Source organism: Actinomadura napierensis (genome assembly GCF_039529375.1).
In the GTDB taxonomy this organism is placed as follows: Bacteria; Actinomycetota; Actinomycetes; order Streptosporangiales; family Streptosporangiaceae; genus Spirillospora; species Spirillospora napierensis.
This window is the reverse complement of record NZ_BAAAMR010000019.1, coordinates 1-54428: the sequence shown is the minus strand read 5'-3', so window position 1 is coordinate 54428 and position 54428 is coordinate 1. Positions and strand designations below refer to the sequence as shown.

Sequence of the window (54428 nt, the reverse complement as noted above, 5' to 3'; positions counted from 1 at the left end):
GAACGGGTCCATCCGCGGCGCGGTGTTGGTCGCGCTCGCCCCGGCCGACGCGGGCGGCTGGATCTCGTGGGCCCGGACGTAGTCGGCCGGGTCGCTGCCCATGTGCTCGGCGATGAACCCGTTCGTGGAGTAGGCGAACGCCGCGTTCGACAGGCGCAGCACGTCCGCGACGCCGGGGACGGGATCGTCCGCCTCGACCCAGTGCGACCCGGGCGGCGGACCGGCCGGCAGCCGACCCGCCGAGCCGGGCCCGTACACATCGATCGGCTTCTGGAAGCCCTGCTTGCCGACGACCCCGGCGCTGAGCAGCGGGAACGAGAACAGGTCCACGGTGTGGTCGGCGTGCAGGTGCGTTACGAAGATCGCGGCGAGGGACGGCATGGACAGCCCGGCCCGCATGAACTGGGTGACGGCCGCCCGTCCGGCGTCGATCACGTAGGTGCGGCCGTTGACGACCAGCGCGGACGCGATGCCGGTCCGGGCCGCGAGCGGCGGCGGTCCGCCCGCGGTGCCCAGCAGGAACAGTTCGGTGCCGCGATGGCCGGGACGGCGGCCACCGGGTGCGGCCTGCGCCGCCTGGGCGGTGGCGGGGGCCAGACCGGCGAGCGCCGCCGCGCCGCCGCCGAGAACGGCGGCCCTGAGGACCGCCCGCCGGCCGGAATGCGCGGTTTCGGACGCCGGGGCTTCGGACGCGATGGCTTCGGCGGGGCCTTCAGCGGGGTGGGATGCGCAGGTGCACACGGAGACAACCTTCGGCCGACGGGGTGGATGCCTGGCGTTCGCTCAGGTCAGGGGTGTCACCTAAGGAAGCAGAGGGCACGGTCGCGGCACCAGGTCACGGGTGATCGTTATCCCGGATGCCGGTCATCGACGGAGTGGATACCGGCGTCGCGCCCGCACGGCGGGGAGGCGGCCGGTGTCCGGATGTGACAGAACCTCGTCGTGGCGGACATGGCGGCATGCCGGTGACAATGGGCTCATGTCCGCACCGCACCGTGTCGTTGTCGCCGTGTTCCCGGACGTCGACCTGCTCGACGTCACCGGGCCCGCGGAGGTGTTCGCGCTCGCGAACCGGGAGATGTCCGGCGGGACGCCCTACCGGGTGCTGCTCGCCGGGCCGGACGGCGGCCAGGTGCGCACCGCCGCCGGCGTCCGGCTCGTCACCGACCTGACGTTCGGGGAGGTCGGCGACCGGGTCGACACCCTGGTGGTGCCGGGCGCGGTGGACCGCGACGGCGCGCCGGTGATCGATCCGGACCTGGTCGGCTGGATCGCCGAGACCGCCGGGCACGCCCGCCGCGTCGCCTCGGTGTGCGTCGGCGCGCACCTGCTGGCCGCCGCGGGGCTGCTCGCGGGCCGGACGGCGACCACGCACTGGGCCACCGCGGACCGGCTCGCGGCCGACCACCCGGACGTCGTCGTGGATCCCGACCTACGTCCGGTCGGGGAACGTGTGGACGGGCGCCGGCATCAGCGCGTGCATGGACCTCGCGCTCGCCCTCGTCGCCGAGGACCACGGCGAACGGCTCGCCCTCGCCGTCGCCCGGCAACTGGTGATGTACCTCAAGCGGCAGGGCGGGCAGAGCCAGTTCAGCGTCCCGCTGTGGCAGGCCCCGGCCGAGCGCCGCGACCTGGACGAGCTGCGGGCGTGGATCACCGCGAACCCGTCCGCCGACCTGTCGGCCGCGGCGCTCGCTGACCGGATGTGCCTCAGCGAACGGCACTTCGCACGGGTCTTCCGCCGGGAGACCGGCGCCACTCCGGCCGCCTTCGTCGAGGCGGCGCGGGTGGAGGCGGCGCGGCGGCTGCTGGAGGGCACCGACGAGCCGCTCGACCGGGTCGCCGGCGCGTGCGGGCTCGGATCGGTCGAGACGCTGCACCGCGCGTTCAGGCGGCGGCTCGGCACCACCCCGGCGGCCTACCGGCGGCGGTTCCGCACGGCCGCCTGACCTCCCGTTCCCCACTCCGGCCCGGTCGGGCCGGCGCTGCACGCTGCCCGGATTTCCAGAATCACAGGAGGAATGAGATGACCGTTTCCACCACGCTGCGCCAGGTGATCGGCCTGGACGGCGCGCTGCCCGCGCTGTCCACGAGCACCCTGGTCCTGATCGACTTCCAGAACACCTACCGCACCGGCGTCATGGCGCTGCCCGGCGCCGACCCCGCCCTGGACGCCGCCGCCCGGCTGCTCGACCGCGCCCGCGCCGCCGGAACGCCGGTCGTCCACGTCGTCAACGACGGCGGCGAGGGCAGCCCGTACGACATCCGCGCCGAGATCGGGCGGATCGACTCCCGCGTCGAGCCCCGGGACGGCGAGCCGGTCGTCGTGAAGAGCTTTCCGAACTCCTTCCACGACACCGACCTGACGGACGTGCTCCGCCGGCTGGACGCGGGCCCCGCCCTGGTGCTCGCCGGCTTCATGACCCACATGTGCGTCCAGTTCACCGCGCAGGGCGCGTTCAACCTCGGCTACCGGCCCACCGTCGTCGCCGAGGCGTGCGCGACCCGGCCGCTGGCAGGCCCGGACGGCGCGCCGATCCCGGCCGGCGCGCTGCACGCCGCCGCCCTCACCACGATCGGCGACCTGTTCGGCCTGGTCGCCGACCGCGTCGCCGACCTGCCCGACTGACCCGGCTGCCCTTCCGAGGCGCCGCGGGCGGAACCCTCGCCGGTTCCGCCCGCGGCCCGCCGGCCGGTGCGCGGGCACCGAAGCGTCAGGCGCGCGACGGACGGGCGATCGTGAACCGGTCGATCTCCGTGCCGTTCTCGGCCAGCGCCCGGACCGACAGCGTCGAGGTCCGTCCGCGCGACGCCGGGGCCACGTCGACCCGGATGAACGAGTAGCCGGTGAACCGCACCCGCGACCAGTGCACCGTCTCGGCGACCTTGTTGCGGTCCTTGTCCCACACATACGTGGCCACCGAGTCGAGCGGCTTCTCGTTGCCCTCGTAGGAGTCCGGCACCGGGAAGCTGTAGAGGCTCTTGCCCGCGCCGCCCGCCGTCACGTACACCACGCCGTCGCTCTCCGGACGGGCCGTGCCGCCGATCGGCACCTGCTTGCCGACCGCGTTGGCCTTGATGGCGTCCGTGCGCTCGTAGACGTGGTTGTGCCCGTTCACCACCAGGTCGACCTGGTACTTCTCGAACAGCGGCACCCACGCGTCGCGGGCGCCGCCCTCGGAGGCGTGCTGGTTCGTGGTCGAGAACGCGCAGTGGTGGAAGAACACCACGATGAAGTCGACATCGCGGCGCTGCCTCAGCGACTTGAGCTGCGCCTCCAGCCACGCCGTCTGCTTCCCCTTGGACAGGCCCTGATTGGCGGGGATCTCGTAGGAGACGTCGTTGGCGTCCAGCGAGATGACCGCGGTGTTGCCGTACACGAACGAGTACACGCCCGGCAGGTTCTTCGGGTCTGGACCGTTCCCGGGAAGCTGGAAGCGGGCCTCCTCGCCCCCGTACCCGTTGGGCGAGTACCAGGCCTCCATGTCGTGGTTGCCGTACCCGACCATCCACGGCACCTGCTTGGCGACCGTCTCGGTCTGGGCGAGGAACTGGTCCCACGTCCGCACGTCGAAGGTGTCGCTCGTCTGGCCCGACCCGGACGGGTCGGCGTAGCAGATGTCGCCGGCGTGCAGGTGGAACGCCGGGTTCTGCCCCAGGATCAGGCTGTCGTTGGCCAGCGCGTGGTAGCTGACGCCCTGGTCGCCGAACGCGGTGAAGGTGAACTTCGACCGGCTCGCGGGGGCCGTGGTGAACGTCCCGATCGTCCCGGCGAGGTGCGAGCTGGCCGGGTCGAAGCCGTCGTGTCCAACGCCGTAGTAGTAGGTCGTGCCGGGGTGCAGCTTGCTCAGTTGGACGTGCAGGTAGTACTGGGTGTAGTTCGGGCTCGAACCGACGCCGGCCGGCGTGTAGAGGCTGCGGACCTCCGCCGGGATGCGCTTCGACAGGTTCCACGGGTGCGTGCCGATGCGCACGAACGGGTTCTTCACCGCGACGGGGACCTGCCAGGACACGGTCATCTGCGTCCGCGGGTCGGTGCCGAAGGCGAGATGCCGGCCGATCGGCGCGACGAGCGCCCCGTCGACGTGCTCGGGAGACGGGGCCAGCAGCCGCGGGGCGGCCGGCGCCGACGCGTTCGCGGTGCCGGTCAGCAGCCCGCCGGCGGCGAGGCCGCCCGCCGCGACCGCGCCGCCGCGCAGCAGGCCGCGGCGGGAGAACTTCGAGTGCAGGTATTCGTGCTGCTCCGCCATGCTCATGCGCTCGGCGAGGCGCTGGGGGATGCCCATGCGAGGAGTGTTCACGTTCGTTAGGGTGGCGAACGATTCGTGCGCGCAGGCGTCCCCGACATGAACGGACGGCGTACGCCCGGCGGCGCCCGGATCACCGTTCGGCGAGGACGGCCCGCCTTCCGTCCGTGCCCGGAGCGGGCTACCCGGAGGCCAGGGCGAAGATCCAGAAGAGGATCTGGACCGTCAGGACGACGGCGCCGAGGACGGTGATCCCGCTCGGCATCCGGAAGGCCGGGCGGGGGTCAGCTCGCTTGGGGTACCAGGGAGAGGCCGGCCCTGCGGGCCTGTTCGACGCTGTCATGGAGAGCCTCCTCGATCTGCCGGGCCCGCTCGGTCAGGTCGTCGATCTCGGCGATGGCCAGGTCGTCGCGGACCGTGCGGGCCAGCAGGTCGCGGTAGGCGTCGCTCCCTTCGGCCAGGTTCTGGAGGGCGCGCAGTTCGAGCAGCGACCCGTCCGCGGCGCGGGTGCGCGCGGCGTAGCGTTCGAGCGCCTCGACGCGTTTGACGACGGACTCGGTCGCCAGATTCAGGGCCTTGCGCCGGGGACGCATCGCCTCCACGACGCGCGGCGTGCTGACCCCCATCGCCTTCCGCGCCTGCTCGGCGTTCAGCCGGGACAGCTCGGCGAGCGTCTGCGCGATGTCCCAGAGCTGCCGGGGCAGGGTCACCGTGTTCCGCACCTCGTCCAGGAGGCCTTCCCGGTTGACCTCGGACCGGATCACGGCGTCGACGGCCGCCTGCGCGCGGTCGAGGAGGGCGGGTGCGGCGCCGTTGAGTTCCTCGGGGCGGATGTAGCCGTCCTTGTGCCGGCGGATCAGTTTCGGCAATTGCGGTTCGCCCGAAAGGACGAGGACGGTGATGAAAGCGATGATCTGGAGCGGTACGCCCAACAGGATGTTGAAGGCCAGCCCGTAGAAGCCCCAGATGGCGATGGGGGCGATGACCACGGCTTCGGCGGCGATGCCGGCGATCTTCGCCCGCTTCCCGTACTGCCAGCAGGCGAGGACGGGCAGGTAGACCCAGATCGGCGCCTGGAACGCGGCCAGTGCGGCCGTGGTCAGGCCCCGCCCGCCGAAACGCGGGCGGGGCGGCGGCGCGGACGGATGCGGTAGCAGGTGCGCGTTGGCCGCGAGAACCTCGCGCGCCCCTTCGGGGATGTCCGGATCGAGCACCACTCGTGGCGTCACGTGGAAAATCCTCCACGAGTCGATCGACCCTCCACAAGGGATTAACCGAATGTGGAAAACCTCGCGCGTCAGCCGGGAAGTGCCAGGTGGCGCGGGTTGGCCACGGTGAGTTTGTCGACGATCGCGGCGCGGATCGCGGCGACCACCTCGTCGCGGCGGGCGTCGAGGGTGCCCTCGCGGATGGCGGCCGCCAGGTCGGCGTCGGTCTCGCAGCCGAGTTCGCGCAGGCGGGCGGCGTGGGCGGCCTTGTGGGCCTCGCCCAGCAGCAGTTCACGGCGCGCGATGCGCAGCGCGGACGCGGCCACCCGGGCGTGGAAGCGCAGCCGTTCGTCGGGCTGCTCGGCCTCCAGCAGGAACGCGCCGACGGCGTCGATGAGCGCGGACGCGTTCGGACGGTCGTGCGGCGGCGAGTCGGGCGTCGCGGCGAGCGGGTCCTGGACGGTGACGGGGGAGGCCAGGCCGAGCGCGAGCAGGATGTCGTGCTCCTGCTCGCAGACCTTGCGTCCCAGCACGGCGTACTCGATGGACGTGTCGGAGCCGCTGAGGAAGCGCTCGGCCTGGTGGCGGCACAGGATCGTCCAGCGGAGGGTGCCGTAGACCTCCCACCAGTGCAGCTCGCCGGGGGCCGGCGGGGCGCCGCCGGCCTCGGCGTAGCCGGCGAGCAGGTCGTCGCGGGAGCCGAAGCCGCCGGCGGGATGCGGCGAGCCGAACCGCCACGCCTTCACGCACAGCCAGCCGAGGTCCTCGGCGGGGTCGCCGAGGTGGGCGAGCTCCCAGTCCAGGACGCCGGTGACGCCGTCCGGCGCGATCATCAGGTTGCCGTTGCGGAAGTCGCCGTGCACGACCGTGCGGCGCCCGGACGCGGGCGGGCGGTGCTCGCGCAGCCAGCGCAGCGCCAGCTCGACGGCGGGGCGCGGCTCGCCGAACGCCTCGTAGTAGGCGGTGATCGCGGTGAGCGGGTCCTCGTCGGGCAGGCCGGGGACGGGCGCCATCGTGTGCAGCCGGGCGAGGACGCCGCCGAGGTCGCGGGCCAGCCGGGGGCGGACCGCGGCGAACGCCTCGTCGCGCAGCAGCCGGCGCGGGATCGTCTCGCCGGACAGCCGCTCCATGATCATGAAGGGCGCGCCGGCCAGGTCGTCCCCGTGGTCGGCCAGTGAAGGGACGGGGACGCCGGCGCAGGCGGCGGACGCCAGCAGCGCCGCCTCGCGCGCCATCGCGTCCGGGTCGGGCGACGACGGGGGATCGCGGCGCAGGATCAGCGCGCGACCGTCCGCGTCGAACGACCAGGTCTCGCGGCTCGCGCCGCCGGAGAGCCGGTGCAGGTCCGTCACGTCCGCGCCGAGCCGGGCGGCGAGCGCGGACTCCAGCGCGGTCATGCGCGGGCCGCGCGCTGGGCGGCGGCGAGCTCGCGCAGCGGGTCGCTGCCGCGGGTGTCGGCGTACTCCTCGATGCGGGCGATGCGACCGGAGCCGTCGACGGTGACGAACAGGCACGCCGCGATTTCGAGGGGCGCCCCGTCCGGGAGGGTGCCGCGCAGGACGTGCCGCTGGACGTACCCGCCGGGCAGCGCGTCGCGCCGGATCTCCTCGTAGCGGAAGCCGTCGAGGTTGCGCGACAGCCAGCGGAGGGTGCGCAGGTTGTCGTCCACGGCCTGCTCCGCGCCGCCGCCGGAGCCGGGGCCGTTGTGCCAGATCAGCGCGCCGGGCGCGTAGAGGGAGCGGAGCGTGTCGACGTCGCCGCCGGTGATGGCGGCGATGAAGCGGTCGGCGAGTTCCTCGTGCACGCGGGTCTCCTTCGGGGGGAGTTCTCAGGGGGCGGGACGCAGGCCGAGGGCCCGGACGTTGAGGGCGTCGAGGGTGTCCAGGAGCCGTTCGGTGTCGGACGTGTCGTCGCCCTGGACGAGCCAGAGGTACAGCGAGTGGTCGACCATCGCGGCGAGCGCGCGCGCCGACATCTCGGGGTCGATGCCGGAGTCGACGAGGCCGGCGCGCTGCCAGCGCTCGATCGCCCGCGCGGACCGTCCGACGGACTCGGCGCGGTGCTTGCGCCGCATCTCCTGGAACTCCTCGTTGAACGTGGAGACCTGCTCGATGATCGCCATCATCTTGGCGTTGCGCCGGTACGCCTCGTAGTAGGAGCGGTTGGCGCGGCGGATGCGCGCGGCGGGCTCGGTGGCGGCGGGCTCCAGGGCGGCGGAGTCCGCGCCGGGCGCGAAGGAGTGCCGCGTCATGTCCTCGAAGAGCCGGTCGGCGACCTCCAGGAAGACGGCCTCCTTGGACGGGAAGTAGGTGTAGAAGGAGCCGTAGGCCACCCTGGCGTGCCGGGCGATGTGCGCGACCCGGGTGTCGAGGAAGCCGCGCTCCTCGAAGACCTCGCGGGCCGCGGCGATGAGGCGCTCCCTGGTGCGGGCGCCGCGCTCGGTCAGCGGCGCCTGCGGGCTCTCGCCTCCACCCGTCTCCGCCATCCCGTGGTTCCTTTCGCCGTGGGGCCGCCGCCCCGCCGGGGCTTGACAACCTGATGTTCGCAGGAACAGTATCCGAGCATCGAGCAAGTTGATATGACTGTCAAGTCAACTTCGGGGAGGCGCCGGTGCGACCATGCTGATCAGCGACATCGTCGAGTACGCCGCGCGCAAGCATCCCGGCCGCACCGCGCTCCGGTTCGAGGACCAGGTGATCGGGTACGCGGAGCTGCGGGACCGGGTCCGCCGGGCCGCCAACGCGCTGCGGACCATCGCCGAGCCCGGCGACCGCATCGCCGTCCTGTCGGGCAACCGGCCCGAGTACGTCGACCTCTACTACTGCGTCCCCGCCGCCGGGATGGCGCTGACGTTCCTCAACCACCGGCTCCACCCGTCCGAGATCACCGCGCTGGTCGAGCACGCGCAGGCGACCGTCCTGGTCGTCAGCGGCGAGTACCTCGACGCCATGAACGAGCACCGGCACGAGATGCCCGGCGTGAAGGTCGTCGTCGGGCTGGACGGCGGCGGCGACCGCGCCTATGCCGACCTCGTCACCGGAGCGGACGCGACCGAGCCGCCCCGCCCCGACGAGGACTCCATCGCCTGGCTCGTCTACACCAGCGGGACGACCGGCGCCCCCAAGGGCGTCATGCTCAGCCACCGCAACCTGGTCACCGGCGTGATCAGCTCGGCCGCGCAGTGGGAGATCCCGGACGACAGCGTCTTCCTGTTCTGCTTCCCGCTGTGCCACGTCGGCGGGTACGCGGTCCTCGTCAACCACATGCGCTCGGCCACCGTCGGGATCGTCCGGTCCTACGACAACGCGACGTTCCTGCGCCTCGTCGCCGAATGGAAGGTCACCCAGACCGGCCTCGCCCCGACGATGATCGCGTTCCTGCTGGCCCACCCCGGCATCGAGGACCACGACCTCGGCACGCTGGAGGCGATCGGGTACGGCGCGTCCGCGATCCCCGCCGAGGTGCTGCGGCGCGGCATGGACGTCCTCGGCTGCGACTTCTACCAGGGCTTCGGCATGAGCGAGCTCGGCGGCAACATCCTGTACTTCGGCACCGCCGAGCACCGCCGCGCGGCCGCCGGCGAGACGCACCTGCTCGCCGCCGCCGGACGCGTCATGGACCTCGCCGACATCCGGATCGTCGACCCGGACTTCGACGACGTTCCGCCGGGCGAGCCCGGTGAGATGGTCGTCCGCTGCGACCAGGTGATGCGCGGCTACTGGCGCGAGCCCGAGCTGACCGCCGAGGCGTTCCGGGACGGCTGGTTCCGCACCGGCGACGTTGTCCGCCGGGACGCCGAGGGCATGGTCTACATCGTGGACCGCATCAAGGACATGATCATCACGGGCGGCGAGAACGTCGCGTCCCGCGAGGTCGAACAGGTCCTGTACCGGCACCCCGACGTCGCGGACGCCGCCGTGTTCGGCGTCCCCGACCCGCGCTGGGGCGAGGCCGTCTGCGCCGCCGTCGTGCTGCGGCCCGGCGCGTCCGCCGCGCCCGGCGACGTCATCGCCTTCGCCCGCGAGCACCTCGGCGGCTACAAGGTCCCGCGCCGCGTCGAGGTGGTCGCCGAGCTCCCGCGCAACGTCGCGGGCAAGGTCCTCAAGCGCGACCTGCGCACCCGCTACGCCGCTCCCCTCTGAAGGAGGTCCCCAATGGCAACGAACAAAGAGTTCGAGCTCGGCGGAATCAACCACCTCGCGCTCGTCTCGTCCGACATGCAGCGCACGATCGACTTCTACTCCGGCGTCCTCGGAATGCCGCTCATCAAGACCCTCGACCTGCCCGCCGGAATGGGCCAGCACTTCTTCTTCGACTGCGGCGGCGGCGACTGCGTCGCGTTCTTCTGGTTCCCGGACGCGCCGGACGGCGTCCCCGGCATCTCCGCGCCGAAGACCCGCCCCGAGCAGGGCGAGCTGCTCAGCGCCGTCGGGTCGATGAACCACGTCGCGTTCCACGTCCCGGTCGAGAGGTTCGAGGAGTACAGGACGCGGCTGCAGGACAAGGGCGTCGAGGTCAGCCCGATCCTCAACCACGACGACAGCGAGTGGGGCGTCGCCCGCGAATTCAACGACGAGGTCTTCGTCCGCTCCTTCTACTTCCAGGACCCCGACGGGATCCTCCTCGAATTCGCCTGCTGGACCCGCGCCTTCGACGAGTCCGACGTCTCGCACGAGCCGAAGACCGCCGCCGACCGCACCGTCACCAAGGAGAAGAGCAATGCCGCGTCTGCGTGAAGTACCCCGCGCCGAGGTCACCGACGAGCGCATCCTGTTCTTCTACGACCACCTCTTCGCACCGGACCGGGACCCGGCCGTCGACCACGGCACCGCGACCGGCTCGCCCGGCGACTGGTGGACGGTGTTCGCGCAGGACCCGGACGTTTTCAAGCACGCCGTCCGCGGCTTCGCGCTCTACCGCAACTCCTCCCTCGACCCGGTGCTGCGCGAGCTCGGGCAATGCCGGGCCGGGTGGGCGCGCGGCAGCCAGTTCGTGTTCTCCCAGCACTGCAAGCAGATGCGGGCGCTCGGGATGTCGGAGGACCGGATCGAGTCCATTCCGCATTGGCAGACGGCCGACTGCTATTCGGAACTGGAGCGGGCCGTTCTCGCCTACACCGACGGGCTCGTCCTCGACGGCGGGCGCGTCCCCGACCGGGTGTTCGAGATCCTGCAGAAGCACCTCTCCGACAAGGAGATCCTTCAGCTCACCTACATCACCTGCATGTACGAGATGCACGCGACGATGTCCCGGGCGCTGCGGCTGGAATTCGACGACCGTCCCGAGCCCATCGTCGAGGTCGCCGCGCCCGAGGGCTACGGCACCCGCGACATCTCCGCCGACCTCACCGGGGGCAGTTGATGCTGTTCCCCGTGCCGGACCGGGTGCGGGGCGTCCGCGACGCCGTTCATACGTTCATGACCGAACGCGTGGAACCGGCCGAGCCCGCTCTCAATTCCGGTGACCGCGACACCCTTCTGCGACTCCGCGACGAGGCGAAGAAGGAAGGGCTCTGGGCGCTCGGGCATCCCAAGGAACTGGGCGGCGGCGGCCTGCCTTTCCTCGACTACGTCTACGTCAACGAGGTCCAGGGACGCAGCGAATGGGGGCAGCTCGCCCTCGGCACGTTCACGCTCCAGGACTCGCTGATGCTGCACAAGTACGCGAGCCCCCGCTGGCGCGAGCGCTACCTCGCCCCGATGGTCGCGGGCGAGGTCTCCCCGAGCTTCGCGATGACCGAACCCGACCACGCCGGCTCCGACCCGACACAGCTCCAGACCAAGGCCGTCCTGGACGGCGACGAATGGGTCATCACCGGACGCAAGTGGTTCACCACGGGCGCCGGGCAGGCCGCCTACACCACCGTGATGTGCCGCACCGAGCCCGAGGGGACGGCCCCGCACCGCGCGTTCAGCATGATCGTCGTGCCGACGGACACGCCGGGCTACCGGATCGTCCGCGAGACGCCCGTCCTCGGCCTCAACGGCGGCCACTACGAGGTCGCCTACGAGGACGTCCGCGTGCCCGCCGACAACCTGCTCGGCCCGCGCGGGCACGGCTTCGTCATCGCCCAGGACCGCCTCGGCCCCGGCCGGATCTTCCACTGCATGCGCTGGCTCGGCCAGGCGCAGCGCGCCTTCGAGCTGATGTGCGACCGCCTCGGCAGCCGCGTCGCGTTCGGCGAGCCGCTGTCGGCGAAGCAGCTGATGCAGCAGCACGTCTTCGACTCCTACACCGAGATCCAGGCGTCCCGGCTGCTCACGCTCCAGGCCGCCGAGCAGATCGACGCGGGCGACCAAGCCCGCATCGAGATCGGTGCGATCAAGGTCGTTGGCGCGCGGATGCTGCACAACGTCATCGACCGCGCCATCCAGGTGCACGGCGCCGCCGGCCTCACCGACGACCTGCCGCTGTCGCGCATGTACCGGCACGCCCGCGAGGCCCGCCTCTACGACGGTCCCGACGAGGTCCACATCCAGAGCACCGCCCGCCGGATTCTCAAGAACATGAGCGAAGCGAACCGGGGGGCGCGGGGGGCCGTCCCCCCTCGGGGCGACCAGGCGATGGCGTGACGATCACTCGCCGGACCCTGATCTCGGGCGCCGGCGCGGCAGCCGTCCTCGGCACCACAGGGACGGCGGCCGCCGCCGGCCGTCCGCGAAAGGGGAAGAAGATGAAGGTCACCAAGCTGGCGAGCGGGCTGCTGTTCCCGGAGGGCCCGACCGTCCTGCCGGGCGGCGACGTGCTGGTCGTCGAGATCCACCGCGGCACCCTCACCCGCGTGAAGCCGGACGGCACCACGTCCGTCGCCGCGGAGACCGGCGGCGGCCCGAACGGCTCCGCGCTCGGCCCGGACGGGCGCGTCTACATCGCCAACTCCGGCGGCCTCCGCCGCTTCGAGGTCGGCGGGTTCGTGTTCGCGGGCGGGATCCCCGACGACTACACCACCGGCAGCCTCCAGGCCGTCGACCTGGCGGACGGCTCCGTCGAGACGCTCTACACCGAGGCGGACGGCGTCCCGCTCCGCGGCCCCAACGACCTGGTGGTCGACGCCCACGGCGGCATCTACTTCACCGACTACGGCAAGAGCGACGGCGTCACCGGCGACAAGGGCCGCCTCTACTACGCCAAGGCGGACGGCTCGTCCATCAAGCAGATCGCCGGCGGCATGGAGGGCCCGAACGGCATCGGCCTGTCTCCGGACGGCACGCGGCTGTACGTCAGCGAGACCTACACGGCCCGCGTCTGGTGGTGGGACGTCACCGGTCCGGGCGAGATCAAGGGCGGCCGGTCGCTCGGCGGCTCCGGCGGCGGCAACTTCCTCTACACCGCCCCCGACTACGTCAACTTCGACTCGCTCGGCGTCGATGGCCACGGCAACGTCTGCGTCGCGTCGATGGTGCACGCCGGGATCTCGATCGTCAGCCCGAAGGGCGACCTCGTGCGGTTCGTCGACATCGACGTGGACGACGACCCGGGCATCACCAACATCACCTGGGGCGGCCCCGACATGCGCACCGCGTACGTCACCGCCTCCAGCACGGGCCACCTCCTCAAGATCGAGAACTGGCCCTTCCCCGGCCTCCGCCTGAGCCACGCCGCCTGACCCGCCCCCGAACGGGCGTCAGGAGGGCTTGACGTCAGGGTGGTTTGACGGAGAGGCTGTGGGCATGGTCACTCCTGAGGGCATCGAGAAAGAGTTCACGCTGCTGTCGGCGACCGCGCGGCACAACGAGCTGTGGGTGCGGGACGCCATGGGCGACCTTCCGCTGCTGCGCGAGGAGACGCTCGAAATGCTCGCGCTCGGCGAGGTCATCGCGCGCAAGGCCGTGTACGGGCGGCAGCTCGCGGTGCGGTCGGCGCGGGAGGCGGGCGCGTCGTGGTCGCAGATCGGGGCCGCGCTCGGGATCAGCAAGCAGGCCGCCTGGGAGGCGAACGCCCGCTGGATCGACGAGCAGGAGGAGCAGCACCGGCGCGCCGACTACCGGGGGCTGAACGAGGAGCAGGCCGCGCAGGAGCGCGAACTGGCCGGAAGCGCCGAGGAGGGCTGACGCCGCCGTCGACCCCGCCGGTGGCCGGAGTTTCCGATGTGCGGTATTGGGAATTCTTGCCACTAGCGAGGGAACGGAGGCGCATGGTATGGAGGTCGTCCTTGAGATGACCCTGCCGAGGAACGCCGAGAGCGCTCCGCTGGTGAGGCATACGCTCGACGCCTCCCTGCGCGGCCTCGGCGTTCCGCCGGAGGTCCGCGCCGATATCGCGCTGGCGTTGGGCGAGGCGTGCGCGAACGTGATCCAGCACGCCACGGCGGGCAAGGCCTACGAGGTCAGGGCTCGGATGGACGGGGCCAAGTGCGTCGTCGAGGTCATCGACGGGGGCGCCGTCGTGAGCACGACCGAGGGCGGTGACGCCGCGCGGACCGCCCCGGGCTGGGACGCGCCGCCGGCGCCGCCGGGCGCCGAGCACGGGCGCGGCCTGCAGTTGATGCGGGCGCTCACGGAGGAAGTCCATATTCTCGATCGCGTCCAGCGGAACGGGGCGATCGTGCATTTCGAGAAATCGTTCGCCGTCTGACGCGGAAACCCGCATGCGCCATTCAGCGCGAACGGCCCGGCGGTGCGTGCACCGCCGGGCCGTTCGCGTCGGGAATGGTCAGCCGGTGACCGCGAGGTCGTGGTGCTTGACCGGCTTCGGCGCCGGCGCCTCGGCGGGACGCTGCGCGGCGGCGCGGCCGCAGGTGGCGGACGCGACCCGCACGGCGCCCTTGCCGCCGGGCAGGTTCAGCTGCATGGCGGTGACGGCGAGCCGCCCGTCCGGCATCTGCTGCTGCTTGTTGAGGACGAGCGAGGTGCGCCCGACGCCCTCGACGTCCACCGGGACGGTCGTGTTGGGCGGCGGCGTGGCGTCCAGCCGCTTGCCCGCGACGACCGCCTGCGTCAGGTGCGCGCCGCCCCGGCCGTCGCGGCAGGTCGCGCTCACCGCGTCCGCCGCCAGCTTGGCGGTCGGGACGGCCAGGTCGGAGACGTTGGAGCGGGCGTTCGCCGGCGTCGCGTCCACGTTCAGCGCGGAGGCCCGGACGAACCTGGTGTGGTCCTCGCGCAGCAGGCTCTTGTGCGCGGCGCCGCGCTCGGACGAGACGGCGGGCACCGGCGGGACGGCGCCGAGCGGGCCGCTGACGGCCAGCCCGTAGGCGGAGCCGACCGGGTCGGACGGCGCGGCCGGGACGGACGCGCCGGCCGGTACGGCGGCGGCGGTGAGGCCGGCGGCGAGCAGGCCGGCGGTGGTCATGCGTCTGAAGGCGTGCATGGATCGTCTCCGATCGTGGGTGGAGTCCGGGCGGACCTGACGGCCGCGCGGCGCGGTGATCAGCGGGGTCGGCTCACTCGTCGATGAACACGAGGCTTCCGAGCGGGACCTTGGCCAGGGCCTGCAGCGCGTCCTGGGGCACGCGCACGCAGCCGTGCGTGACGGCCTTGCCGAACACGGAGCGGTCGGGCCAGCCGTGCAGCGCGACGGTCCCGGGGCCGCCGCCGAAGGTGTCCAGGGTGGCCGAGTGTGTGCCGAGCGGCAGCACCAGCGGGCTGGGCGTCTTCTTGGCGGGAGCGAGGTTGGCGAGCACGAAGGTGCGGCCGGTCGGCGTCGGCGTCTTCGCGCCGCCGACCGCGACCGACCAGGAGCCGGCGGCCTTGCCCGACTTGAGCAGGGTGAGCCGGCGCTGCGACAGGTCGACCTTGACGGTGTAGGGCGTGTGCGCGGTGAGCAGGCCGTCGGTGGTGCCGGAGATCCAGCCGCTCGCCCGGTTGGGCCGGCTGGGCAGCAGCACGCGCCGCCAGTCTCCGGAGCTCTGCACCACGGGCACCCAGGTCGGGCCGCCCAATTCCTGGGTGGGCAGCGTGGCGACCGTCCGCCCGCCGGGCTTGTCGAGCACGGGGACGGGCTTGGCGGGGTGGACGACGAGGCCGCCGGTGGTTCGGCCGGGCTCGGCGTCGCGCGGGACGCCCTTGAGGCGGGCGAAGGTGGTGGCCTCCGGGGCCTGGGCGGTGCCTCCCGCCGGGGCCTGCGCCGGCGGCGCCGCGCGCTTGGCGCCGTCCCCGGCGAACGCCGAGTTGGCGGACGAGTGCCCGCAGCCGCCGAGCAGGAGGCCCGCGCCCGTCGCGAGCGCGCCCGCCGCCAGCGCGGCGCGCCGGGGCGCCCGCCCGGCGGGTGCGGCGCGGGAGCGGCGTTCGGTCATCGCGGCCTCCCGGCGGACATTCCGGCCTTCCGGCCGGGCCGATCGGGAAAGGCATTGTCATTCGCCATGGAGCCGGATGCTAGTAGTGGTCACCGGCTGTGTTGGGTGAACGCCGAAAAAGAGCGCGGCGTGTCCGGTGAAGCGACCGAATAATTGCCGTCTCTTTTCCGTTTACCGGGAGATTTGGCAATTGTAGGACTTTGCGGCGGGCAAGGTGGATTCTGGGGAGATGACGGGACCCGCGGGGAAGGGGGTCAGGCGAGCATGGGGAACGAGCCGCCGTCGGCGTCGCGGCCGGACGCCGCCTCGCGGAACTCCGCGAGGCCCCACAGCAGCGCGGCCCGCGCCGGGGCCGGCATCGCATCCAGCACCCCGGCGAGCTCCGCGCGCCGCCGCAGCCGCAGCCGGTCCAGCAGCGCCTGCCCGTCCGGGGTGAGCCGGACGGTGACCTCGCGCCGGTCCCGGCCCGGGTCGCGGATCAGCAGCCCGGCGCCCTCCAGCCGGTCGCACAGCCGGCTCGCCGACGACACCAGCGCGTCCAGCCCGGCGGCCAGGCGGCTGATGTTGACCGGCCCGCGCTCCAGGATGAACAGCGCTCTGAGCTGCGTCGACGGTACCGGCACGTCCGGCGCGTTGTGCGCGTGCGACCATACGCTCATCAGCGTGAACGCGGCATTGTCGAGGGCGGCAGCGGACCGGGCCGCGTCCTCACCCGACGTGTCCACCATGCCCTCCACTGTTACACACGACATTCCAGACGGCATCCCGGGCCGGTGGCGTCCCCGGGCGAGATGAGGATCCGATGCATTCCCGACCCGGGCGCGGTGAAGCGTTCGAGGCGATCGAGAAGGCGATCTGGGCCGCTCGACCGGACGAACTGGTCACCGCCGTCACCGCGGAACTGGCCCGGCGGTGGCCCGGCGCGCGCGCCGAGGTGCTGCTGGTCGACTACCGGCAGGCGTACCTCGTCCCGGTCGTACCGGGCCTCGCGGAGGTGTTCGGCCGCGACCCCGGCGGCGGGGACGTCCCGCTGGACAACACCGGCCCCGGGCGCGCGTTCGCCGGGCAGCGGGCGATCCGGGAGCGGTCCGGGCGGATCGGCGCGGACCTCGTCCACCTCCCGCTGACCGTGCAGGGCGAGCGGCTCGGCGTGCTGACCGTCCGCCGCCCCGGGGAGGCGGGCCTCGGCGGGCCGGAACCGGAATGGCTGTACCCGGCGGCGCACGCGCTCTCCCGCGCGCTGAAGATCGCCGACTCCGCCACGGACCTGTACCGGCGGGTCCGGCGGCGGACGCGGCTCACGGTGGCCGCGGAGATGCAGTGGGACCTGCTGCCGCCGCTGTCCCGCGACGCCGCCGGGTTCCGGCTGGCCGGCCAGCTCGAGCCCGCCTACGCGGTGTGGGGCGACAACTTCGACTGGACGGCGTCCGGCGACCGGCTGACGCTGACCGTCAGCAACGGGATGGGGACGGGGACGACCGCCGCGGCGCTCACCCATCTGGCGGTCAGCGCGCTGCGCAACGCGCGCCGGTCCGGCGCCGACATCACCGAGCAGGCCGTGCTCGCCGACCAGTCGGTGTACGCGCTGCACCGGGGCGAGCGGAGCGTCGGGACGCTGCTGATGGAGTTCGAGCTGGAGTCCGGGCGGGTCCGGGTGGTCGACGCGGGCTCGCCGAAGCTGTACCGGATGCGCGGCAACCTCACCGAGGCGATCGAGTTCGACGAGCAGCTGCCGCTGGGCATGTTCGGCGACAGCCGGTACTTCGTCGAGGACTTCAGGGTCGAGCACGGCGACCGGCTCGTCGTCGTCAGCGACGGCGTGCACGCGGCGCTGTCGCCGAAGGGCGAGCCGTACGGGCCGGTCGCGCTGCTCCAGGCGCTGCGGGACACCCGGCTGCAGCTGCCGCCGGAGGCCGTCCGCGCCCTGGTCCGGCACTACGTCGCCTACCACGAGGGCGGCGAGCCGGCCGACGACGCGGTGATCGTCTGCGTCGACTGGGACGGCGACGCCGACGCCTACGACACCGACGCCGCGGCAGGCCAGGCCGGCGAGACCGGCGAGACCGGTGCGGCGGCTACCGGGGGAGCTTGACGACCGTCACGAAGAAGTCGTCGATCCGGCGGACGACCGACACGAACTGCTCGAAGTCGACCGGCTTGGTGACGTAGGCGTTGGCGTGCAGGTGGTAGCTGCGCAGGATGTCCTCGTCGGCCTCGGACGTGGTCAGCACGACGACCGGGATGCTGCGCAGGTCCTCGTCGGCCTTGACCTCGGAGAGCACCTCGCGGCCGTCCTTGCGCGGCAGGTTCAGGTCGAGCAGCATCAGGTCGGGGCGCGGCGCGCCCTCGTACTCGCCCTCGCGGCGCAGGAACGCCATCGCCTGCTCGCCGTCGTCGACGACGTGCAGCTTGTTGGCGACCTTGTTGTGCTCGAAGGCCTCGGTGGTCAGCAGCACGTCGCCCGGGTCGTCCTCGACCAGCAGCACCTCGATGGGACGCGGCCCGTCATTCATTGTCGTCTCCGATGGGAAGGGTCCAGTGGAAGGTGGTGCCGGGGTCCTTCTCGCCGCGCTCGTCCTCGTCGAGCCAGATGCGGCCCCCGTGGTACTCGACGATCTTCTTGCAGAGTGCCAGGCCGATGCCGGTGCCGGTGTACTCGTCGCGCGGATGCAGCCGCTGGAAGATCAGGAAGATCCGGTCGGCGTACCGGGGCTCGATGCCGATCCCGTTGTCGGCGCAGGTGAACAGCCACTCGTCGCCCTCCCGCCGGACGTCGACCGCGACGTGCGGCGCGACGTCCGGGCGGCGGAACTTGATCGCGTTGCCGACCAGGTTCTGGAACAGCTGGGTGAGCTGGGTGCGCTCGCCCGGCACCGTCGGCAGGTCGGCGGCGATCTCGACCCGCGCGCCGGTCTCCTCGATCAGCGAGCCGAGGTTGTCCACCGCCTGGCCGGCGACCTCGTTCAGGTCGATCGCGTCCTCGGGACGCGCCATCCGGCCGACGCGGGAGAAGCCGAGCAGGTCGTTGATGAGCGCCTGCATCCGCTTCGCGCCGTCCACGGCGAACGCGACGTACTGCCGGCCGCGCTCGTCGAGCTGGTCGCCGTACCGGCGGTCGAGCATCTGGCAGAAGCTCGCGACCTTGCGCAGCGGCTCCTGGAGGTCGTGGCTGGCGACGTAGGCGAACTGCTCCAGCTCGGCGTTGGAGCGGCGCAGCTCGCCGGCCTGCTCGTCCAGCAGGACGGCCCGCTCGGTGCTGGTCCGCCACTCCTCGATGATCCGCCGCCGCATCGCGTCGATGATCACGGCCAGCTCGTTGATCTCGGTCGGGCCGGACACGTCCAGCCGGTGCGCGAAGTCGCCCTGCGCCACCTCGCGGACCTGCTCGCCGAGCGACGCGACGGGCCGCACGACCGTCCGCCGGATCACCAGGGCCAGCAGGATCACCGCCAGCGCGGCGATCGCCAGCGCCGCGCCGACCGACCACAGCGCGGCGTCCGAGCGCGCCCGCAGCCGGTCGGCGGCCCTCGCGTGCAGGTCGGTGATGCCGGCCTGCAGGGGCGTCATGCCGTTGCGCGCGCGGTCGAACAGCCCGCCGGCCTGCCGGCTCCGGCCGCCGGTCAGCCCGCCGCCGCCGCGCTGGGCCGCGACCGGGTCGGCGAACCGCGCGCGCCACTCCCGCGAGCCCGCGGTCACCTCGTCGACGAGGCGGACCACCCGGCCGCCGCCGGAGACGTCGGCCAGCAGCCGCCGCATCGTCGCGGCGGACGTCGCCTCCTGCGCGACCGCGGTCCGGTACTCGGCGAGCCGGTCCGAGCCGCCCTCCTCGGTGTACCGGCGGATCGCGGTGTCCTGCGCGGCGATCGCCGAGGACAGCTTGTACTGCTCCAGCGCGACCGGGTCGACCTCGTTCACCAGCGTGTCGCGCGCCTTGCCGGCCTGGTACAGCGCGGATCCGGCCACCGCGAACGCCGCGATCAGCAGGACGCCGAGGACGACGGACCCGACCCGGTAGATCTGGACGAGCCGGACGCGGCGGATGCCGCGCGGCCTGGGCAGCTCGGCGTCGGGCAGGACGACAGGCGGCGCGAGCAGCTCGGAGCCGTCGGCCGGGGCCTCGTCGCCGCCCTGTGCCTCAGTGTCCGTGGCCTCGCCGTCCTGTGTCTCAGTGTCGGGGGCCTCTGTGTCCGGGGCCTCGGCGCTCGGGGTCTCTTCGCCGGCCGGCTCCTCGGCGGCGGGTCCGCCGGCCATCACAGCTCACCCCTGCTCAGCATCAGCACCGCCAGGTCGTCGGACAGCACGTCCCCGTTCAGCCGCTCCGCCTCCGCGATCAATCCGTCCACCAGCACGTCCCCGCGCTCGCCGCGGGCATGCGCCGCGCGCGCGAGCTCCTCCAGCCCGGTCAGGTCGAGGCGCTCGCCGCCGTCGCCGACGCAGCCCTCGATCAACCCGTCGGTGTAGAGCATGATCCCCCAGGCGTCGCCGAGCTCGATCTCCTCGGCCGGCCACTCCGCGCCGGGGATCAGACCGAGCGCCGGGCCGTGCGGGCCCTCCGGGAGCGCCTGGACGCCGGACGGGCCGAACAGCAGCGGGCACGGGTGCCCGGCCCGGTGCAGCCGGGCGGTGCGCAGGTCGGGCGCGATCGTGACCATGCACAGCGTGGTGAAGATCTCCTCGCCCCAGCGCTCGTGCTCCAGGACGGCGTCGAGCGTGGACAGCAGGTTGTCGCCGGTGTGCCCGGCCAGCACGAGCGTCCGCCACGCCATGCGCAGCCGCACCCCGAGGGACGCCTCGTCGGCGCCGTGCCCGCTGACGTCGCCGATCACGCCGTGCACGGTGCCGTCGCCGGTCTGCACGGTGTCGTGGAAGTCGCCGCCGAGCAGCGCGCGGTCGCGGCCCGGCCGGTACCGGGTGAGGTGCCGCAGCGGGCCGTCCCTGAGGATCGGGACGGGCAGCAGCCCGCGCTCCAGCCGTGCGTTCTCCCGGCCCACGGCGCGCGCCTCGACCAGCTGCCGCTCGGACTCGTCGGCCCGCTTGCGCTCGATCGCGTAGCTGATGGCGCGGCCGAGCAGCGCGCCGTCCACGTCCTGCTTGACGAGGTAGTCCTGGGCGCCGGCGGCGACCGCCTGCACGCCGACGTGCGCGTCGGCGAGCCCGGTCAGCACGAGCACGGCGGTGGTGGGGGCGCGGGCGATCACCTGGCGCAGCGCGTCCAGCCCGGACGCGTCCGGCAGGGACAGGTCGACGATCACGCACTGCACGTCGGGACGCAGGCTCGCCAGCGCCTCGGCGAGCGTCCGCGCGACCGTGATCTGCACGTTCGGCTGGACCTCGGTGAGGAGCTCCTCGAACAGGTACGCGTCGCCCGGGTCGTCCTCCACCAGCAGGAGATGGGGGGAGCCGGCCACCCCCGGAAGGCGTTCGGCACCGCGACTGTGCATCGCGGTCATATCTCAGCTCCTTCGCCCCGGGAGGCCCCCGCAGGTGGGGGCGGCGTTGGTTGCCATCGAGCAAATATTACGGGCAGTCCAGTAGTGGCAGGACCGACACGCACACTATGGGGTGTTCCAGTACGGCGGTAACGATCGTCCTCCCCGGGCCACTTCCTGGTGATGGACACACCAGGACGGACGGAGGAGCACCCGGTGGCAGACGAGGCCCCCGAGAGACGCTTCACCGCGATGTACGACGCCTGCCGGCAGCGCGTGTGGGCGTACGCCGCCGCCCGCGCCGGGCGGCAGATCGCGGACGAGGTGGTGAGCGAGACGTTCGCGGTGGCGTGGCGGCGGCTCGCGGACGTGCCCGACCCGCCGCTGCCGTGGCTGCTCGGCGTCGCGCGGAACGTGCTGCGCGACGGGCACCGCGCCGAGGTGCGGCGCGAGGCGTTCACGGCCGAGCTGGCCCGCTGGGCGCCGCGGCCCGCCGGCGACGTCGCCGAGGACGTGGCCGAGCGGCTCGCCGTGGTCCGCGCGATGGCGGAGATCCCCGAGGGCGACCGGGAGATCCTGATCCTCGTCGCCTGGCAGGGGCTGAGCCCGCGCGAGGCGGCCCGCGTCGCCGCCTGCTCGCCGGCCGCGCTGCGCGTCCGGCTGCACCGGGCCCGCAAGCGCCTGCTGCGCGCCGCCGACGACGGGCTCGACGCCGCCGGACACCCGGCCGCCGCAGAGGCGCGGGCCACAGTGCCTCCGGGCGGCGCTGGGCGCGGGCCGGGGGCTGAGGCGGTGGGACGTCCGGTACGTCCGCAGATGGGAATCGTCAGTGAGGAGAGGGCATGAACGACGTGCTGCGGACGCTGCGCGAGGCCAGGCCGGCGGAGCTGAGCCCGGACGCGCCGGTCGACGAGGGCGTCCGGCGGGCCGAGCTGGCGCGCGCGATGGCGGCGCCGGCCGGTGACCGGACGCGCGAGGCGCGGGTCCCGCGCCGGTCGCGGGTGCGACCGATGTGGGGGCTCGGGCTGGCCGGTGCGGTCGCGGCGGCGTCGGTGGGCGTGGTCGCCGTCACCTCCGGCGGCGACGGCGGGGCACCGGGGACGCCGGGGCACGGCACGCAGGCCGGCCCGGGGGAGCGGCCGATGGACGCCCGGACCGTGCTGCTCGCCGCCGCCGAGAAGCTGGACGGGGCGTCCGAGCCGGCCGGCGCGTACTGGCACAAGGTGGTGGTCGGCAGCGACTCGATGATGGCGACGGGCGCGGGCGGCGAGCGCTACAGCGTCCTGCTCAACGAGAAGTCCGAGGAGTGGGCGCCCGCGAAGCCCGGCGGCAAGATGGTCGCGCGGCAGCAGCGGCTCGGCGCCGCGCCCGCGACCAAGGCCGACGCGGCGGCGTGGAAGCGCGCGGGGTCGCCGTCGACCCTGTCGCTCCAGGTGGCGATCCAGCCGAGCGGCAAGGGCGGCTACAAGGCCATGAAGGTGTCGACCGGGCCGGGGCCGGTGGAGACCAGCCGGACCGCGCTCGTGGGCGGCGACAAGGTCTACTGGCTCGGCCGGAACGTGTCCATGAAGCAGCTGCAGAGCCTGCCGGGCGACCCGGTGCGGCTGAAGAAGGAGCTGCTGCGCTGGTACGGCGGGCACGACACCGAGTCGTCGAGCATGCCGATGAAGGCGGACGCGTGGCTGTTCCGCGTCGCGGGCAGCCTGGTGACCGAGCTGCCCGTCACGCCGAAGGTGCGGGCGGGGGCGTTCCGGATGCTGGCCGGGCTGAAGACGGTCCAGTCGGTCGGGAAGGTCACCGACGTGAAGGGGCGCACCGGGAACGCCATCGGGATGGTGGAGAAGGAGCCGAGCGGGGTCGTCCGGCAGCTGCTGGTGATCGACCCGGCCAGCGGAAAGGCGCTGGCGGAGGAACGGGTGCTGGTGACGCCGTCCGCGAAGGAGCCGCGGCCCGCCGGGACGGTGCTCGGCTCCACCGCCGTGATCGCGATGGAATGGACGGATTCGGCGCCGAAGTGACGCGCCGGGCAATGGCGGGCGCCGGTTAGCGGGCGCGCGTTGGGGAGGGGACGGTGCCGGGCCGTGACGGGCCGCGCGCCGTCCCTTCCGCCGCTTCCGGCCGATGCCTGATGATCGGGAAGTGATCAGGTGTGATCGGGATGTGATCAGGCGCTTTTCGGGGTCTGGCGGGCGGTTCTCTGGACGGCCCGGCGCTGCGCTGCGGCGTTGCGGGCACGGTTCAGGCTGTCGCGGACGCGGGCGGCGCCGCGCATTGCGGTGGTGGTGTCCTTGACGCGTCCGGCATAGGCGGCGAGGACCTCCGCGACGGGCGGCGGCTGCCATTCCTCCTTGGCGGTGACCGGCGGGACGGGGGGTGCGGCGGGCCCTGTGGTGGGTACTGTGGTGGGCTCTGAGGCGGGCACCGCGGCGGGGGCGGTATTTCCGGGCACGGGGACGAGCGCGAGATGCGATTGGCAGTGCGGGCACTGCACCCCCGGATGGGTGTCTCTGCTCATAACACAAATCATTACCCGTGCCACTGACAAAACTGCGGCGCGCCCTTTTGACGATCAACCGACTGCGGTCCGGCCGCCTGCGGATCATGGCGCGAGAGGGCGCACGCCCTTGCGGGCGGCCGGATGCGCCGACCGCCGTCCGAAGGACGAAAAGGGCTGGTGGGAGCGGGTGCGGCCGGCCGCCTCGGGGTGCTGGTGGCGGACGAACAGCAGCCCGCAGCACACCAGCGCGATCGCGACCGCGAGCCAGGCGGCCATCCGCCCGGCGCGCAGCCCGTACCCGCTGGTGATCCACAGCACGTGCAGGGCCCAGCGCCGCCACTGGCGCTGCTCGCTGCGCCGGCGCATCTCCAGCGCGCTGTAGCGGAAGTCGCGCGCGAGACGGGCCCGGTCGGAGTCGGCCGAGGCGCGGGCCAGCTCCCGGTAGAGGGTCTCCAGCCCGTCGTCGCCGCCCCCTGAACCGGCGGCGTCGCGCGCCAGGTCGTCGGCGAGCACGGCGCGGGCGCCGCGCCGGAGCCGCCACCGGCGCCGGGCCGGGACGGTCGCGAACGGGCAGTCGCCGCTGATCCGCAGCCGGTCGGGGTGGACGAGGCCGAGGAAGCCGCACCCGCTGAGGTCGACGTCGGCGAGGTGCAGGTGCGCCGCGTCCACCCGGCGCAGCGACACGACCCGGACCGCCGCTGGACCGGTCCACGCCGCCGGCTCGGCGAGCCCCTGGATCGGGTGCGGCAGCGACCGGACGTTCACCGCCGCGTCGAAGCAGGCGCCCTCCAGGTCGAGCTCGGCGCGCCGCAGCCGGAACTCGGCCTCGCCGTGCACCGTCACGGCGCGCGCGTTCACCAGCCGGGCCGCCGCGTGCACGCGCAGCCCGCCGAGCGCCGCCGCGTCCGCGAGCCCGATCCGGCCGCCGGCGACCAGCGGGCCGAGCCACAGCCCGCGCCGGAACCGGGTGCGCTCGAACCGGGCGTGCCGGGCGACGCGGACCCGCCGGAACGACACGGCGCCGCCGAAGCAGGCGCCCTGCATCGCCGCGTCCCGCCCGAACCGGGCCCGGTCGAAGCAGGCGGCGCCGAAGAACACGGCCATCCGGAAGGCGGCGTCGGCGTGCCAGACGGCCTCGCCGAACAGGGCGTCCCCGGTGAACACGGCCTCCTCGAAGGAGGCGTGCCGGTGGAAGCGCGCCTCGTGGAAGGAGGCGTTGCCGCCGAACCGCGCGCCCCGGAACGAGACGTTGCCGAAGAACCGGGCGTCGAAGAACGAGGCGCCGTCGAGGAAGCAGGCGCCGTCGAACGAGCTGTCGCCCTCGACGCACGCCCCGCGCAGCACCGCGTGCGAGGGCAGCACGGCGCCGTCGAACCGGGTCCGGCCGAGGTGCGGGCGCCCGTCCGGGCCGGTGACCGCGTCGAGCACCGCGTCCAGCAGCCACGCGGGGACCGTCACGCCCCGCAGGTCGAGGTCGCCGCCGGGGCGCAGCCCGGCCGCGAACCGCGCGAACTCGGCGGGCGCGAGGTGGGCGGGGCAGCCCCCGAACCCGCCGGCGGCGCGCCCGGTGCACCCGTGGACGGCCGAGCACCGCGGCCACAGGAGCGCGGTGGCAGGCGGAGGGGAAGGCTCGTGAGAGGTCACGTGTCCCGTTCTACCTACCGCGGGTTCCGGCGGGAAGCTCTCCCGGTGGCCAGGTCGTTACTTCCGCATGGTTACTGTACGCAGGGGAACGGCCACACTAGGACGTTGATTGGCCGTTTACCACGCCTGTCACCGGTTTCGCGCAAGTCCCTGGTTCTTCATCGGGTTTGTCCCTGCCGTCGTACTGTGAGCGCATGGGGGAACGGAGCCGCTGGATCGCCGACCTGGACGCGCTTCCCGGCGACGCCCCGGACCTCGCGGACCGCCTGCTGCGCCGCCTCGTGGACGCGGGGATCGTGGTGGCCGAGCGGACCGACTGCGTGCTCGGCGACGTCCCCGGCGGGTACGCGCCCGGCCCCGCCGCCGGATCGGTGGTGATGGGCGACCCGGCCGGCTTCCCGGACGTGTGGCCGAACGGCATGGAGATCGACGTCGGCCGCGGCGCCTACTACGGGACGATGCGCGAGGACGACCGGGTGCGGTGCCCGCACTGCGGCGCGTGGCTGCCGTTCGAGACCGTCCTGGACGCGGTCGAGGAGTGGCAGGACGGCGGCCCGGACGCGCTGGTCTGCGCGCGCTGCGGCGTGCGGACGGGCTTCAACGGGTGGCGGTGGCCGGTGCCGTGCGCGTTCGCGGAACTGGGGCTGCGGTTCTGGAACTGGCCGCCGCTGAGCGACGCGTTCGTCACCGGTCTGGCGGCGTGGCTGGGCCACCGCCTGGTCGCCGGATCTTTCGGCACGTAGCGGGCAAAACCCGAGTGATCAACAGGAACCACGGGCATGATCGACGTATCTGACTCATCGCCGAAACATCTCTGTTCCACCGCTGTTCACCTTGGTCAGGAAAAATTGGGGACATGACCGTCAACCCAGGACACCATCTTCCTCGTGCCTCCGAAGCGCTGCCCGACGACCGCTTCCTCGACCGCGAAGAGAGCTGGCTGCGCTTCAACCAACGCGTCCTGGAGCTGGCGGAGGATCCGGAGCTGCCGCTGCTGGAGCGCGTCCGGTTCCTGTCGATCTTCTCGAGCAACCTCGACGAGTTCTTCATGGTCCGCGTCGCCGGCCTCGCCCGCCGGATGGCGACCGGCCTCGCCGTCCAGTCCGCCAGCGGCCGGCAGCCCCGCGAGGTGCTGGAGCGCACCGGCGCGGTCGCGCACGGGCTGATGCGCCGGCACGCCGCCTGCTTCCGCGAGGAGGTCCTGCCCGACCTCGCCAAGGAGGGCATCGAGATCCTGCGCTGGGACGAGCTGGCCGAGACCGAGCAGGAGCGGCTGCGCCGGCTGTTCCGCGACCGGATCTACCCGGTGCTCACCCCGCTCGTCGTCGACTCCGCGCACCCCTTCCCCTACATCTCCGGGCTGTCGCTGAACCTCGCCGTGATCGTCCGCGACCCGGAGACGGACGCGACGATGTTCGCCCGGGTCAAGGTGCCGCCGCTGCTGCCGCGCTTCTTCGAGGCGTCCCCCGACCGGTTCACCCCGCTCGAGGACGTGATCGCCGCGCACCTCGGGCAGCTGTTCGTCGGGATGGAGGTCGTCGAGCACCACGCGTTCCGGGTCACCCGCAACCAGGACCTGGAGATCGACGACGACATCAGCGAGGGGCTGCTGCAGGCCCTGGAGCGCGAGCTGCTGCGCCGCCGGTTCGGCCCCGTCGTCCGGCTGGAGGTCGAGGAGTCGATCTCCGAGGGCGTGCTGGAGCTGCTCACCACCGAGCTCGCCATCGAGGAGGGCCAGATCTACCGGGTCGTCGGCCCGCTCGACCTCGGCGGCCTCGGCGCCATCGCCGACCTGGACCGGCCCGAGCTGAAGTACCCGCCGTTCGTGCCGTCCAAGGAGGCGCTGCCGGAGGACGTCAGCATCTTCTCGGCGATCCGCGAGGGCGACGTGCTCCTCCACCACCCCTACGACTCGTTCACCACGACCGTGCAGCGGCTGATCGAGGACGCCGCCGCCGACCCCGGCGTGCTGGCGATCAAGCAGACGCTGTACCGCACGTCCGGCGACTCCCCGATCGTGGACGCGCTGATGAGCGCCGCCGAGGCCGGCAAGCAGGTCGTCGTGGTCGTGGAGCTGAAGGCCCGCTTCGACGAGCGCGCCAACATCGCGTGGGCGCGCAAGCTGGAGACGGCCGGCTGCCACGTCGTGTACGGGTTCGTCGGGCTGAAGACACACTGCAAGCTCGCGCTGGTCGTCCGGCAGGACTCCGACGGCCAGCTGCGCCGCTACTGCCACATCGGCACCGGCAACTACCACCCGAAGACCGCCCGCCTCTACGAGGACTTCGGCCTGCTGACCTGCGCGCCCGACGTCGGCGAGGACGTCAGCGCGCTGTTCAACCACCTCACCGGCTACTCCCGGCAGAGCCACTACAACCGGCTGCTGGTCGCGCCGAACAGCCTGCGGTCCGGGCTCGTCCAGCGGATCGAGCACGAGATCGACAACCACCGCGCCGGGCACCGCGCGCGGATCCGGATCAAGTGCAACTCGCTGGTCGACGAGGTGGTCATCGACGCGCTGTACCGGGCGTCGCGGGCCGGCGTGCCGGTGGACGTGTGGGTGCGCGGCATCTGCGCGCTGCGGCCGGGCGTGCCCGGGCTGTCGGAGACGATCCGGGTGCGCAGCGTCCTCGGCCGGTTCCTGGAGCACTCGCGGGTGTTCGCGTTCGAGAACGGCGGCGAGCCGGAGGTGTGGTTCGGCAGCGCCGACCTGATGCACCGCAACCTCGACCGCCGCGTCGAGGCGCTCGTCACGGTCACCGACCGGGGCCAGCGCGACGACCTGATCGCGCTGCTCGACCGGGCGATGGACGAGGGCACGCACGCCTGGGCGCTGGCCGGCGACGGCACCTGGACGCGCAGCGAGGCCGGCCCCGGCGAGACGCTGCTGGACATCCAGACCCACCTGGTGCGGAGCCGGCGCTGGAGGACGGTCGATGGCTGACGCCGACGACGCTGCGGGGCTCATCCGCGCGGCGGGCGCCGTGCTGTGGCGGGACGGCCCGGACGGCCCCGAGTTCGCGGTGGCGCACCGCCCCAGGTACGACGACTGGTCGTTCCCGAAGGGCAAGCTCGACCCGGGCGAGCACGTGCTGCGCGCCGCCGTCCGGGAGATCGAGGAGGAGACCGGCCTGGTGCCGCGCCTCGGCCGGCGCCTGCCGACCGCCGAGTACCGGCACGGCGAGCGGCCGAAGCGGGTCGACTACTGGGCGGCGCGGCCCGTCGCGGAGGCCGCGTTCACGCCGAACGAGGAGGTCGACGAGCTGGCGTGGCTGCCCGCCCGCGAGGCCGGGGACCGGCTGAGCTACCGGCACGACGCCGCCCTGCTCCGCGCGTTCCTGGAGGGCCCGCCGCGCACCTGGCCGCTGATGATCGTCCGGCACGGGTCGGCGGGGGAGAAGCACGACTGGCGCGAGCCCGACGAGCTGCGCCCCCTCGACGCCCGGGGCCGGGCCCAGGCCGCCTCGCTCGCCGCGCTGCTGCACTCCTACGGCCCGGCGCGGCTGCTCAGCTCGGCGACGGCGCGCTGCCTGGAGACCGTCCTGCCGTACGCGCGCCGCGTCCGCGCCGACGTCGTCACCGACGCCGCGTTCACGGTCGGGGAGACCGGCCCCGACCGCGCCCGCGAACGCCTGCTGGACCTGCTCAGCGACGAGGCCCCGACCATCGTCTGCACGCACGGCGAGAACGTGTCCGAGCTGGTCAGCGGCCTGTGCCGGGAACTGGGCGAGAAGGTGCCGGACGACCCGAGCCTCCGCAAGGGGGAGTTCTGGGTGGCCCACGTCGGCGCCGGCACCCTCACCTCCCTGGAGCGCCACACGCCCTGAGACCGAGACTCAGAAGGCGGGGCCGAGGGTCTGGGACCAGGTCACCGACAGCCTGTCGCGCGCGGTCTCGGCCGCGCACCGCTCCCACCCGTACAGGACGCCGAGGTCGAACGCCTCGGCCGGGTTCCTGGTGCGCGCCGCCGCGGCCTTGAGGAACTCCATCGCGATGACGCCGTCCTGGTAGCCGCCCAGTACCTCCTGGATGCGCTTGGCGTCCTTCGCCACCCTCTTGGCCGCCACCCCCAGCACGGGCATGGCGAGCTCGGCGGCGTACCGCGCGCGCTTGGCCGCCTTACGGGTCTCGTGCCGCGCCACCTCCGCGTCCTCGGCGATCGCAATGGACGCGTACGCCCTGCCCATCCGGTTCCACGACCGCGTCACCAGCTCGGGGAGTTCCTTGCGCGCCTTACGCGCGGCGGCCTCCGCCAACGGCGGCTCCGCCACGAGACGGTCCAGCTCGTCCAGCAGGGCGAAATAGCGGGGCTCCTTGAGGGAGGCGTTCAGCCGCCTGTAGGCGGTGCGCTCCTGGTGGGCGAGATCGTCCAGCCAGTTGGGGGACGCGCCGTCCAGCCGGTCCTTGAACCGCATCCGCAGCACCTCGCAGTCGCGGACCTCGCCCAGCACTGCCGCGAGCCACTTCAGCTCCGGCTCCAGCGGCTCGGTCCGCTCCTCGTCGAGGACGGGCCGGTACGCCTTCAGCGCGCTGCGGATCCGGCGGACCGCCACCCGCATCCGGTGCACGGCGTCGTCCTCGGCCAGCCGCGCCTTCGGGTCGAACCGCACGACGGCCTCGACCTGCGCGGCGAGGTAGGCCATCACCGCGTCGCCCGTCGTCGCGGGGCCCTTGCCGTTGTCGATCGCCGCCACCAGCCGCCCCTTGCACACCGCCCGCGCCCGCGCCGCCTCCGAGGGCACGATCGCGTCGCCCAGCAGCCGGCCCAGCTTCGAGGACGACTTGGCCCGCCGCGCCCCCGCCTTCCGCAGCCGCTTGCCGGCCGCCTTCAGCAGGTCCGCCGGCCCGTCCCCCAGCTCGACCTCGATCTCCCGCCACCGCTGCGCCTGCCCGTCCGCGGAGCCGCGCGCGTCCCGGCCGGTCACCTGGTCGTCGGCGACCTCCGCGAGCATCGCGCCGTCGGCCCCGTACAGCCGGACGACCGTCCGCCGCGTCTCCAGTGTCGCCACCGGGTCCAGCGGCGCGCCTCGCGTGTACGCCGCGACCAGCCCCGCGAGCCGAGCCGGGACGACCCGCGGCCGCCCCAGCGGCGCCCGCAGCTCCTGCCTGCTGTCCGGCCCCGCCGGCATCTTCAGGTGCCAGCCCGCGTCCGCACCGCCGCGCCGCCGCCGCAGCGTGATCCCGTGCGCGGCCAGCCGGAGGTCCGGCGTGTCGAAGTAGCTCGCGTGCAGCTCGACGACCTCCGGGTCCGCCGCCGACTCCGCGCCCGGCAGCCCGCCCAGGTCAGGAAGAACGAAATCGGCTCCGGCGTCGTACTTCTGCTCGATCTCGAGATGCCTTTCAGGCACGATCAGCTCCTTCGGGGGACGGGTTCAATGGCGGCGGGCACACCCGGATGACCAGCATTTCACGGCAAGGTGAACGGAAGCGGAAAAGCCGGCGGCCTACGATTCGTGCGTGCGCACCCTCGTCCTCTGGGACATCGACCACACCCTCCTGAACGCGGGCGGCCTGTCCGTGGACATCTACGCGCAGGTGTTCCACCGCGTCATCGGCCGCCCGCCCGAACGCGTCGCCCCGATGGCCGGCCGCACCGACCGCGCCATCACCACCGACACATTGCGTCACCACGGCATCGACCCCACGCCCGGCGTCCTCGCGGACTTCACCGACGCGCTCGCCCTCGCCTTCGAGGCGCGCGCGCACGAACTGGCGGCCCGGGGGAGGACGCACGACGGCGCGCGCGGCGTCCTGGAGGCCCTCGCGGCACGGCCGGACGTGATCCAGTCCGTCCTGACCGGCAACATGGCGCAGATCGCCGCCTGCAAGCTGAAGGCCTTCGGCCTCGACGCGTTCCTCGACCTGGAGATCGGCGCCTACGGGATGGACGGCGTCGAGCGGCCGCCGCTGGTGGAACTCGCCCGCGAGCGCACCGCCGCGAAGTACGGGGAGCGGTTCGGGCCGTCCAGCACCGTCCTGATCGGCGACACGCCGCACGACGTCCGCGCGGGGCACGAGGGCGGCGCCCGGGTCGTCGCGGTGGCGACCGGCGCCACGTCCGCCGCCGACCTGCGCCTGTCGGGCGCCGACACCGTCCTGACCGACCTGACCGACACCGCGCAGGTCATCGACCTGATCCTCGGCACCGCCGGTTAGTGCGCAGCGCCGTCCGCCGGACGGGGCGCGGCGGTCAGCGTGAGGCTGCCGGGCAGGGCGGCCATGGCGTCGCGGAAGCGGGCCGCGAGGTCGGACGCCGAGGGCGGATCCGCCGCCGTGGCGGCCCAGGCTTCGAGGGCGTGCCGCCACGCGGCGACCATCATGTCGCCCGCCAGGCGGGGCCGCGCGTCGTCCGGCAGGTCGAGCCGGCGGTGCAGGACGGCGAGCACGGACCGCATGGTGCTCTCGCAGAAGTGCAGGCCGTGCGCGTCCATCGAGGGGGTCGCCTGGAGCAGGCGGTAGCTGAGGACGGCCCGGCCCGCCCACGCCTCGTCCGCCACCCGGTCCAGTGCCGCAAGCAGCGTCGACTCCATCAGGCCCAGCAGCGGCCGGCCGTCGGCCGGGGCGTTCTCCAGCTCTTCGAGGAAGGCCCGCCACATGTCCTCGAGCGGCGCCATCGCGACGTCCTCCTTGCCGCGGAAGTAGCGGAAGAACGTGCGCTTGGACACCTCGACCTCGTCGCACACCTCGTCGAGCGTGACCCGGCCGAAGCCGTGCTCGCCGAACAGGGTCAGGGCCGCGTCGACCAGCGCCTGGCGGGTGCGCTGCTTCTTGCGTTCGCGCAGCGACGGAGCCGTGGTCATGGCCCCGAGTGTATCCGAGGAGCGAACGCCCCTTGCAGGCTTATGCCACTGAGGGGCATAAAGTGGTGATCGTTCCTCTGCTCGGAAAGGTGGCACCCATGCGTGCTCTGCTCGTCGACCACTCGTCCGCGTCCGGCCTGCGCCTCGGCGAGACCGCCGATCCCGTCCCGGAGCCGCACCAGGCGCTGGTCCGGGTGAGCGCCACCTCGCTGAACTTCGGCGAGGTCAGGCACGGCATCGCCGGCTCACCGGACGGCACCGTGCTCGGCTGGGACGCCGCCGGCGTGGTCGAGCGCGCCGCCGCCGACGGGTCCGGACCGGCCGCCGGCACCCCCGTGGTGACGATCGGCTTCGACGGCGCCTGGGCGGAGCTGCGCGCCGTCGTCGCCGCCATGCTCGGCACCGTCCCGGCCGGGGCCGATCTCGGCGCGATCAGCACGATCCCGGTGGCGGGCGCCAGCGCGCTGCGCGCCCTGCGCAAGTTCGGCCCGCTGCTGGGCAAGCGCGTCCTGGTGACGGGCGCCACCGGAGGTGTTGGCCGGTACGCCGTGCAGCTCGCCCGGCGCGGAGGGGCCCGCGTCGTCGCGTCCACCGGCGACCCGGCCGCGCACGGCGACGCGCTGCGCGCGCTCGGCGCCCACGAGGTGGTCGCGCACCCCGAGCAGACGGACGGCCTGGTGGACGGGGTTGTGGACAACGTCGGTGGCCCTCAGCTCGTCGCGGCGTTCGGCAAGCTGGCACCGCACGGCAGCCTGGTCGCGGTCGGCCACGCGACCGACGAACCGGAGACCTTCCCGTTCGGCGCCCTCTTCGGAAACGACGGCCGGCACGACCGGTCCCTCGTCACCTTCTACCTGCTCGGCGGCAGCATCGACCTCGCCGCCGACCTGACGTGGCTCGCCGGGCAGGTCGCCGCCGGGCACCTCGACCCGGGGACCTCGTGGCGCGGCGGCTGGGAGCAGGCGGACGAGGCCGTCGCCGCCCTGCTCGACCGCCGCCTGCACGGCAAGGCGGTCCTGGAGATCGGCTGAGGGCGCCGGGGGCCGTCCTGGCACACTGCTCGGCGTGAGCAGGGAAGACGGGACGGGGCGGCGCGGGCGCCCGGCGCGGCTGACCCGCGACCGCATCGTGGACGCGGCGGCGCGGATCGTCGGCCGCGAAGGCAGCGCGGCGCTGTCGATGCGGAAGGTCGCCGACGAGCTGGGCAGCGCGCCGATGAGCATCTACCGGCACGTCCGCGACAAGGACGAGCTGCTGGTGCTCGTGCTCGACCGCATCGTCGCCGGGCTGCCCCGTCCAGAGCTCCCCGGCGACCCGCGCGAACGGCTGCTGACCCTGCTGACCTGGGAGCACGACGAGCTGGCCAAGCGGCCGTGGATCGCCGGGGTGCTGGCCGGCGGCGACCTCATGGCGCCCGCGATCGTGTGGCTGCTGGAGGAGATCTACGCCGCGTGGCGGGCGTGCGGGCTCACCCTCGCGCAGGCGGCCGCGGCCAACCGGATCGTCTGGGGCTTCCTGCTCAGCGACCTGCTGCAGCGCGCGGACGTCCCGCGCGACCGGGCGCCGTACCAGGTCGCCGTGCCCGCCGCGGTCGACCCGGCCGCCCACCCCAACCTCGCCGAGCTGGCCGGCTACTGGACCGCGCCCGACCGCCGCGACCGCTTCGCCGCCGACCTGTCGTCCCTGGTCGACGCCCTGATCGCCACGCCGCCCCGGGTCGTTTGACATTTATGCGTACGCGTACGCACCATGGATCCATGGATGCGCACACCCTGTACCGGCGCTGGCTCTTCGACGCGTGGTCCGGGGACTACGACGTCCTCGGGGAGATCCTCACGCCCGGATTCACCGGCCACTGGCCCGGCATGGACGTCCACGGCCCCGACGGCGCCGCCGAGCAGATCCGCCAGTCCCACGCCTACTTCTCCGATATCGAGAACACCCTGGACATCGGGCCGCTCGTCGACGGCGACCTCGTGGCCGCCCACTGGACCTTCCACGGCTCCTACCAGGGCGGGATCCCCGGCACCACCGCCGCGCCCGGCACCCGGATCTCGTTCGTCGGCCACGACCTCTTCCGCATGGAGGACGGGCGCTTCGCCGAATACTGGCCCGTCTCCGACGGGCTCGGCATGATGCGGTCCCTCGGCGCTTTCTGAGATGCGCCGCTCGGGTCCGGGCTTGTAGAACTTTGTCCATGCCTGAGCTCGTTCGTCCCACGACCGACGTCCACGCCTCCTTCCTCGCGGCGATGGCGGAATTCCGCGAGGAGGGGCGCGGCGGCCCCGACGACCGCAGCCAGATCGGCCACGACCTGCGCCAACTCGGCATCGAAGGGCTGACCGCCACGGACGCCTTCGCCGCCTACGTCGCCCGCCTCAACGCCGAGCCGCTGCCGGAGACGCCGCGTCCCGAGGGCTTCGTGCCGTCCACCACGTTCTGGCTGGTCGACGGGCCGGAGTTCCTCGGCCGGATCCAGCTCCGCCACCGGCTCACCGAATGGCTGCGCGACGTCGGCGGGCACATCGGCTACGACGTCCGCAAATCCGCGCGCCGCCGAGGCCACGCGTCCCGCATGCTCCGCGAGATCCTCTCGTACGCCCACGGCCTCGGCATCGACCCGGCCCTCGTCACCTGCGACGTCGACAACCTCGGCTCCCGGAGGGTCATCGAAGCCTGCGGCGGCGTCCTCGAAGACGTCCGCGCCGGCAAGCGCCGCTACTGGATCCCGACCGCCTAGAGCGCGAGCTTGAACCCTTCGTGGCTGCGGGCGAACCCGATCGAGACGTAGAAGCGGTGGGCGTCCTCACGCCGCTTGTTGCTCGTCAGCTGGACGATCGCGCAGCCGCGTGCGCGAGCCCTCGCGATCGCGCCGTCCATCAGCGTCCGGCCGAGCCCGCCGCCGCGCCGGTCCGCGCGAACCCGCACCGCCTCGATCAACGCCCGCTCGGCACCGCCCTTGCCGAGCCCGGGAATGTAGGTCGCCTGCAGGCACCCCACCACGGTGCCCCCGTCCACGAGCACCAACATCTCGTTGCGCGGATCATCGTCGATCGCCGCGAACGCCCGCTCGTACGCCTCCGTCACCACGACCGACGCCGGATCGACCACCTTCTCCTCGTCCGCCAGCAACGCCAGAACCGCCGGCAGATCGTCACGCGTCGCCGCCCGCACAGAAACCATGATCCCGACCCTAACCGCGTGGCACCCGCCCACCGGACGGGTGCCACGGGCCCTGGTCAGCAGCCGTTGAGCGTCGAGGTGAGCGCGCTCTTCTCCGCGCTGTCCACGGTGAGGTCGTAGGACCACTTCACCTGGACCCAGGCGCGCGCGTAGGTGCAGCGGAAGGCGGTGCGGGACGGCTGCCACTCGGCGGGGTCCTTGTCGCCCTTCGCCTGGTTGACGTTGTCGGTGACCGCCCACAGCTGCGGGCTGCCGAGGTCGTTGGCGTAGTCCTGCCGGTGCGCGGTCGTCCAGGCCCAGGCGCCCGACGCCCACGCCTCGGCGAGCGGCACCATGTGGTCGATGTCCACATCGGCCGGCGACGTCCAGGTGGCACCGTCGTACGGCGAGTACCAGGAGCCGGACGTCGGGTAGCAGGAGGAGTCCGTGCTCACGTTCGTCCCGTCGCGCTTGAGCACCGTCTCGCGGGTGTTGCAGGTGCCGGAGATGGTGATCCAGTGCGGGAACAGCGAGCGGTCGTAGGAACTGGCATGCGATTCGGCGGCCACGGTCAGCTCTGCGAGCCGGGTGCGGGCCGTACTGGCGGACGGGATGTTCGGCGGGGTCGCGGACGCCGGTGCCTGCACGGCGACGAGCAGTGCGCCCAGCAGCGCCGCCGGCAGCAGGAACAGGAGCAGACGTCGCATCGAGGATGCCCTTCTGCGGCCGCCCACCGGCGGGGACCGGACTCCCCGAACAGGGCACGGGGACGACAGCCCCGATACCGTGACATTTAGGGCAACTCAGTGAAACGTCACTGATTGCCCAGAAGACACCCCCACCTTGGTCGAAACCTGTCGACCAACCCCGTCACCAGCCCCAACAGCGCCCCACCCAGCACCCCGCCACAAAAATTCACCCGCCCCGCCCCCCGCATTAACGCACCATTCCCGAGCCCACCAACGCTTACCAATCGGGGTCAGACTCCTTGAAAGAAACGCAGGCCCGACCTAGAATTCGACCGTCGCGTGACCAGGAAGGCGAGCATCGCCAAGGCGAAGACCAAGGCCGCCTACGTCAGACGCGAACTCGCGGATGACCACGTCCGCGAGGGGCTGGAGGTCGTGACACCGGCCGCATCAAGGAACTCGCGCACCTAGCGGACGAATGCATGAGCTTCCAGGTATCACGTGAGAACGCCGCGCGGTCGATTCCCGCACCCAACGGCTTCGACTATTCGATGAGCGGCCGGTACCTGTATTGCCGCGTCACGAACGTCAACATCGTCATCGACTGGGAAGGCTTCGACTACTCCCGCCCCGGCGTGCTGGACACGGGCACCGGACTGGACGAGGTTTCCGCCGAGCACGACGTGGAGCGAATAGCCCGCGCCATAGTCACCGTCCTGTGCTAACCCACCCGGCCGCACACCCCGCGATACGCCTCCCGAAGGTCACCCGCCTCCGGAACGCCCAACCCGTCGGCCGCCCCGACGACTTCCGCCGCCCGCCAGTAGTTGAACGGCACCAGCCGCCCGCTCAGCAGAGGATGCCGGTCAGGTCGGTGACGGACGGGTGCTTTGGGTAGCGGGTTTTCAAGATGCGGTGGACGTGGGCGATGTCGCGGGGAGTCTTCGTGCCGCCCGTCGCGGCGAGGACCTCGACGGCCGCCCGCAGTTCGGCGACCGCGTGTTCCGGATCGCCCGCCAGTGCCCGGGCCGCCGCCGCCTTCACGCGATACCAGGCGACCCACTCGGACCCGCGGATGCTTTCGGGCATCGCCTGGATGCCGTCGGTGAGGAGGTCGGCGGCGGTGGTGTGCTCTTCCAGGTACCCGAAGATCAGGCCGCGCTGCATGGTGAGCATCGCGGCGCCATAGAAGTAGAGGCCGTCCGGATCGGCGGCGCCTCCCTGCCCGGCGAGGACGTCCTCGGCGCGTCCGATGGCCTGGAGAGCGCCCTGCCGGTCGCGGAGCAGGGCCAGCGCCCGGCCGCGCTGCTGGGTCGCGACGGCACGCGTGCCCGGCGCCGTCGCCAGCCCGGCGGCGGTCTCGGAGAGGCTCGCCATGTCGCGGTACTCGCCGCTCGCCCAGGCCAGATGGCCACGCATCGAAAGTGCGGTCGCGGCCAGGTCCTTGTCGCCGGCCTGGAGGCCGAGACGGAGTGCCTGGTCGTAGAGCGGTGCGGCGGCAGCGTGCGCGTCCACGGCGGTGCTCAGCCATCCGTTGAACTGGGATGCCTCGGACGCGAGCGCCAGCAACCGGGCGGCGTGGGCGTCCGGAGCCTCGCGCAGCAGGCGCATCACCAGGGCCAAGTGTGCCTGCGCGGCGCCGAGCACGGCCTGCGAGCCGATCACGTCCTCCACACGCCGCTGGTTGGCCAGCGTGGCCGCCAGCCCGTCGATCACGGTGCCGTCGAGCCGGGCCGGATTCCGCACCGCGAAGGCGAGCCGCTCGCCGTCCCCGGAGGCCTCTCGCGGCCCGGCGTCACCTCCGAAGAGGCTTTCTTCGGGGGTGTTGAGGGCGGCGGCGTAGAGGAGGCGGTAGCGGGGGCCTACTGCGTGTTCGCCGGCTTCGTGGCCGCGGATCGTCCGCTCGAGGTCGCGAAGCGACGGGAGGCGTTGCCGGACGCGGTCGGACGCCACCTCGCGGAACCGTTCGGCCAGGTCGGCGACCGTCAGGCCGTGCGCCTTCCGGGCCGCCCGCAACCGCTCCCCGACGCGCTTCTTCTCGGACACCGCAGTGCACCTCGTTCCGGATATCCGCGGAGATGGTCCGTGTCCACGCTCATCTCCGATTATCACGGTGACCTGCGCCACTCGCTATCGATTCACTGAGAGTGACCGATACGGCACCGAACGAGGAATGGCGGGCGATGAGATGACGGGCGCGAAAAGGGGTGGGCCGCCAGCGCTTTTTGCGTGGGACGTCGTCCTGTGCGACGGGGGCGCGAGCGGGGTCACGGACGACCAGGTCGTTGCGCTCCGGCACGTCCGGCGGGTTCTTCAGGAGGCGGACGCGGAGAGCCGGGGGAAGGTGCGGCGGGTCACGGTGGGGCTTTCGGGGCGTGTGGAGTATGTCGAGCTCGGCGTCGTCGCCGAGGCCTGGCGCGACGGCGCGGCGGTGGTGTGGGCGTGGTGACGGAGGTCGAGCACCTGGAGCGGCTGGCCGGCGCGCTGGACGCGGCGGGCTGGACGGTCGGTCGACGCTACGAAGGGGCGCCGTTGGTGCGGGTCTCTTCGCCGAAGGCGCCGCACATCGGGGACAGCATCCGAGTGAAGGACGGTGTGGGCGGGGTGCCGTGGTACGTGTCGTCGTGCGGTGACCCGATGGCGCCGTGTCACGACGTGCGGCGGGCGTGTGCGGAGGTCGGCGCGCTATTGGCGTTGTTCGCAGCGGTGCAGGGGGCTTAGCGCCCGCACAAGAACGGTCAGAGGGCGAGCCGTCAGGCGAGCCCTCTGGGCCGGGCTTGCAAATCACAGGTGGTATTTCATGCCCATGTGGGAGGGGCGGAAGCCGATCTTCTGGTAAAAGCGGATCGCGTCGGGGCGCTGGCGGTCGGTGGTGAGCTGGACGACGCGGCAGCCGCGGGCGCGGGCCTGGTCGATGGCCCAGTTGATCATGGTCTGGCCGAGGCCGCGGCCGCGCTCGTCGGCGGCGATGCGGACGCCCTCGATCTGGGCGCGCTCGCCGCCGGTGTAGGTGAGGCCGGGGATGTAGGTGAGCTGGAGCGTGCCGGCGACCGTTCCGGAGACGTCCGCCACGATGAGGAGGTTGTTGGGGTCCTTGTCGATGGCGGCGAAGGCGGTGACGTAGGCCTCGGGGATTTCCGCGGCGAGTGTTTCGCGGGTGGCGCCGAGGGGATCGTCGGCCAGTAGCCGGACGATCTCGGGCAGATCGTCCGCCGTCGCCTCGCGGAAGGTCACTTCTTGATCACGCTGCACGTCACCAGGTTATCCGGACGCTAAGTTGCAATGTTCACAACGACTTGTAGTACTACGTCTCGTAGTACTACGTTGGGTGGAGACCACCCCAGAGTGAACCGCCGGTGGCCTCCTCACCCATGCCCCGCAGGGAGAAAGCCATGCACAACGACGAGAACGAGGAACACTGGACCGACCACGCCATCTGCCGCGGCGCCGACCCCGACCTGTTCTTCCCGATCGGGTACTCCGCGGAGATGCTGCGGGTCCAGATGGACGAGGCGAAGGCCGTCTGCGCGAACTGCCCGGTGAAGGCGGAGTGCCTCGCCTGGGCGCTGCGGGTCGGTGAGCCGGACGGCATCTGGGGCGGGACGACCCCGGAGGAGCGGCGCTACCTGCGCCGGACGGCCGAGGCCCCCGCGCGGCGGCGGCTGCCGGTGATCGTGGTCCGCGGCGACGCGTCCGAGTCGGAGCACGCCTCCGCCGCCTAGGGCAGCAGGGCGACCTTGCCGACCACGCGCCGGTTGAGCAGGTCGTCCAGGACCCGGGGCGCGGACGCGAGGGGCTCCGTGCGCGGGGCCACCGGGTCGAGCCGGCCGTCGGCGACCATGGCGAGCAGCTCGTCGAGGAGGGCGCGCTGCTCGGCGGGGTGCGTCATGGACCAGGCTCCCCAGTCGACGCCCACGACGGTGCGGTTGCGCAGCAGGACCTGGTTGAGCGGGAGGGACGGGATGTCCCCGGACGCGAAGCCGATCACGGCGTAGCGGCCGCGCTCGCGCAGGGAGCGCAGCGCCGGGTCGGCGAGGGCGCCGCCGACCGGGTCGTACACCAGGTCGACGCCGCCGTCCGACCAGGCGCGGGCCGCGGACTTGACGTCGGTGGCGTCGACGGCGGATTCGGCGCCGGCGGCGAGGGCGGCGCGGCGCTTGTCCTCGGACGAGGCGACGGCCAGCACGCGTGCGCCGAGGGAGGTCGCCACCTGGACGGCCGCGAGGCCGACGCCGCCGCCGGCGCCGAGGACGAGGACCGTCTCGCCGGCGGCGAGGGCGGCGCGGTCGCGCAGCGCGAAGAGGGCGGTGCAGTAGCTCTGGGTGAAGGTCGCGGCCCGCGGGAAGTCCAGCTTGTCCGGGATCGGCACCACCGCGCCGGCGGGGACGGCCACCTGCGACGCGAAGCCGCCGAGGCCGCACATCGCCAGGACGCGCGTCCCGTCCGGGAGGGTGCCGGCGACCTCGCTGCCCGGGATGAACGGGAGCGGCGGCTTGATCTGGTACCGGCCCTGGACGAACAGGGCGTCCACGTAGTTGACGCCCGCCGCCTCGACGGTGAGCAGCACCTGGCCGGGGCCGGGTTCGGCGGGGGCGGTGTCCTGGACGGTGACGGAGCCGAGCTCCGCGCAGATCGCAGCGCGCATCCGTCCACTATGCCGGAAACCGAATCACGTTCACCATCGGGCACTCTGGCGGCGGTGCGCGCGTTGACCCCGGTGACGGCAGGATCGATCGGTCATACGGTGGCGACATGAGCTACATCCCCGACAGGCAACGCTCCGACGGGCTCGTCAAGGCCGGCACGCGCGCGCTGTCGGCGGCGGTCCTGGTCGGCTCGGTCACGGTCCTGATGTGGGTCCTGGAGGGCATCGACGTCCTCGACAACGGCGCGCTGGACCAGTTCGGCATCCAGCCGCACGACGTCAACGACCTTCCGGACATCTTCACCGCGCCGTTCATGCACGCCGGGTTCCCGCACCTGATGGCCAACACGATCCCGTTCGCGGTGCTGGGGTTCATCGCGGCGGCGCGGGGGATCGCGAAGTTCCTGGCGGCGAGCCTGATCATCATCGTGGTCGGCGGGCTCGGGGTGTGGTTCTTCAGCTCGGCGAACACGCTCGGGTCCAGCATCCTGATCTTCGGGTTCTTCGGGTACCTGCTCGGCCGCGGGATCTTCGAGCGGCGGGTGCTGGACATCGTCATCGCCGTGCTGGTCGTCGCCGTCTACGGGACGATGCTGGTCGGCGTGGTCCCGAACGACCCGACGATCTCCTGGCAGGGGCACCTGTTCGGGCTCATCGGCGGCCTGCTCGGCGCGTGGTTCCTGCGCCGCGGCCGGGTCGAGCCGTCCGGCGTCACCCGGGGGACATGAGGTCGACCGCGGACGGCGCCGCGTCGTCGCGCGGCGGCCTCGTCCGGACGCGTTCGCGCGGCGGTCCGGCGGGGCGGGGCGCGGTCAGCGCGGCCAGCCCGAAGGCGACGGGGATCCACGCCACCACCGACAGCCGGTCGAGTTCGTCGACGATCGGGTGCATCGAGGCCACCAGCGCCCCGGTCAGCCCGGCGAGGGCGAGCGGCCAGGCAGTGTCCCGGTGGAGGCGGGCGAACAGCCCGGCCGCCGCGAGCAGGAACGCCGCCGGGGCCAGCGGGTGGTCGAGCAGCCGCGGGCCTATGTCGCCCGTCCACAGGGTCTGCACGGCGTCGGCGAGGCGGTGCCAGGGATCGGCCACGTCGGGATGGCGGAAGTGCCAGGTGAAGGTGTCCTGGAGGGTCTCGCCGACGCCCGGCAGGCGAAGCGCGGAACTGATCCACAGGTTGCCCGCGACGACGGCCGCCGCGATGCCGGAGAGCGTGAGGAACGGCCGCCGCGACCGGACGAACGGCAGCAGCAGCACCGCCCCGGCGGCGAGCGCGGCGCCCAGCGCGACCCCGTTGGCCGGCTTGACGACGCACAGCAACGCGAGCGCGCCCGCCAGCAGCCCCGAACCCGCCGTCACGGCGCGCCCGCGCAGCAGCAGGACCGTCCCGATCAGCGCGGTCAGGACGCAGAGCATCATCGGCGCCTCGGCCAGCATCCTGCTGCCCCACAGACCCGTCGGCAGCAGGTAGAACAGGGTCTCCGCCAGCAGGGCCCGGACGGGGCCGAGCCCGACGACCAGCGCGAGCACGAGGACGGCGACGCCGCACGCGACGCCCAGCGCGGCCGTCGCGGCGGCGAATCCGGTCACGCCCATCACCCGGACGAACGGCGCCGCGAGCAGCGGGTAGCCCGGACGCGAGGTGAAGATCCGCTGGAAGCGGGCGGGCGCCTCGCGGGGCAGCCTCGTCCGGTAACTCAGGCACTCGGTGTAGGTCATCCGGGGGCGCGGACGTCCCCGCGCCATCGCGACGCAGGTGATCTTCGCCGCGGTGCGGTCGGCGTCCGCTTCCGAGCGGCCCGCGTACTGCAGGGCGTCGCGCGCGTACCAGAACGTGTCGGGGGTGGCGGTCGAGCTGCCGCCCGACCATCGCACCAGCCACAGCCCCGACCCGAGCAGCGCCGCGATCACCACGAGCGCCGCCGGCCGCGCCCAGGGCCGGTCGCGCAGGCGGTCGCGCAGACGGGGGCCCGGCGGCGCTCCCGGGTGATCGATGTCCTCGGCGTCCGAATACCTCTGCGTCACGGCGCTCGCCTGCCCGCCCCCGAGACAGGCAAGCCGGTCATGCGCATCGATAACGAACAATTAGGACGCGCTATAGGCGGGCGACGGCGAGCCGGGCGGCGCTCAAGGCGCTGTTGATGGAGATCTCGCCGCGCATCCCCGGAGCGGCGACCATGTCCCCGACGAGGTAGACGCCGTCGCCGCGGTCGATGGCCGGACGGTCCCGCCAGGTGCGGCCCGGCAGGTCGAGCGCGCCGGTGCGGCCCTTCGCGGTGGCCGTGCGCTGGAAGGTGGCGCGGTCCTGCCAGTCGGGCAGGAGCGAGTCCGCGAAGGAGCGGAGGCGCCGATGCGCCGCCTCGTGGGACTCGCCCTCCCGGACCGGCATCTGGAGCTGGTAGAGCGACTCGCCCGAGGGCGCGGTCGAGTCGTCCTGCATGCTGTAGCTCTCGTGGAAACCGCCTTCGTCGAGGTCGAAGACGAGGGTCCGGTCGCGGCGCCGGGACCGGACGGCGATGTCGAGCAGGACGCAGTGTCCGCTGGTCCACGACAGGCCGTCCTCGCCGAGCAGCCGGCCCGCCGACGCCAGGTCGGTGGCGACGATGACCGGGCCGCCGCCGTCCGGCAGGGCGTCGACGCGGGAGCCGGTCTCGATCTTGACGCCGAGGTCGGCGGCATGCGCGGCCATCCGGTCCAGGACCGTCTGCCAGCCGCCCCGGACCCAGCGCACCGCGGGCACGCGCGGGCCGAGCACCCGCTGGAACAGGTCCCAGACGAACGCGGCCGACAGGCGTCCGGTGTCGGCGTCGTAGGTGACCACGCTGATGGCGTTGGCCATATGCCGCGCGGTGGCGGCGCCCCAGCGGCGCGACGCCCAGGTGTGGAAGTCCTCGTCCACGGGCGGCTTGAGCCGGAAGCGGGCCTGAGCGCGCAGCATCGCCACCGGCGGCATCCGGCGCAGGCGCCCGCCGGCGCGGAACCCCGCACCGGCGAGAGCGGCGGGCGAGGGCCAGCCGAGGCCCTTGGCGAAGCCGCGCGAGGCCAGCCACCGGTAGTGCGGGCCGTCGGCGTAGAACACGTGCGCCCCGTCGTGGGCCACGTACGGCGGGGACGTGGCCCGCCCGCGCCCGCCGAGCGTGCGGTGCGCTTCGTACAGCTGGACGGGGGCGCCGGCTTCGGCGCAGGCGATGGCGGCGGTGAGCCCGGCGAGGCCGCCGCCGATGACGGTGATAGTCGAGGTGGTCGTCATGCCGTCAAGGACGCAGCACCTGACCGTCCCGTGACATGAAGCCCGCGAGCTTCTCCGGATTCACCACCAGATAGCAGGCGTTGACCAGCCCGTCGGCGGCCTGCACCTGGAAGTGGACGAACGGTCGGCCGTCGGCCGTGACCTGGAGGGCGGGCCCGCCGTTGGCCGTGACCATCCGGTAGTCGATGTGCGCGGTCGGTGCGACGCCGGCCGAGTCGGTGAACGACGCCCGCATCCGCATGATCGACAGCACGAACCGCGCCACCTGCTCCCGGCCGGTGACGACGCGGCGCGGCGCCACCGCGTTGCCGCCGCTGTCGGCGATCAGCCGGACGTCCGGGGCCAGCAGGGCCATCAGTCCCTCCAGGCCGCCGGTCAGGCAGGCGGCGAAGAACCGGTCGGTCACCTCCCGCCAGACGGCCGGGTCGACCTCGAAGCGCGGGCGGCGCTCGCGCACATGCCCGCGCGCCCGCGCCGCGAGCTGCCGCACGGCCGGCTCGCTCTTCTCCAGGGCCGCGCCGATCTCGGCGTAGGAGAACGCGAAGACGTCCCGCAGGACGAACACCGCCCGCTCCAGCGGCGACAGGCTCTCCATCACCACCAGCAGCGCCATCGACAGCGACTCCAGCCGGACGACCCGGTCGGCGGCGTCACCGGCTGTGTCACCGGCATGGTCGGCGGTCGGCGACGGCTCGGGCAGCCATTCGCCCACATAGGTCTCGCGCCGGGCCCGCAGCCGCCGCAGGCGGTCGAGGGCGAGCCGGGTCGTCACCGTCACGAGGAACGCCTCCGGATTGGCCACCTGACCGGCGTCGGCCTTCGACCAGCGCAGCCACGCCTCCTGCACGACGTCCTCGGCGTCGGCGACGGTGCCGAGCACCCGGTAGGCGACCCCCATCAGCAGGTCGCGGTGGGCCAGGAAGGCTTCCTCGTCGGCCGCCATCAGCGCGGGGCTAGTTCGGGCGGACGGTGACGTCCGAGACGACCGCGTCGCGCGGCGTCTCCAGGGCGGCGACCAGGACGCGGGCCACCGTGCCGGGCGCGGCGAAGTCGTCCTCGGCGTAGGGATGGCCCTCCTGGGCGCGCACCTTCCGCTGCATCTCCGTGGCCGTCCGCCCCGGGTAGACCGTCGTGACGCGCAGCGACGGCTCCTCCGCGCGCAACGAGTCGGCCAGCGCGCGCAGCCCGAACTTGCTCGCCGCGTACGCCGACCACTCCGGGTTCGCGCGCAGCCCGGCGGTCGAGTTCACGAACACGACGTGGCCTTCGGCTGCGCGCAGCGCGGGCAGCAGCAGCCGGGTCACCTCGGCGGCGGACACCAGGTTCACCGACAGGTGGTCCATCCACTCGTCCGCCTCCAGCCCGGCGACCGGCGACAGGTGGACGACCCCCGCCGCGTGGATCACGCCGTCCAGCCGGGCCGGCAGCTCCGCGCCCGCGAGCACCGCCTCGATCCGGCGCGGCTCGGTGAGGTCCAGCGGGACCGTGGTGACGGACGCGCCCGACGCGGCCACCGGCGGCGAGCCGGGCGCGATCGCGATGGACTGGGTGGCGGCGTGCGCGGGGCCGGTGCGCAGCCGGCCCGCCAGCGCGTCCAGCCGGTCGGCGGAGCGGCCGGTGAGGATCAGGTCGTGGCCGCGCTCGCGCAGCAGTTCCGCGACGGCGGTGCCGATGCCGCCGGTCGCCCCCGTGATCAGATACGTGCCCATGGGGCCCCATTCTCCTCGATCTCCCTACCCCGATGGACGTGCGGGGCGGCCGATCAGTTCGGCCGCAGGACGCGGGTGACGCCGGCGATGAGCGCGGTGGCGAGCACCCAGCCGGTCGCGATCAGCGCGTAGGCGACCCAGCGGGACCAGTTCTGCGGGTCGAACGCCTGCTGCTGCCCGAACGTGTCGATGGGGATCAGCAGGTCGAGGGCGTAGACGAGGGCGTGGAAGTGCGGCTGCTCGGCCGGCTGCTTGATTCCCTTCGGATGGTCGGCGGAGAACACCGCGGTGCCGAAGGCGAGCAGGACCGCGAACCACGCGAACGCCAGCCAGGGCCGGTAGCCGTAGCCGACCGTCCAGTCGAGGACGTGGTTCCACGCGCGGCTGACCGGGTTCACTTTGCGGCGGCGGGCGCGCAGCTTCGCGAGCTGCACCTTGCGGGCCAGGTCGTCGTGGCCGATGCCGTGATACCAGGCGGCGAGCTGCTCGTACGGCTGGAGATGGAACTCGGGGTCGCGGGACACCCAGCTCAGCCGGTCCTTGAACTCCCCGCCGCGCAGCGTCTGGTAGGTGGTGCCGTTGAGGTACAGCTCGTCCGGCCAGGCCGACGGATGGTCCATGATCAGGTCGATCTTCGAGTACGACAGCGACACCCGGCCCTTGATCTTCTCGGCGGGCCACAGCAGCAGCTCGTCGCAGACCATGTGGCTGGCGTGCAGCGCCATCCGCGCCGGGTCGCCGGAGTCGAGCAGCCCCTTGGAGAACGACAGGATGCCGTTGAACCGGGCGCTGCGCAGCCGGACCGTCCCGACCGCGCGGAAGCCCTGGCTGAACTCGCAGGTGTTCTCGACCACCATGTTCTGCCCGTCCAGCGCGATCCGCCCCGGATTGGACAGCACGGTGCCCTCCATGAACAGCCCGCCGTTCATCTTCGCGCCGACGAACCGGACCCCGCCGGTGATGTCCGCCTCCCGGATGAACGTCCCGACCTCGACGACGAGCCCGCCGCTGAACAGCGCCCACTTGTCCGGCGCGGACGCGGTGATCCGCGTCCCGTTCATCCGGAACCCGCCGAGCAGCTGCGCGCGCGGTAGCCGCACCTCGCCCTCGATCTCCGAGCCGGACAGGCTGAGGTAGCCGTCGGCCTGGAGCCCGCCGCCGTCGAAGCCCGGCATCCGGCAGTCGGCGAACCGCAGCTGCCGGGTGCGGGCGTTGGAGAAGCGCGGCTCCTCGACCAGCCGGCACCGCTCCAGCCGCAGCTCGTGCTCGACGGTGCCGCCCGACACGTCCAGCCGCCCGGTGACGTACGCGCCGCGCAGCCGGACGGCGGCAACGTGGCCGGTGCGGGTATCGGCCGCGCCCAGCAGCAGCAGGCTGATGATCTCGGCCCGGACGATCCGGTCGGGCAGCGGCCCGGCGGGACGGTCGTCGCCGAGGACGACGCGCGCCCCGGTCGGGAACGCGGCCCACAGCCGGCGCTCGGCCGCGCTGAGTCCGGGGGGTTCGCTGAGGCCGGGGGAAGGTGGCACGGGAACCCTTTCTACGGGGAGACCCCCTCCGCGATCAACACCGCGGAGGGGCCCGCGACGTTCCCCCAGGCCGGGGTTAGAAGAAGCCGCGGCGGCGGCCGGCCTCCTGGAGAAAGCCGTCGAGCTCGCGCTCCCAGTCGGTGTGGTCGACGGTCGCGTAGTCGACGGTGAACCGGCTGAACGCGTCGTGGCCCTCGGTGAAGACGCCGCCGCGCTTGTCCAGCTCCAGCACGACCTCCATCGACTGCGGGTACGACACGAACGTCACTTCGAGCTGTTTGATGCCGTGCCCGTACTGGTGCGGCGGGTGGAACTCGATCTCCTGGTAGAACGGCAGCTCCTGGTGGACGCCCCAGATGCGGCCCTTCTCGCAGTCGGCGTTGCGGAAGTGGAACCCGAGGTTGGAGAACGCAGCCAGCAGGCGCTCCTGCGCGGGCAGCGGGTGCACGGCGATCGGGTCGAGGTCGCCCGGGTCGAGCGCGCCCGCGACCTCCAGCTCGGTGGCGATGCCGACCGTGGTGCCGTGCAGCGGGTGCCCGTACATGTGGGTGAGCGGCGCCTCCCACGGGATCGGGAACTGGAACGGGACGCTGTGCCGCATCCCCTCCTCCAGCTTGAAGCCGCCCGCGACCGGCATCTTCGAGTACTCGATGTTCGAGGTGTACTCGCTGTCGCTCGTCTCGACCTCGACCCGGGTGCGCAGGGCCAGGTTCACCGACGTGATGTCGGAGTTGTACTGGCCGCCGATGATGACGACCTCCCCTGTGACGACGCCGCCCGGAGTGGTGTTCGGGTCGTGCAGGGTCGTCTCGATGGACGGGCCGCCGATGCCCATCGCCTGCCGCAGCTTCTTGAAGACCAAGGTGTCCGTCCTCCTGTGTTCCCGAGCACCCCCGGTGCTCCCGTCGTCCGATAGACGCAACTACGGGAGCCTACGTTCCATTAGGGCAGGTCGTCCGGTGAATCAGTGGCTCCCGCCGGCCAGGTTGAGGCCGATCACGCCGACGATGATGCAGGCGAGCGCGCCGATCTTCACGGCGGACACCTGGTCGCCCATCAGCACCATCCCGAGCGTCGCGGTGCCGACGGCGCCGATCCCGACCCAGACGGCGTACGCCGTGCCGACGTCCAGGGACCGGAGCGCGAAGCTGAGCAGGCCGAAACTGGTCACCGCGAACACGAGGAACCCGGCGGACGGCAGCCACTCGGAGAAGTTCTTGCTGGCCTTCAGGCACAGCGCCATCGCGACCTCGAACAGGCCCGCGAAGACGACGAGGATCCACGCCATGATGACTCCCGGATGCGTGAGACGGCACGGTCACGCGTCGTCTTCGCCTGCCGGGTACGGCGCACCTCGTCCGGGAGGGCCCGCATCGGGGCCCTCACCCGCGACAACGGCCCCGCTGCGCGGAATGTTCCCGCCGGTGGCCGAGCCCACCGGCGGGAACCGTTGCGGAAGGCCTCAGGAACGGCCCAGCGCGCGGTACTCCCAGCCCGCGGAGCGCCACTTCTCGGCGTCCAGCGCGTGCCGGCCGTCCACGATCCGCTTGTGCTTGACGACCTGCGCGAGCGCGTCCGGCTCGATCTCCTTGAAGACCGACCACTCGGTCAGCAGCACCACGACGTCGGCGTCCTGCGCCACGTCGAACGCGCTGTCGCCGTAGCGCAGCTCGGGGAAGGCGCGCCGCGCGTTGTCCAGCGCCGCCGGGTCGAACACGCGGACGCGGCCGCCGAGCCCGTGCATGGTGCGCGCCACGTCCAGCGCGGGCGCGTCGCGGATGTCGTCGGAGTTCGGTTTGAACGCCGCGCCCCACGCCGCGATCCGCTTGCCGGAGATGCCGCCGAGCATCTCCCGGACGAGGTCGACGGTGCGGGCCCGCCGCCGCCGGTTGATGTCGTCGACCTCGCGCAGGAACGACACCGCCTGCCCGACGCCGAGCTCCTCGGCGCGGTGCGCGAACGCCCGGATGTCCTTCGGCAGGCAGCCGCCGCCGAAGCCGAGTCCCGGCTTGAGGAACTTGCCGCCGATCCGGTCGTCCAGCGCGAGCGAGTCGGCGAGGTGCTTGATGTCGGCGCCGACCGCCTCGCAGACCTCCGCCATCGCGTTGATGTAGGAGATCTTGGTGGCGAGGAAGGAGTTCGCGGCGACCTTCACCAGCTCGGCGGTGGCGAGGTCGGTGCGCACCACCGGGGTGCCCTGGCCCTCCAGGATCGGCTTGAACGCCGCGCGCAGCCGCTCCTCCGCCCAGTCGGACTCGACGCCGAACACCAGCCGGTCCGGGCGCATCGTGTCGTCGACGGCGAACCCCTCGCGCAGGAACTCGGGGTTCCACGCCAGCTCGACCTCCTCGCCGGCGGGCGCGAGCTCGTGGATGAGGTCGGTCAGGTGCCGCGCGGTGCCGACCGGCACCGTCGACTTGCCGACGACCAGCGCGCGCCGGGTCAGCGTCGGCGCGAGCGCGCGTACCGCCGCGTCGACGTAGGTGAGGTCGGCGGCGTCCGAACCCGGCTGCTGCGGCGTTCCCACGCACAGGAAGTGCACGTCGCCGAACTCGCCGGCCTCCTCGAAGGAGGTGGTGAAGCGCAGCCGGCCGGACTCCAGCGCCTTGGACAGCAGCTCCGGCAGGCCCGGCTCGAAGAACGGCACCTCGCCGGACGCGAGCCTGTCGACCTTGCGCTGGTCGACGTCCACGCCGAGGACGTCGAAGCCCAGCACGGCCATGCAGATCGCGTGCGTGGCGCCGAGGTACCCGGTGCCGATGACGGTGAGCCGCGGGGACTCCGTCGGGTTCATTCCACTTCTCCTTCTTCACTGCTGACGGAAGAGACGACTCCCGATGGCTCTAGGAGCACTTGCCCTTGTTGATCAGTTCGCCGCCGGTGACCCTGTTGTCGCAGGCGACCGTGTTGCCGTCCGAGCCGAGGAAGATCCCGACGCCCTTGGCCCCGCCGAGGTCGATGACGTTGCGGCGGAAGACGTTGCCGGTTCCCCAGCCCTTGTACTCCTCGTGGGTCTGGAAACCGTCCTTGAGCGTCCGGGCCCCGCGGTTGCCCTCGATGACGTAGCCGTTGCCCTTGGCGTCGACCCACGAGTCGTTCACGCCGCCCCCGGAGAGCTGCGAGCCGTCGAAGACGTTCCCGACGAGCCGCCCGCCGGACGTGCCCTCCTTGATGTCCACCGCCTCGGCGGTGGCGGTGATCCGGTTCCCGGCGACGAGGTTGGCGTCGCTGGCGTCCGGCCTGCCCTGGGTGAGCTGTCCCCAGTTGTTGTGCGACGAGCCGAGGTACACGCCCTCGCCGAAGCGCGGGTTGCCGCGGCCCGTACGGCTGATGGTGTTGTACTGCACCGCGTTGCCGGTGCTGAACGAGCGCAGGTGGACGGCCTCGTCGCCCACGTCGTGGACGTTCAGCCCCTGCACGACCGTCCCGCTGGTGCCGTCCAGCATGACGCCCTTCTGGCTGCGCGTGACGCTGAAGCCGATCAGCCGCCAGTGGCTCGCGTTCTGCAGGTGGAAGCCGTAGCCCTTGGTCATGGCGCCGCCGTCCAGCACGGACTGCGGCGTCCCGCACACGAAGATCGGCTTGGCCTGGGTGCCGGACTTCTGGCTGGCGTACTGCCCGACGTACCTGCCCGGCGCGAGCCGGATGACGTCACCGGGCGCCGCCGTGTTCAGCCTCTTCTGCAGCTCGACGGCGCCGTGCACGGTCACCGTCGCCTTCGGGCACGCGACCCGCCGGTACGAGGACGGCAGCGGCATGGCCGGCGCCGGCTGCCCGACCCCCTGGCCCGTCCCGGACCCGGACCCGGCGCCCGCCCCGGCTCCCGTGCCCGCCCCGGCGCCGGTCCCCGCGCCGGCGGGCGCGGGCCGCCCGGTGCCGGGGAACGGGTCGTCGCCGGCGGTGTCCTTGGCCTTGCCGCCGCCCTGGGTGGCCAGCACGACCACCGCGCTCGTCGCGACGGCCCCCACGACGAGCACGCCCGCGAACTTCACATCGATCTTCACTGGTCACCCCCGGTCCCCGTTCACGCGCCCCCGCGCGTCAGGAGCACTTGCCCTTCGTGGTGAGCTGCCCGCCGTCCACCTTGTTGTTGCAGGCGATCGTGTTGCCGCCGACCGTGTCGTTGATCCCGACGCCCTTGCCGCCGTCGAGGTCGATCGTGTTGTTGCGGAAGGTGTTGCCGGTGCCCCAGCCCTTGATGATCTGGTGCACCTGGAAGCCGTCCAGCGGGGTCTTGGTGCCCTTGTTGCCCTCGATCAGGTAGCCGTTCCCCTTGACGTCCACCCACGAGTCGTTGTGCTTGTCGCCGCCGGTCTTCGACCCGTCGAACACGTTGTTGAGGATCTTGCCGCCCTTCGTGCCCTCCTTGATGTCGATCGCCTCGGCGGTCGCCCGGATCACGTTGCCGCGCACCACGTTGTTGTCGCTGTTGTCGACCTTGCCGTCGGAGACCGACTTGAAGTTGGACTGCGCGGTGCCGAGGTAGACGCCCTCGCCGAACTTCTCGCGCCGCAGCCCGGTGTTGAAGACCTTGTTGTACTGGATGGTGTTGCCGGTGGAGAAGTCCCGCACGTGGATGGCCTCGTCGCCGATGTCGTGCACGCTCAGGCCCTGGATGATCGACCCGTTGGTGGTGTCGCCGACGACGCCCTTCTGGCTGTTCTGGATCGTGAAGCCGACCAGCCGCCAGAAGTTCGCCTTGTCCAGGTGGAAGCCGTAGCCCTTCTTGATCCCGCCGCCGTCGATGACCGACCCCTGCTCGCCGCACAGGAAGATCGGCTGCTGCTGCGTGCCGGACGCCGTCGCGACGAACTTGCCGACGTACTTGCCGGGGTTCATCTTGATCACGTCGCCGGCCTTCGCGCCCTTCAGCGCCTGCTGGAGCGAGTTCGCGTCGCTGACGGTCTTGGTCGGGTTCGGGCAGTTCACCTTGCCGGCGCCGTTCGGGACGGGCAGCGTCAGCGGCGCGCCGGCCTGCGCGCCGCCGGACCCGCCGTCCCCGTCCCCGGAGTCGCCGCCCTGGTCCCCGCCCTGGTCGCCGCCGCCCTGCGGGACGGGGCTGATCTTGCCGTCGGCGGAGGTCTTCTTCGAGTCGTCGTCACCGCCGCCGGTGGTGAAGATCAGCACCAGCCCCGCCGCGACCAGCGCGCCGACCAGTAGGCCGATGATGAACTTGACATCGATCTTGATCGTCATTGCCGAACTACTCCTTGGATGACCGCTCTGGTGCGTCGTGCCGCCGTGGGCGCCGGGCTACCGCCCGCCGCGCGCACCGACCCGCTGACCGTCCTGGGAGGGGACGGTATCGGCGCGGCGCAGCAGCCGCACGGGCCGCTCCTCGAGCTTGTCCTGCGACGCGTACGGGTGGGAGCCGAGGCTGCCGATGCGCAGCCGCGTGCCACGGGACCGGAACATCGAGATGGCCACCAGCAGGAACACGCCGCCCCAGATGACGTTCAGCGGCTTGAAGATCCGCTTGAGCCAGGTCGTGAAGCCCGCGGTCTTGTGCCATCCCTTGATGTTGTTGTTCGCGTTCTGGTACTTGCCGGTGGCGCCGTCGAGTTCCATGACGCTCGTCCCGGCGCCGCTCAGCGTGTTGCCGGTGATCACGGAGCCGTTGACGTTGCCGCGCAGCGTGATGCCGTGCCGGTGCGCCGACTGCACCGTGTTGCCGTTGAAGGTGCCGTTGGCGTTCCGGATGTACAGCGCCGTCTTGCCGCCGCTGACGACGTTGCCGGACACCGTCGCGGCCGCCATGCCGTCCCGCACGACGATCCCCTGCCGGGCGAAGCCCTTGATCTGGTTCCCGGCGATCTGGATCCGGGTGCCCTTCTCGCGCGCCACGATCCCCATGTCGCCGCCGGTGATCTGGCTGTTCTGCACGGCGACGGCGGTGCCGCCGAGCAGCTCGACCCCGTACCGCTTGTTGTTCCTGGCGACGCTGCTGCTCACCAGGTTGTTGCCGAAGCTGGTGATCGCCTCGCCGGACGCCGACGGGCCCTCGGCGAGCGGCTCCCCGTTCAGCGTGAACCCGTTGCCGCCGTTGTCGTTGGACGTGCAGTTGGTGACGTGGACGCCCTCGGTCCCGCGCGACAGCACGAAGCCGTCCCCGCGGCTGGCGGTGACCGTGGTGTTCTCCAGCGTGGCGTTCTTGGCGAACCGGTGCAGCAGCACCCCGTTGACCAGGCTGTTCTTGATGGCGGTGTTGGTGATCTGCACCTGGTTCGACGCCGTCACGAACACCCCGTAGGCGTCGCCGTCGAAGCTGGAGTTGTCGATCGTCCCGCTGACCAGGCTCGCCGCCGGCACCTCGAACGTGCCGCCCTTGCCCGCCGCGCCCGCCGGGGTGACCTCGACCCGCTGGCGGTCGCCCTGGGTGGTCTCGTTCTGGCCGTCCGGCAGGGTCACCCGGTGCGCCGGGCCGGGGTCGGCCAGCTCGGCGGACGAGTCGGGGCGGTCCGAGCCGGTGAGCGCGACGCCGCCGGTGCGGCCGCTCCAGAAGCCGAGGTTCGACACCTGCGTGTACTTCATGTCGAAGCTGCCGCCGATGGCGCGGATGTAGGAGCGGCCGTCGGCGACCTGGGTGTCGGGCTTGTTGGTGTCGTCGTTCCAGCTGGTGATCCGGACGGGGTTCTGCGCCGACCCGTTGATCTTGACGGTGCCGCCCGCGCTGACGATCGAGGTGAACGCGCCGGGCACGCTGCGCATCCGGATCGTCAGCGGGCCGGTCGAGCTCTGCAGGATCAGCTTGCCGCCCGCCGCGACCATGATGTTGACGCTGAGCAGGTACGACCCGTCGCTCTGCTTCTGGAAGTCCTGGCCCGCGATCTTGGCCAGTTCCGAGACGTAGTAGGGCTGGCTGCGCTGCGGCAGCATCAGCGTGCGGCCGTTCGCGGAGGCCAGCACCTGCGGGTTGCGGGCCTGCTGCGCCGCCGCGCCGCCGCCCGCGAGGTCGGACTCCTGCTTGGCGCGGATCTGCATGACCCGCAGGTCCTCCTGGTCGACCAGCGTCGACTGCTGCCGCGCCGCGTTCGGGGACACGTCGTCGACGGCGGGCAGCCCTCCGTCCTGCTGGGAGTAGACCCGGTAGGCGTACGTCCCGCCGCCCGCGAGACCGAGCACCACCAGCGTCGTGACGAGCTTGCCGGCGCCGCCCTTCTTCTTAGGCGGCGCGGCGCCGTGCCGCGGCCCGGACGCCGGATTGGGCCCGGAGGACGGAGTCGGCCCGGAGACCGGAGTCGGCCCGCTCATGTCAGACCCCCCTTCGTTGCGGCTGCGGGACGCCGCCGCGCGGCGTCGGGTGCGGCGGCGTCGCCGGCGGCGGCACCGGGCGCGGACCGGTCGTCTGCGAGGAGTGCGGCGCAGCCGGCGGCGCCGCAGCGCGGCGGGCAGCC

The 54428-nt window shown here is 72.7% G+C and carries 57 protein-coding genes, 1 pseudogene and 1 riboswitch (1 of these 59 running past the window's edge); of the genes and pseudogenes, 26 read left to right on the top strand and 32 right to left on the bottom strand.

Features of this window, described 5'->3' with window-relative positions; translation table 11 throughout:
- Positions 1 to 741 carry the 5' portion of an MBL fold metallo-hydrolase gene (locus ABD296_RS13420; protein WP_344265811.1) on the bottom strand. The gene continues 468 nt to the left of window position 1, outside the view, so 741 of the gene's 1209 nt are visible here — the first part of the coding sequence; the start codon lies at positions 739 to 741; the stop codon falls past the left edge of the window.
- 238 nt (positions 742 to 979) lie between these two features.
- On the opposite strand from ABD296_RS13420, the pseudogene ABD296_RS50575 reads away from it, so the two are divergent.
- Together ABD296_RS50575 and ABD296_RS13405 are read left to right on the top strand one after the other, a co-directional pair.
- Positions 980 to 1949, top strand: a pseudogene (locus ABD296_RS50575) (GlxA family transcriptional regulator).
- Positions 1950 to 2026: 77 nt separating this feature from the next.
- Positions 2027 to 2629, top strand: coding sequence for a cysteine hydrolase family protein (locus ABD296_RS13405; RefSeq protein ID WP_344265808.1), 603 nt, complete (start codon positions 2027 to 2029; stop codon positions 2627 to 2629).
- Between the two features lie 85 nt (positions 2630 to 2714).
- Here the strand turns inward: ABD296_RS13405 and ABD296_RS13400 are convergent, their stop codons facing one another.
- The 5 genes from ABD296_RS13400 to ABD296_RS13380 all read right to left on the bottom strand — a co-directional run bounded on the left by ABD296_RS13400 (position 2715) and on the right by ABD296_RS13380 (position 7940).
- The gene (locus tag ABD296_RS13400) at positions 2715 to 4286 is read right to left on the bottom strand and encodes a purple acid phosphatase family protein (RefSeq protein ID WP_344265806.1); all 1572 of its coding nucleotides are present in this window, start codon (positions 4284 to 4286) and stop codon (positions 2715 to 2717) included.
- Positions 4287 to 4531: 245 nt separating this feature from the next.
- The gene (locus ABD296_RS13395; protein WP_344265803.1) at positions 4532 to 5476 is read right to left on the bottom strand and encodes a hypothetical protein; all 945 of its coding nucleotides are present in this window, start codon (positions 5474 to 5476) and stop codon (positions 4532 to 4534) included.
- A gap of 68 nt (positions 5477 to 5544) precedes the next feature.
- On the bottom strand, positions 5545 to 6852 hold the full coding sequence (locus ABD296_RS13390; protein WP_344265800.1) for a phosphotransferase family protein: 1308 nt from the start codon (positions 6850 to 6852) through the stop codon (positions 5545 to 5547).
- On the bottom strand, positions 6849 to 7259 hold the full coding sequence (locus ABD296_RS13385; protein ID WP_344265797.1) for a nuclear transport factor 2 family protein: 411 nt from the start codon (positions 7257 to 7259) through the stop codon (positions 6849 to 6851). Before ABD296_RS13385 ends, ABD296_RS13390 begins: the two co-directional genes overlap by 4 nt.
- 24 nt (positions 7260 to 7283) lie before the next feature.
- Positions 7284 to 7940 carry a TetR/AcrR family transcriptional regulator gene (locus tag ABD296_RS13380; RefSeq protein ID WP_344265794.1) on the bottom strand — a complete coding sequence of 219 codons (657 nt, stop codon included), beginning with the start codon at positions 7938 to 7940 and terminating at the stop codon, positions 7284 to 7286.
- A gap of 133 nt (positions 7941 to 8073) precedes the next feature.
- Between ABD296_RS13380 and ABD296_RS13375 the strand changes: the two genes are divergently transcribed.
- The 7 genes from ABD296_RS13375 (at position 8074) to ABD296_RS13345 (ending at position 14029) form a co-directional block, all read left to right on the top strand.
- A complete protein-coding gene (locus ABD296_RS13375; protein ID WP_344265791.1) occupies positions 8074 to 9597 on the top strand; it encodes a class I adenylate-forming enzyme family protein in 1524 nt (507 codons plus the stop codon).
- Positions 9598 to 9609: 12 nt separating this feature from the next.
- Complete coding sequence (locus ABD296_RS13370; protein ID WP_344265788.1) at positions 9610 to 10191, top strand: VOC family protein; 582 nt, start codon at positions 9610 to 9612, stop codon at positions 10189 to 10191.
- Complete coding sequence (locus ABD296_RS13365) at positions 10175 to 10816, top strand: carboxymuconolactone decarboxylase family protein (protein WP_344265785.1); 642 nt, start codon at positions 10175 to 10177, stop codon at positions 10814 to 10816. The genes ABD296_RS13370 and ABD296_RS13365 overlap by 17 nt, the downstream gene beginning before the upstream one ends.
- Positions 10816 to 12027 (top strand): acyl-CoA dehydrogenase family protein, encoded by a 1212-nt coding sequence (locus ABD296_RS13360; RefSeq protein ID WP_344265783.1) that lies wholly within the window; start codon positions 10816 to 10818, stop codon positions 12025 to 12027. Before ABD296_RS13365 ends, ABD296_RS13360 begins: the two co-directional genes overlap by 1 nt.
- A complete protein-coding gene (locus tag ABD296_RS13355) occupies positions 12024 to 13061 on the top strand; it encodes an SMP-30/gluconolactonase/LRE family protein (protein WP_344265781.1) in 1038 nt (345 codons plus the stop codon). Before ABD296_RS13360 ends, ABD296_RS13355 begins: the two co-directional genes overlap by 4 nt.
- A 64-nt stretch (positions 13062 to 13125) precedes the next feature.
- The gene (locus ABD296_RS13350; RefSeq protein WP_344265779.1) at positions 13126 to 13506 is read left to right on the top strand and encodes a hypothetical protein; all 381 of its coding nucleotides are present in this window, start codon (positions 13126 to 13128) and stop codon (positions 13504 to 13506) included.
- An 88-nt stretch (positions 13507 to 13594) separates the two neighbouring features.
- Positions 13595 to 14029, top strand: a complete 435-nt coding sequence (locus tag ABD296_RS13345; RefSeq protein WP_344265777.1) for an ATP-binding protein — start codon at positions 13595 to 13597, stop codon at positions 14027 to 14029.
- A gap of 78 nt (positions 14030 to 14107) precedes the next feature.
- Here ABD296_RS13345 and ABD296_RS13340 read toward each other — a convergent pair whose 3' ends face one another.
- From ABD296_RS13340 to ABD296_RS13330, 3 genes are all read right to left on the bottom strand, one after another.
- Positions 14108 to 14761, bottom strand: coding sequence for a choice-of-anchor P family protein (locus ABD296_RS13340; protein ID WP_344265775.1), 654 nt, complete (start codon positions 14759 to 14761; stop codon positions 14108 to 14110).
- A gap of 73 nt (positions 14762 to 14834) precedes the next feature.
- The gene (locus ABD296_RS13335; RefSeq protein ID WP_344265773.1) at positions 14835 to 15686 is read right to left on the bottom strand and encodes a L,D-transpeptidase; all 852 of its coding nucleotides are present in this window, start codon (positions 15684 to 15686) and stop codon (positions 14835 to 14837) included.
- A 254-nt stretch (positions 15687 to 15940) separates the two neighbouring features.
- Positions 15941 to 16414 carry a MarR family transcriptional regulator gene (locus ABD296_RS13330; RefSeq protein ID WP_344265770.1) on the bottom strand — a complete coding sequence of 158 codons (474 nt, stop codon included), beginning with the start codon at positions 16412 to 16414 and terminating at the stop codon, positions 15941 to 15943.
- A 74-nt stretch (positions 16415 to 16488) separates the two neighbouring features.
- Between ABD296_RS13330 and ABD296_RS13325 the strand changes: the two genes are divergently transcribed.
- Positions 16489 to 17778: a PP2C family protein-serine/threonine phosphatase gene (locus tag ABD296_RS13325; RefSeq protein WP_344265767.1), complete on the top strand. Its 1290-nt coding sequence runs from the start codon at positions 16489 to 16491 to the stop codon at positions 17776 to 17778.
- Here ABD296_RS13325 and ABD296_RS13320 read toward each other — a convergent pair.
- Genes ABD296_RS13320 through ABD296_RS13310 form a run of 3 tightly spaced genes read right to left on the bottom strand, consistent with a single transcriptional unit; the run spans position 17762 to position 21136 of the window.
- A complete protein-coding gene (locus ABD296_RS13320; protein ID WP_344265764.1) occupies positions 17762 to 18199 on the bottom strand; it encodes a response regulator in 438 nt (145 codons plus the stop codon). The genes ABD296_RS13325 and ABD296_RS13320 overlap by 17 nt on opposite strands.
- Entirely contained in the window at positions 18192 to 19937 is a 1746-nt protein-coding gene (locus ABD296_RS13315; protein ID WP_344265761.1) for a sensor histidine kinase, read from the bottom strand. The genes ABD296_RS13320 and ABD296_RS13315 overlap by 8 nt, the downstream gene beginning before the upstream one ends.
- Positions 19937 to 21136 (bottom strand): PP2C family protein-serine/threonine phosphatase, encoded by a 1200-nt coding sequence (locus ABD296_RS13310; protein WP_344265758.1) that lies wholly within the window; start codon positions 21134 to 21136, stop codon positions 19937 to 19939. The genes ABD296_RS13315 and ABD296_RS13310 overlap by 1 nt, the downstream gene beginning before the upstream one ends.
- Positions 21137 to 21331: 195 nt before the next feature.
- Here ABD296_RS13310 and ABD296_RS13305 point away from each other — a divergent pair, with 195 nt between their 5' ends.
- Together ABD296_RS13305 and ABD296_RS13300 are read left to right on the top strand one after the other, a co-directional pair.
- Positions 21332 to 21961 (top strand): RNA polymerase sigma factor, encoded by a 630-nt coding sequence (locus ABD296_RS13305; protein WP_344265755.1) that lies wholly within the window; start codon positions 21332 to 21334, stop codon positions 21959 to 21961.
- On the top strand, positions 21958 to 23133 hold the full coding sequence (locus tag ABD296_RS13300; RefSeq protein WP_344265752.1) for a CU044_5270 family protein: 1176 nt from the start codon (positions 21958 to 21960) through the stop codon (positions 23131 to 23133). Before ABD296_RS13305 ends, ABD296_RS13300 begins: the two co-directional genes overlap by 4 nt.
- Before the next feature lie 146 nt (positions 23134 to 23279).
- Here ABD296_RS13300 and ABD296_RS13295 read toward each other — a convergent pair whose 3' ends face one another.
- The gene (locus ABD296_RS13295) at positions 23280 to 23630 is read right to left on the bottom strand and encodes a hypothetical protein (RefSeq protein WP_344265749.1); all 351 of its coding nucleotides are present in this window, start codon (positions 23628 to 23630) and stop codon (positions 23280 to 23282) included.
- An 84-nt stretch (positions 23631 to 23714) separates the two neighbouring features.
- A complete protein-coding gene (locus tag ABD296_RS13290) occupies positions 23715 to 25256 on the bottom strand; it encodes a pentapeptide repeat-containing protein (RefSeq protein WP_344265746.1) in 1542 nt (513 codons plus the stop codon).
- 194 nt (positions 25257 to 25450) lie between these two features.
- Here ABD296_RS13290 and ABD296_RS13285 point away from each other — a divergent pair, with 194 nt between their 5' ends.
- From ABD296_RS13285 to ABD296_RS13275, 3 genes are all read left to right on the top strand, one after another.
- The gene (locus ABD296_RS13285) at positions 25451 to 25999 is read left to right on the top strand and encodes a hypothetical protein (RefSeq protein ID WP_344265744.1); all 549 of its coding nucleotides are present in this window, start codon (positions 25451 to 25453) and stop codon (positions 25997 to 25999) included.
- A gap of 113 nt (positions 26000 to 26112) precedes the next feature.
- Entirely contained in the window at positions 26113 to 28200 is a 2088-nt protein-coding gene (locus ABD296_RS13280) for an RNA degradosome polyphosphate kinase (protein ID WP_344265741.1), read from the top strand.
- A complete protein-coding gene (locus ABD296_RS13275; RefSeq protein WP_344265738.1) occupies positions 28193 to 29083 on the top strand; it encodes an NUDIX hydrolase in 891 nt (296 codons plus the stop codon). The genes ABD296_RS13280 and ABD296_RS13275 overlap by 8 nt, the downstream gene beginning before the upstream one ends.
- Positions 29084 to 29092: 9 nt before the next feature.
- Here ABD296_RS13275 and ABD296_RS13270 read toward each other — a convergent pair whose 3' ends face one another.
- Positions 29093 to 30604, bottom strand: a complete 1512-nt coding sequence (locus ABD296_RS13270) for a CYTH and CHAD domain-containing protein (protein WP_344265735.1) — start codon at positions 30602 to 30604, stop codon at positions 29093 to 29095.
- A 109-nt stretch (positions 30605 to 30713) separates the two neighbouring features.
- Between ABD296_RS13270 and ABD296_RS13265 the strand changes: the two genes are divergently transcribed.
- Entirely contained in the window at positions 30714 to 31412 is a 699-nt protein-coding gene (locus ABD296_RS13265) for an HAD family hydrolase (RefSeq protein ID WP_344265732.1), read from the top strand.
- Here the strand turns inward: ABD296_RS13265 and ABD296_RS13260 are convergent.
- Entirely contained in the window at positions 31409 to 32056 is a 648-nt protein-coding gene (locus tag ABD296_RS13260) for a TetR/AcrR family transcriptional regulator (protein WP_344265729.1), read from the bottom strand. The genes ABD296_RS13265 and ABD296_RS13260 overlap by 4 nt on opposite strands.
- A gap of 98 nt (positions 32057 to 32154) precedes the next feature.
- Here ABD296_RS13260 and ABD296_RS13255 point away from each other — a divergent pair, with 98 nt between their 5' ends.
- The 4 genes from ABD296_RS13255 to ABD296_RS13240 are packed head-to-tail and all read left to right on the top strand — an operon-like array spanning position 32155 to position 34796.
- Positions 32155 to 33087, top strand: coding sequence for a zinc-binding dehydrogenase (locus ABD296_RS13255; RefSeq protein WP_344265726.1), 933 nt, complete (start codon positions 32155 to 32157; stop codon positions 33085 to 33087).
- Between the two features lie 34 nt (positions 33088 to 33121).
- Positions 33122 to 33781 carry a TetR/AcrR family transcriptional regulator gene (locus ABD296_RS13250; RefSeq protein ID WP_344265723.1) on the top strand — a complete coding sequence of 220 codons (660 nt, stop codon included), beginning with the start codon at positions 33122 to 33124 and terminating at the stop codon, positions 33779 to 33781.
- Between the two features lie 32 nt (positions 33782 to 33813).
- Positions 33814 to 34215 carry an ester cyclase gene (locus ABD296_RS13245; protein ID WP_344265720.1) on the top strand — a complete coding sequence of 134 codons (402 nt, stop codon included), beginning with the start codon at positions 33814 to 33816 and terminating at the stop codon, positions 34213 to 34215.
- A 38-nt stretch (positions 34216 to 34253) separates the two neighbouring features.
- The gene (locus ABD296_RS13240; protein ID WP_344265717.1) at positions 34254 to 34796 is read left to right on the top strand and encodes a GNAT family N-acetyltransferase; all 543 of its coding nucleotides are present in this window, start codon (positions 34254 to 34256) and stop codon (positions 34794 to 34796) included.
- On the opposite strand, the gene ABD296_RS13235 is transcribed toward ABD296_RS13240, so the two are convergent.
- Positions 34793 to 35239 (bottom strand): GNAT family N-acetyltransferase, encoded by a 447-nt coding sequence (locus tag ABD296_RS13235; RefSeq protein ID WP_344265714.1) that lies wholly within the window; start codon positions 35237 to 35239, stop codon positions 34793 to 34795. The two genes, ABD296_RS13240 and ABD296_RS13235, sit on opposite strands and share 4 nt — an antisense overlap.
- Positions 35240 to 35295: 56 nt before the next feature.
- The gene (locus ABD296_RS13230; protein ID WP_344265711.1) at positions 35296 to 35925 is read right to left on the bottom strand and encodes an HNH endonuclease family protein; all 630 of its coding nucleotides are present in this window, start codon (positions 35923 to 35925) and stop codon (positions 35296 to 35298) included.
- A 321-nt stretch (positions 35926 to 36246) separates the two neighbouring features.
- On the opposite strand from ABD296_RS13230, the gene ABD296_RS13225 reads away from it, so the two are divergent.
- Both ABD296_RS13225 and ABD296_RS13220 read left to right on the top strand, forming a co-directional pair.
- Entirely contained in the window at positions 36247 to 36378 is a 132-nt protein-coding gene (locus ABD296_RS13225; protein ID WP_344265708.1) for a hypothetical protein, read from the top strand.
- A gap of 11 nt (positions 36379 to 36389) precedes the next feature.
- Positions 36390 to 36632, top strand: a complete 243-nt coding sequence (locus ABD296_RS13220; RefSeq protein WP_344265705.1) for a hypothetical protein — start codon at positions 36390 to 36392, stop codon at positions 36630 to 36632.
- Between the two features lie 124 nt (positions 36633 to 36756).
- Here ABD296_RS13220 and ABD296_RS13215 read toward each other — a convergent pair whose 3' ends face one another.
- Positions 36757 to 37953, bottom strand: a complete 1197-nt coding sequence (locus ABD296_RS13215; RefSeq protein ID WP_344265703.1) for a helix-turn-helix transcriptional regulator — start codon at positions 37951 to 37953, stop codon at positions 36757 to 36759.
- A gap of 67 nt (positions 37954 to 38020) precedes the next feature.
- Between ABD296_RS13215 and ABD296_RS13210 the strand changes: the two genes are divergently transcribed.
- The gene (locus ABD296_RS13210) at positions 38021 to 38356 is read left to right on the top strand and encodes a hypothetical protein (protein ID WP_344265702.1); all 336 of its coding nucleotides are present in this window, start codon (positions 38021 to 38023) and stop codon (positions 38354 to 38356) included.
- Positions 38350 to 38628, top strand: a complete 279-nt coding sequence (locus ABD296_RS13205) for a hypothetical protein (protein WP_344265700.1) — start codon at positions 38350 to 38352, stop codon at positions 38626 to 38628. Before ABD296_RS13210 ends, ABD296_RS13205 begins: the two co-directional genes overlap by 7 nt.
- 63 nt (positions 38629 to 38691) lie before the next feature.
- On the opposite strand, the gene ABD296_RS13200 is transcribed toward ABD296_RS13205, so the two are convergent.
- On the bottom strand, positions 38692 to 39159 hold the full coding sequence (locus tag ABD296_RS13200) for a GNAT family N-acetyltransferase (protein WP_344265697.1): 468 nt from the start codon (positions 39157 to 39159) through the stop codon (positions 38692 to 38694).
- A gap of 140 nt (positions 39160 to 39299) precedes the next feature.
- Here ABD296_RS13200 and ABD296_RS13195 point away from each other — a divergent pair, with 140 nt between their 5' ends.
- Entirely contained in the window at positions 39300 to 39629 is a 330-nt protein-coding gene (locus ABD296_RS13195) for a WhiB family transcriptional regulator (RefSeq protein WP_344265694.1), read from the top strand.
- Here ABD296_RS13195 and ABD296_RS13190 read toward each other — a convergent pair.
- The gene (locus ABD296_RS13190; RefSeq protein ID WP_344265691.1) at positions 39626 to 40552 is read right to left on the bottom strand and encodes an NADPH:quinone oxidoreductase family protein; all 927 of its coding nucleotides are present in this window, start codon (positions 40550 to 40552) and stop codon (positions 39626 to 39628) included. The two genes, ABD296_RS13195 and ABD296_RS13190, sit on opposite strands and share 4 nt — an antisense overlap.
- 107 nt (positions 40553 to 40659) lie before the next feature.
- Between ABD296_RS13190 and ABD296_RS13185 the strand changes: the two genes are divergently transcribed.
- Entirely contained in the window at positions 40660 to 41280 is a 621-nt protein-coding gene (locus ABD296_RS13185; RefSeq protein ID WP_344265688.1) for a rhomboid family intramembrane serine protease, read from the top strand.
- Here the strand turns inward: ABD296_RS13185 and ABD296_RS13180 are convergent.
- The 11 genes from ABD296_RS13180 to ABD296_RS13130 form a co-directional block, all read right to left on the bottom strand.
- Positions 41264 to 42571 (bottom strand): hypothetical protein, encoded by a 1308-nt coding sequence (locus ABD296_RS13180; protein ID WP_344265685.1) that lies wholly within the window; start codon positions 42569 to 42571, stop codon positions 41264 to 41266. The genes ABD296_RS13185 and ABD296_RS13180 overlap by 17 nt on opposite strands.
- Before the next feature lie 70 nt (positions 42572 to 42641).
- The gene (locus ABD296_RS13175; RefSeq protein WP_344265682.1) at positions 42642 to 43796 is read right to left on the bottom strand and encodes an FAD-dependent oxidoreductase; all 1155 of its coding nucleotides are present in this window, start codon (positions 43794 to 43796) and stop codon (positions 42642 to 42644) included.
- A 4-nt stretch (positions 43797 to 43800) separates the two neighbouring features.
- The gene (sigJ, locus tag ABD296_RS13170; RefSeq protein ID WP_344265679.1) at positions 43801 to 44739 is read right to left on the bottom strand and encodes an RNA polymerase sigma factor SigJ; all 939 of its coding nucleotides are present in this window, start codon (positions 44737 to 44739) and stop codon (positions 43801 to 43803) included.
- A gap of 10 nt (positions 44740 to 44749) precedes the next feature.
- Complete coding sequence (locus ABD296_RS13165) at positions 44750 to 45505, bottom strand: SDR family oxidoreductase (protein ID WP_344265676.1); 756 nt, start codon at positions 45503 to 45505, stop codon at positions 44750 to 44752.
- A 53-nt stretch (positions 45506 to 45558) separates the two neighbouring features.
- Positions 45559 to 47034, bottom strand: coding sequence for a hypothetical protein (locus ABD296_RS13160; protein ID WP_344265673.1), 1476 nt, complete (start codon positions 47032 to 47034; stop codon positions 45559 to 45561).
- 76 nt (positions 47035 to 47110) lie between these two features.
- Entirely contained in the window at positions 47111 to 47896 is a 786-nt protein-coding gene (locus ABD296_RS13155) for a sporulation protein (protein WP_344265670.1), read from the bottom strand.
- Positions 47897 to 47998: 102 nt separating this feature from the next.
- Positions 47999 to 48322 carry a DMT family transporter gene (locus ABD296_RS13150; protein ID WP_344265667.1) on the bottom strand — a complete coding sequence of 108 codons (324 nt, stop codon included), beginning with the start codon at positions 48320 to 48322 and terminating at the stop codon, positions 47999 to 48001.
- Between the two features lie 31 nt (positions 48323 to 48353).
- Positions 48354 to 48420, bottom strand: a riboswitch (guanidine-III (ykkC-III) riboswitch).
- Between the two features lie 76 nt (positions 48421 to 48496).
- Positions 48497 to 49828: a UDP-glucose dehydrogenase family protein gene (locus ABD296_RS13145; protein WP_344265664.1), complete on the bottom strand. Its 1332-nt coding sequence runs from the start codon at positions 49826 to 49828 to the stop codon at positions 48497 to 48499.
- A 49-nt stretch (positions 49829 to 49877) separates the two neighbouring features.
- Complete coding sequence (locus tag ABD296_RS13140) at positions 49878 to 51038, bottom strand: NosD domain-containing protein (RefSeq protein WP_344265661.1); 1161 nt, start codon at positions 51036 to 51038, stop codon at positions 49878 to 49880.
- A gap of 37 nt (positions 51039 to 51075) precedes the next feature.
- The gene (locus tag ABD296_RS13135) at positions 51076 to 52230 is read right to left on the bottom strand and encodes a right-handed parallel beta-helix repeat-containing protein (RefSeq protein WP_344265658.1); all 1155 of its coding nucleotides are present in this window, start codon (positions 52228 to 52230) and stop codon (positions 51076 to 51078) included.
- A 57-nt stretch (positions 52231 to 52287) separates the two neighbouring features.
- A complete protein-coding gene (locus tag ABD296_RS13130) occupies positions 52288 to 54285 on the bottom strand; it encodes a right-handed parallel beta-helix repeat-containing protein (protein WP_344265655.1) in 1998 nt (665 codons plus the stop codon).
- Positions 54286 to 54428 lie beyond the last annotated feature (143 nt).

Coding starts and splice junctions, on each gene's coding strand:
- ABD296_RS13330 (WP_344265770.1), bottom strand. CDS start 16,414: ATGGTGGACACGTCGGGTGAGGACGCGGCCCGGTCCGCTGCCGCCCTC.
- ABD296_RS13230 (WP_344265711.1), bottom strand. CDS start 35,925: ATGCGACGTCTGCTCCTGTTCCTGCTGCCGGCGGCGCTGCTGGGCGCA.
- ABD296_RS13325 (WP_344265767.1), top strand. CDS start 16,489: ATGCATTCCCGACCCGGGCGCGGTGAAGCGTTCGAGGCGATCGAGAAG.
- ABD296_RS13220 (WP_344265705.1), top strand. CDS start 36,390: ATGAGCTTCCAGGTATCACGTGAGAACGCCGCGCGGTCGATTCCCGCA.
- ABD296_RS13175 (WP_344265682.1), bottom strand. CDS start 43,796: ATGACGACCACCTCGACTATCACCGTCATCGGCGGCGGCCTCGCCGGG.
- ABD296_RS13195 (WP_344265694.1), top strand. CDS start 39,300: ATGCACAACGACGAGAACGAGGAACACTGGACCGACCACGCCATCTGC.
- ABD296_RS13315 (WP_344265761.1), bottom strand. CDS start 19,937: ATGGCCGGCGGACCCGCCGCCGAGGAGCCGGCCGGCGAAGAGACCCCG.
- ABD296_RS13360 (WP_344265783.1), top strand. CDS start 10,816: ATGCTGTTCCCCGTGCCGGACCGGGTGCGGGGCGTCCGCGACGCCGTT.
- ABD296_RS13310 (WP_344265758.1), bottom strand. CDS start 21,136: ATGACCGCGATGCACAGTCGCGGTGCCGAACGCCTTCCGGGGGTGGCC.
- ABD296_RS13375 (WP_344265791.1), top strand. CDS start 8,074: ATGCTGATCAGCGACATCGTCGAGTACGCCGCGCGCAAGCATCCCGGC.
- ABD296_RS13295 (WP_344265749.1), bottom strand. CDS start 23,630: ATGAGCAGAGACACCCATCCGGGGGTGCAGTGCCCGCACTGCCAATCG.
- ABD296_RS13275 (WP_344265738.1), top strand. CDS start 28,193: ATGGCTGACGCCGACGACGCTGCGGGGCTCATCCGCGCGGCGGGCGCC.
- sigJ (WP_344265679.1), bottom strand. CDS start 44,739: ATGGCGGCCGACGAGGAAGCCTTCCTGGCCCACCGCGACCTGCTGATG.
- ABD296_RS13245 (WP_344265720.1), top strand. CDS start 33,814: ATGGATGCGCACACCCTGTACCGGCGCTGGCTCTTCGACGCGTGGTCC.
- ABD296_RS13235 (WP_344265714.1), bottom strand. CDS start 35,239: ATGGTTTCTGTGCGGGCGGCGACGCGTGACGATCTGCCGGCGGTTCTG.
- ABD296_RS13405 (WP_344265808.1), top strand. CDS start 2,027: ATGACCGTTTCCACCACGCTGCGCCAGGTGATCGGCCTGGACGGCGCG.
- ABD296_RS13350 (WP_344265779.1), top strand. CDS start 13,126: ATGGTCACTCCTGAGGGCATCGAGAAAGAGTTCACGCTGCTGTCGGCG.
- ABD296_RS13365 (WP_344265785.1), top strand. CDS start 10,175: ATGCCGCGTCTGCGTGAAGTACCCCGCGCCGAGGTCACCGACGAGCGC.
- ABD296_RS13280 (WP_344265741.1), top strand. CDS start 26,113: ATGACCGTCAACCCAGGACACCATCTTCCTCGTGCCTCCGAAGCGCTG.
- ABD296_RS13380 (WP_344265794.1), bottom strand. CDS start 7,940: ATGGCGGAGACGGGTGGAGGCGAGAGCCCGCAGGCGCCGCTGACCGAG.
- ABD296_RS13300 (WP_344265752.1), top strand. CDS start 21,958: ATGAACGACGTGCTGCGGACGCTGCGCGAGGCCAGGCCGGCGGAGCTG.
- ABD296_RS13150 (WP_344265667.1), bottom strand. CDS start 48,322: ATGGCGTGGATCCTCGTCGTCTTCGCGGGCCTGTTCGAGGTCGCGATG.
- ABD296_RS13130 (WP_344265655.1), bottom strand. CDS start 54,285: ATGAGCGGGCCGACTCCGGTCTCCGGGCCGACTCCGTCCTCCGGGCCC.
- ABD296_RS13255 (WP_344265726.1), top strand. CDS start 32,155: ATGCGTGCTCTGCTCGTCGACCACTCGTCCGCGTCCGGCCTGCGCCTC.
- ABD296_RS13135 (WP_344265658.1), bottom strand. CDS start 52,230: ATGACGATCAAGATCGATGTCAAGTTCATCATCGGCCTACTGGTCGGC.
- ABD296_RS13285 (WP_344265744.1), top strand. CDS start 25,451: ATGGGGGAACGGAGCCGCTGGATCGCCGACCTGGACGCGCTTCCCGGC.
- ABD296_RS13400 (WP_344265806.1), bottom strand. CDS start 4,286: ATGGGCATCCCCCAGCGCCTCGCCGAGCGCATGAGCATGGCGGAGCAG.
- ABD296_RS13240 (WP_344265717.1), top strand. CDS start 34,254: ATGCCTGAGCTCGTTCGTCCCACGACCGACGTCCACGCCTCCTTCCTC.
- ABD296_RS13345 (WP_344265777.1), top strand. CDS start 13,595: ATGGAGGTCGTCCTTGAGATGACCCTGCCGAGGAACGCCGAGAGCGCT.
- ABD296_RS13145 (WP_344265664.1), bottom strand. CDS start 49,828: ATGAACCCGACGGAGTCCCCGCGGCTCACCGTCATCGGCACCGGGTAC.
- ABD296_RS13185 (WP_344265688.1), top strand. CDS start 40,660: ATGAGCTACATCCCCGACAGGCAACGCTCCGACGGGCTCGTCAAGGCC.
- ABD296_RS13340 (WP_344265775.1), bottom strand. CDS start 14,761: ATGCACGCCTTCAGACGCATGACCACCGCCGGCCTGCTCGCCGCCGGC.
- ABD296_RS13190 (WP_344265691.1), bottom strand. CDS start 40,552: ATGCGCGCTGCGATCTGCGCGGAGCTCGGCTCCGTCACCGTCCAGGAC.
- ABD296_RS13335 (WP_344265773.1), bottom strand. CDS start 15,686: ATGACCGAACGCCGCTCCCGCGCCGCACCCGCCGGGCGGGCGCCCCGG.
- ABD296_RS13260 (WP_344265729.1), bottom strand. CDS start 32,056: ATGACCACGGCTCCGTCGCTGCGCGAACGCAAGAAGCAGCGCACCCGC.
- ABD296_RS13320 (WP_344265764.1), bottom strand. CDS start 18,199: ATGAATGACGGGCCGCGTCCCATCGAGGTGCTGCTGGTCGAGGACGAC.
- ABD296_RS13390 (WP_344265800.1), bottom strand. CDS start 6,852: ATGACCGCGCTGGAGTCCGCGCTCGCCGCCCGGCTCGGCGCGGACGTG.
- ABD296_RS13370 (WP_344265788.1), top strand. CDS start 9,610: ATGGCAACGAACAAAGAGTTCGAGCTCGGCGGAATCAACCACCTCGCG.
- ABD296_RS13165 (WP_344265676.1), bottom strand. CDS start 45,505: ATGGGCACGTATCTGATCACGGGGGCGACCGGCGGCATCGGCACCGCC.